This window comes from Treponema sp., from assembly GCF_045641405.1.
Lineage (GTDB): Bacteria > Spirochaetota > Spirochaetia > Treponematales > Treponemataceae > Treponema_D.
The window spans coordinates 1-57,671 of record NZ_JAZUGX010000001.1; the positions used below are offsets into that span (position 1 = coordinate 1).

Annotated in this window: 32 protein-coding genes and 3 tRNA genes (1 of these 35 running past the window's edge); 16 read left to right on the plus strand and 19 right to left on the minus strand. The window is 42.5% G+C overall.

The features are described 5' to 3' along the window. The 4 genes from ACKI39_RS00005 to ACKI39_RS00020 all read right to left on the minus strand — a co-directional run. Positions 1–1,243, minus strand: a 1,243-nt coding sequence (locus ACKI39_RS00005; RefSeq protein ID WP_407396418.1) for a type I restriction-modification system subunit M, incomplete at its 3' end; no start/stop codon positions are given. A gap of 364 nt (positions 1,244–1,607) precedes the next feature. Then, positions 1,608–1,682 (minus strand) — tRNA-Arg (locus ACKI39_RS00010). A 46-nt stretch (positions 1,683–1,728) separates the two neighbouring features. Further along, positions 1,729–1,813: transfer RNA gene (locus tag ACKI39_RS00015), tRNA-Ser, on the minus strand. A gap of 32 nt (positions 1,814–1,845) precedes the next feature. Next, positions 1,846–1,930 (minus strand) — tRNA-Ser (locus tag ACKI39_RS00020). A gap of 232 nt (positions 1,931–2,162) precedes the next feature. Between ACKI39_RS00020 and ACKI39_RS00025 the strand changes: the two genes are divergently transcribed. The 5 genes from ACKI39_RS00025 (at position 2,163) to ACKI39_RS00045 (ending at position 8,642) form a co-directional block, all read left to right on the plus strand. Beyond that, complete coding sequence (locus tag ACKI39_RS00025; RefSeq protein ID WP_407396419.1) at positions 2,163–3,902, plus strand: Hsp70 family protein; 1,740 nt, start codon at positions 2,163–2,165, stop codon at positions 3,900–3,902. Positions 3,903–3,904: 2 nt separating this feature from the next. Beyond that, entirely contained in the window at positions 3,905–5,947 is a 2,043-nt protein-coding gene (locus ACKI39_RS00030; protein ID WP_407396420.1) for a flagellar assembly lytic transglycosylase, read from the plus strand. 93 nt (positions 5,948–6,040) lie between these two features. Beyond that, complete coding sequence (locus tag ACKI39_RS00035) at positions 6,041–7,771, plus strand: cation:proton antiporter domain-containing protein (protein WP_407396421.1); 1,731 nt, start codon at positions 6,041–6,043, stop codon at positions 7,769–7,771. 61 nt (positions 7,772–7,832) lie between these two features. Next, entirely contained in the window at positions 7,833–8,072 is a 240-nt protein-coding gene (locus ACKI39_RS00040; RefSeq protein ID WP_407396422.1) for a NifU family protein, read from the plus strand. Between the two features lie 12 nt (positions 8,073–8,084). Further along, complete coding sequence (locus ACKI39_RS00045; protein ID WP_407396423.1) at positions 8,085–8,642, plus strand: FKBP-type peptidyl-prolyl cis-trans isomerase; 558 nt, start codon at positions 8,085–8,087, stop codon at positions 8,640–8,642. On the opposite strand, the gene ACKI39_RS00050 is transcribed toward ACKI39_RS00045, so the two are convergent. The 4 genes from ACKI39_RS00050 to ACKI39_RS00065 are packed head-to-tail and all read right to left on the minus strand — an operon-like array spanning position 8,639 to position 12,626. Next, positions 8,639–9,208, minus strand: a complete 570-nt coding sequence (locus ACKI39_RS00050) for a shikimate kinase (RefSeq protein ID WP_407396424.1) — start codon at positions 9,206–9,208, stop codon at positions 8,639–8,641. The two genes, ACKI39_RS00045 and ACKI39_RS00050, sit on opposite strands and share 4 nt — an antisense overlap. A 5-nt stretch (positions 9,209–9,213) precedes the next feature. Then, positions 9,214–9,936, minus strand: a complete 723-nt coding sequence (locus ACKI39_RS00055) for an SAM-dependent methyltransferase (RefSeq protein ID WP_407396425.1) — start codon at positions 9,934–9,936, stop codon at positions 9,214–9,216. Positions 9,937–9,950: 14 nt separating this feature from the next. Continuing rightward, on the minus strand, positions 9,951–11,147 hold the full coding sequence (locus ACKI39_RS00060) for a TraB/GumN family protein (protein WP_407396426.1): 1,197 nt from the start codon (positions 11,145–11,147) through the stop codon (positions 9,951–9,953). Positions 11,148–11,156: 9 nt separating this feature from the next. Further along, complete coding sequence (locus ACKI39_RS00065; RefSeq protein ID WP_407396427.1) at positions 11,157–12,626, minus strand: tetratricopeptide repeat protein; 1,470 nt, start codon at positions 12,624–12,626, stop codon at positions 11,157–11,159. 52 nt (positions 12,627–12,678) lie between these two features. On the opposite strand from ACKI39_RS00065, the gene ACKI39_RS00070 reads away from it, so the two are divergent. The 6 genes from ACKI39_RS00070 (at position 12,679) to ACKI39_RS00095 (ending at position 21,902) form a co-directional block, all read left to right on the plus strand. Beyond that, complete coding sequence (locus ACKI39_RS00070; protein ID WP_407396428.1) at positions 12,679–14,577, plus strand: hypothetical protein; 1,899 nt, start codon at positions 12,679–12,681, stop codon at positions 14,575–14,577. A 212-nt stretch (positions 14,578–14,789) separates the two neighbouring features. After that, complete coding sequence (locus tag ACKI39_RS00075; RefSeq protein ID WP_407396429.1) at positions 14,790–16,220, plus strand: MGH1-like glycoside hydrolase domain-containing protein; 1,431 nt, start codon at positions 14,790–14,792, stop codon at positions 16,218–16,220. A 63-nt stretch (positions 16,221–16,283) separates the two neighbouring features. Continuing rightward, positions 16,284–17,816, plus strand: coding sequence for a Ppx/GppA phosphatase family protein (locus ACKI39_RS00080; protein ID WP_407396430.1), 1,533 nt, complete (start codon positions 16,284–16,286; stop codon positions 17,814–17,816). 11 nt (positions 17,817–17,827) lie between these two features. Next, a complete protein-coding gene (ppk1, locus tag ACKI39_RS00085) occupies positions 17,828–19,915 on the plus strand; it encodes a polyphosphate kinase 1 (RefSeq protein WP_407396431.1) in 2,088 nt (695 codons plus the stop codon). A 9-nt stretch (positions 19,916–19,924) separates the two neighbouring features. Beyond that, positions 19,925–21,166 carry a hypothetical protein gene (locus ACKI39_RS00090; RefSeq protein WP_407396432.1) on the plus strand — a complete coding sequence of 414 codons (1,242 nt, stop codon included), beginning with the start codon at positions 19,925–19,927 and terminating at the stop codon, positions 21,164–21,166. Positions 21,167–21,239: 73 nt separating this feature from the next. Further along, complete coding sequence (locus tag ACKI39_RS00095) at positions 21,240–21,902, plus strand: hypothetical protein (protein ID WP_407396433.1); 663 nt, start codon at positions 21,240–21,242, stop codon at positions 21,900–21,902. A 96-nt stretch (positions 21,903–21,998) separates the two neighbouring features. Here the strand turns inward: ACKI39_RS00095 and fabZ are convergent, their stop codons facing one another. The 7 genes from fabZ to gatB form a co-directional block, all read right to left on the minus strand. Continuing rightward, positions 21,999–22,430, minus strand: a complete 432-nt coding sequence (gene fabZ, locus ACKI39_RS00100; RefSeq protein ID WP_318690731.1) for a 3-hydroxyacyl-ACP dehydratase FabZ — start codon at positions 22,428–22,430, stop codon at positions 21,999–22,001. A gap of 70 nt (positions 22,431–22,500) precedes the next feature. Then, the gene (gene fabF, locus ACKI39_RS00105; RefSeq protein WP_407396434.1) at positions 22,501–23,745 is read right to left on the minus strand and encodes a beta-ketoacyl-ACP synthase II; all 1,245 of its coding nucleotides are present in this window, start codon (positions 23,743–23,745) and stop codon (positions 22,501–22,503) included. A 291-nt stretch (positions 23,746–24,036) separates the two neighbouring features. After that, the gene (gene fabG, locus ACKI39_RS00110; protein WP_407396435.1) at positions 24,037–24,777 is read right to left on the minus strand and encodes a 3-oxoacyl-[acyl-carrier-protein] reductase; all 741 of its coding nucleotides are present in this window, start codon (positions 24,775–24,777) and stop codon (positions 24,037–24,039) included. A 285-nt stretch (positions 24,778–25,062) separates the two neighbouring features. After that, complete coding sequence (locus ACKI39_RS00115) at positions 25,063–26,019, minus strand: ACP S-malonyltransferase (protein WP_407396436.1); 957 nt, start codon at positions 26,017–26,019, stop codon at positions 25,063–25,065. Between the two features lie 432 nt (positions 26,020–26,451). Further along, positions 26,452–26,898, minus strand: coding sequence for a PTS sugar transporter subunit IIA (locus ACKI39_RS00120; protein WP_407396437.1), 447 nt, complete (start codon positions 26,896–26,898; stop codon positions 26,452–26,454). A 79-nt stretch (positions 26,899–26,977) separates the two neighbouring features. Then, the gene (locus ACKI39_RS00125) at positions 26,978–29,227 is read right to left on the minus strand and encodes a glycoside hydrolase family 3 C-terminal domain-containing protein (protein ID WP_407396438.1); all 2,250 of its coding nucleotides are present in this window, start codon (positions 29,225–29,227) and stop codon (positions 26,978–26,980) included. Between the two features lie 149 nt (positions 29,228–29,376). Beyond that, entirely contained in the window at positions 29,377–30,915 is a 1,539-nt protein-coding gene (gatB, locus tag ACKI39_RS00130; RefSeq protein WP_407396439.1) for an Asp-tRNA(Asn)/Glu-tRNA(Gln) amidotransferase subunit GatB, read from the minus strand. 487 nt (positions 30,916–31,402) lie between these two features. On the opposite strand from gatB, the gene ACKI39_RS00135 reads away from it, so the two are divergent. The 4 genes from ACKI39_RS00135 (at position 31,403) to ACKI39_RS00150 (ending at position 35,740) form a co-directional block, all read left to right on the plus strand. Next, positions 31,403–32,347 (plus strand): M15 family metallopeptidase, encoded by a 945-nt coding sequence (locus ACKI39_RS00135; protein ID WP_407396440.1) that lies wholly within the window; start codon positions 31,403–31,405, stop codon positions 32,345–32,347. Positions 32,348–32,456: 109 nt separating this feature from the next. Further along, a complete protein-coding gene (locus tag ACKI39_RS00140; RefSeq protein ID WP_407396442.1) occupies positions 32,457–33,107 on the plus strand; it encodes a recombinase family protein in 651 nt (216 codons plus the stop codon). Between the two features lie 73 nt (positions 33,108–33,180). After that, positions 33,181–35,085 carry a hypothetical protein gene (locus ACKI39_RS00145; protein WP_407396443.1) on the plus strand — a complete coding sequence of 635 codons (1,905 nt, stop codon included), beginning with the start codon at positions 33,181–33,183 and terminating at the stop codon, positions 35,083–35,085. Between the two features lie 298 nt (positions 35,086–35,383). Further along, the gene (locus ACKI39_RS00150; protein WP_407396445.1) at positions 35,384–35,740 is read left to right on the plus strand and encodes a hypothetical protein; all 357 of its coding nucleotides are present in this window, start codon (positions 35,384–35,386) and stop codon (positions 35,738–35,740) included. 171 nt (positions 35,741–35,911) lie between these two features. Here ACKI39_RS00150 and ACKI39_RS00155 read toward each other — a convergent pair whose 3' ends face one another. Further along, positions 35,912–49,375, minus strand: coding sequence for a hypothetical protein (locus ACKI39_RS00155; RefSeq protein ID WP_407396447.1), 13,464 nt, complete (start codon positions 49,373–49,375; stop codon positions 35,912–35,914). Between the two features lie 235 nt (positions 49,376–49,610). After that, on the minus strand, positions 49,611–55,973 hold the full coding sequence (locus tag ACKI39_RS00160; RefSeq protein WP_407396449.1) for an Ig-like domain-containing protein: 6,363 nt from the start codon (positions 55,971–55,973) through the stop codon (positions 49,611–49,613). 278 nt (positions 55,974–56,251) lie between these two features. On the opposite strand from ACKI39_RS00160, the gene ACKI39_RS00165 reads away from it, so the two are divergent. Further along, positions 56,252–56,989, plus strand: a complete 738-nt coding sequence (locus tag ACKI39_RS00165) for an NAD-dependent protein deacylase (protein ID WP_407396451.1) — start codon at positions 56,252–56,254, stop codon at positions 56,987–56,989. Here the strand turns inward: ACKI39_RS00165 and ACKI39_RS00170 are convergent. Together ACKI39_RS00170 and ACKI39_RS00175 are read right to left on the minus strand one after the other, a co-directional pair. Beyond that, positions 56,982–57,338, minus strand: a complete 357-nt coding sequence (locus ACKI39_RS00170; protein ID WP_407396453.1) for a hypothetical protein — start codon at positions 57,336–57,338, stop codon at positions 56,982–56,984. The two genes, ACKI39_RS00165 and ACKI39_RS00170, sit on opposite strands and share 8 nt — an antisense overlap. Next, positions 57,339–57,671, minus strand: partial view of a beta-ketoacyl-ACP synthase gene (locus tag ACKI39_RS00175; RefSeq protein WP_407396455.1) — the 3' end only. The gene runs 933 nt beyond the window's last position; the window shows 333 of its 1,266 coding nt (coding positions 934–1,266); its start codon lies beyond the right edge, outside the window; its stop codon occupies positions 57,339–57,341.

A 57,671-nucleotide genomic window follows, 5' to 3' on the forward strand; every position in this document is an offset into this window, starting at 1 on the left:
TGTCTTCGTCGGTAAAGTCGCGGTGCTTGCGGTCTACCATGGGGCCCATGTTGCGGGCATCTATGAAGAGTGTTTTTCCCGGTTGCTTTTTGTTACGGCTGATGGACCACAGGGTTACTGGAATTGTTACGCTGTAAAAAAGCTGGGTTGGCATGGCAACAATTCCTTCTATTAAATCGGGTTCAATTATCTTTTTGCGGATTTCACCTTCGCCGCTGGTCTGGGTGCTTAAGGCTCCGTTGGCAAGTACAAGTCCGATTTTTCCGTTTGGGGCTAAGTGATAGATCATGTGCTGGATCCATGCGTAGTTGGCGTTTCCACTTGGTGGAAGTCCGTATACCCAGCGTGGGTCGTTTGTAAGTTTGTCCTGTCCCCAGTTGCTTAGATTGAACGGTGGATTTGCCATGATGAAGTCGAACTTCTGTGTGGCGTGCAGGTCGTGAAAGAATGTGTCTTCCTGATGTTCGCCAAAGTTTGCATCGATTCCGCGGATTGCCATGTTCATCTTTGCCATTTTCCAGGTGTCGGCATTGGCTTCCTGCCCAAAGACTGAAATGTTGTTGCGGTTTCCTGCGTGTTCCTGAATGAATTTTACTGACTGTACGAACATTCCGCCTGAACCACAGCATGGATCGTAAACTCGTTTTCCTTCTGATGGCTTTAAGATGCTTACGATTGTTTTTACTACGCTGGCTGGTGTATAGAATTCGCCGCCTTTTACTCCTTCGTAAGAGGCAAACTGTGCGATGCAGTATTCGTAGGTGCGGCCAAGAAGATCCTTGCTGGCTTCCGTGTCGCTCATGTCCATGTTGGTGAAGATGTCGATTACATTTCCAAGAACACGTTTATCAAGATCTGGATTTGCATAATTTTTTGGGAGGACACCTTTTAGGTTTCTATTGTCTTTTTCCAGGGCTATCATTGCCTGGTCTAATATGGTTCCGATTTCTGGTGTGTGTGCTGCTGCAGCAATTTTTGACCAGCGGGAATCTTCGGGTACAAAGAAGATGTTTTCTGCTTCGTATTCGTCCGGGTCATTTTCAAAACCTTCGCCTTCTTCCACAAGTTCTGTGTATTTTTTTTCGAATGCGGCTGAAATGTATTTTAAGAAGATTAATCCTGTAAAGATTTTACGATAATCTGCTGCGGGAATGTGTCCCCAAAGTTCGCAGGCTGCTTCCCAAATCTGCTGTTCAAAGCCAAGGGTTGCTGATGAAGATTTTGTGGATTTTGCTTTTGCCATTGTGCTCTCCAGTTTTTTTAATGATTGATTATATCATGTTTTGTGGAGTAACAATAGAATAACACAAGGAATTCCGCTTCGAATCAAACTTATCCGTATCGATTTAAATAAAAAAAAAGCACCCGAAATTATCGAGTGCTATTTACGTGAGACTGACACGATTCGCCGCGACGGTCGCAAACTTCCTGTTTGCTCTCTCTGCGGCGTCTCCGTTCTCTTTCAACGACATCCTGTCGTTGAATCCTCATTAACGCTCCAAGTCTTCGCGTTCCTGAGGACCGTTCACTCCGCTTCGAATCATTGCTTTTACGAAGTCATTTTAAAATTATAAAGGCACCCGATTTTCTCGAGTGCCTTTTTTATGTGAGACTGACACGATTCGAACGTGCGACCCTCACCTCCGCAGGGTGATGCTCTAATCCAGCTGAGCTACAATCTCATAAGAACAAGAAACGCTGCTAAAGCAAGTATCCTTGTTCTAGTAGCGGAGACGACAGGGGTCGAACCTGCCCACCGCTTGCGCAAGTGACGGATTAGCAATCCGTTGTATTACCGCTCTACCACGTCTCCAATTCTAAAAAGCCTGCGGCCTTTTAGATTTACGGAGCGAGAGGGATTCGAACCCCCGGTGGGTCTCCCCACGCCTGTTTTCAAGACAGGTACTTTCGACCACTCAGACATCGCTCCAAGAAAGTAAGTGAATATTATAAAATATATTGAAATATGTCAAGAGAAAAAAAATAAAATGTATATAAAAAAATATAAAGATTGCTTACACATGGAACCGTGTCAAAGCTGCTCTGATGTTCTGCGTTGCTTTCGATAAAAAGATAAACAGTTTATCTAAAATTTCGACCGTAATTGCCGATAATCTAAGGGCAGAAGTTTTTTTTTACTACAAAGGGACAAAGAGGTTTATATGAAATCAATTGGAATCAAACTTGCAGACGGAAGCTTCTATCCATTGCTGGAAGAAGGAAATCCCGAAAAGAGAACGCTTGATCTTACGACTGTAATGGACAACCAGACAAAGGTTCAGGTTGAAGTCTATAGAACAGAAACTGGTTCCCTTGAAAACGCCGAGTACATCGACACTCTTGAAATCAAAAATCTCAAGCCCCATGAAAACGGAGAACCTACGTTATGTCTGGCAATCGACGTTGATGAAAACAATGAACTTTCTGCAGAAATCAGAGATCCTGAAACTGGCAAGAAAAGCGAGATTCAGGTGACTCTTCAGTCAAGGACCCTTGCAGGATTAAGCAATGCTGCCTTTGAGGAAGAGGAGGACGACGTGACTATTTCGGACAGCGACCTTGAAAAAGCAGGTCTTGATGATTTTGTAGAGAAGAAAGAATTCGAATCTGAAGAAATTCCACTTCCTGCGGAAGATTTTTCCTTTGATGAAGTGAATGAGCCTGCACATGCAGATGAGGAAGAAGAAACAACAGAAACTTCGGCATCCACTGCAGACGAAGACATATTCGGTGAGAACAGCCTGGACCTTCCTGAGTTCGGAGCAAAGGAAGACCCCGCTGCAGAAGAACCTGCAATTGAAGATATAACCATCGAAGAGGAACCTTCATTCGAGAAAGATCCAACAATCGAAGAAAGCGTAATCGATGAACCATTGGACGAAACGGAGATTGAAGAACCTTCATTGAGCGAGGATCCTGTTCTTGACGAGGACTTTGCAGCAGAGGAAACAACGGAAGAAGACACCGTCATGGAAGAGACAGAGAATCAGGAAGACGATTCATTCTCGACAGCCCTTCCTGACTTCGATGATTCAATGTTCGATGTTCCAGCAACAGAAGAAGAAACTGTAGAGGAAACACCACCTGCAGAAGAGGAATCAATCGACGACCTTGACCTTCCAGACTTCGATGACCTTGAGGCAACTGACCTTGGCGCAGATGATCTTTCAAGCACAACCCTCGAAGAGGATTCATCTATTTATGACCTTCCTGATTTTGACAGCGATGAATCATTGACAGATGACAGTGAAGACTTTACACTTCCTCCAGACTTTGATTTAAAAAATGATGGAGATGACAATTTGAATTTCGAAGAACAACCAAAGAATCCTACTTTTGCACCAAGCACAAGTATGTTCAGCAATCTTTACGACAAGGAAACTCTGGAAGGAACTTCTGGTGCCTATGATTACGAAGATGAAAAAGAAAGCAAAGGAAACTCTAAGGTTCCAATGATAATCTGCATCATCTGCGCGATCATCTGTATCATTGCAGTTCTCCTCACACTTTTCGTCATTCCTTCCAACCTCAACATCTTCTCTAAGTTCTCAAAGAACAAGGAAGTAAAGGTTGAAGTAATAGAAGAAGAACCAGAGGAACTTACAGAGACGGCAGAAGAAGAACCACCTGTATACACAGACATGAGTGAAGTCATATCCGCAAAGGAAGACACCATCGTTGTAGCAGAAACTCCAGCGGCTGTCGTACCGGCAGAACCAGAACCTTCTCCAGAACCAATTCCAGACATCCGCTACAAGATTGTCTGGGGTGATACCCTCTGGGATATTTCAACTGCATATTACAAGACTCCTTGGAAATACAAGAGACTTGCAAAATACAACAAGATCAGAAACCCAGACCACATCATCGCGGGAACATACATCCTCATCCCTGCTGAATAATAATGAAGCTTTCGCGCATAACCGTCACCACTCTATGTTTTCTTCTTGCTTTCTCAGGTTTTGGTTGTGCGCAGAATGATACCCTTCAAAAAAAGTACGGTGCCGACGCATCGTACTTCATTGCTTTAAACGCACTCCGGGAAAACAACACAAGCCAGGCGATAAGGTGCCTTAAGGACGCGGCAAAAAAAGGCAGTCCATTGATTTCACGCAAAGCAATGGAAAAGCTTACAGAAGTCGGTTCAATTCAGGAACGCACCGCAAGCTGCAGACAGCTTTACAAAACATTTTCTGATGAAAGCAGCCTTCTGCGCTATGCAAAGGAACTTTACAACCAGAAGGAATACTACAGTGTCATTTCAAAGACTGATTCCATAAATTGCAGGAACAGTGAAAACGAACTGGTCTACTACCGCTTTCTTTCCATGCTCAAAAAAAATGACTCAAGGCTTAAAAAGGAATTAAGGACATGGATTTCAGACCGTCCCTACACATCCTGGCACAGCAAATTCTATGTTGAATTCAAAAAGATAGAAGGTTCTTATTCCGACTCCCTTGCTGAATTTCGTTGGCTTGTCTACAACAAGGACTTTGCTGCGGCGACAGAAAAAATAAATTCAGTCCTTGAACTGAAGGCAAACAGAAAGCCAATTGTTTTCAGCGACACAGGAAAGGCACTTCTCTACGGCACAAAGGATTTTCAGTCCGCGGCAACCTTCATGGATTCACTCTGCAAGACCAGTCCTGAAAACTGCAGGTTCTACTGCAACTTCTACGCAGGACGCTTCTATGAAAAAAACGGAGACACCGCAAAATCATTGGAAAGATTCACTGCGGCAATGGAACAGGCAGAAAGCGATGCCTTGCGAGACAACGCATTGTGGTACATTTTGAACACAAGCCTCAAGGATTCAGCTCAGGATGCCTATGACAGTCTTTCTCTCCATCTGGACAATCTGAAGGACAAGGAGTACTACAACGATTTCTTCGACACTCTTTCCGTCCGTCTCATCTCGACACAGAAATGGGATCTGTACAAAAAGACCACGGATCTGATATGGAACAAGGCAAGTCCTGAAGTCTGCTCAAAATTCTCCTACATCACGGCCCGCCTTATTCAAACTGGATTCATTAAGAACGCTGCAGCTGGAGAAGCTTCAGAATATCTTAGAAAAGCACTGAACAGCGGAAGCGACCTTTACTACAAGATCCTTGCGATTGAAAAGCTTGGACTTACAGACAAGGACATAGAAAAAGAATTCTGCAGCATCGGCAACAGAATTGAAATCACGGCGGACACGGAAAAAGAAAATCTTCTTTACGGCTATGCTGATTTTGGTCTTGCAGAATATATCAACGACGACTATCAGGAATACAGGGAAAACATAAGCACAGAGTGTGCAAAAAAGATTGCACAGTTCCTGAGCAAATGTGGAACCGAAGATGAAAAATTCCTTACACAGAGCATACGCATTGCATCCCGCAGAGTTTTCAATTCGGAAAAAAATCCAGACAAAGAACTTCTTTCACTGGCATTCCCTCAGAACTACAGGGAAACTGTACACAAAACCTGTGATTTCTTTGAACAGCCTGAATATATTCTCTACGCCCTGATCAGAAGCGAAAGCTTTTTTGATTCCAAAGTCATAAGCCATGCAGGTGCAGTCGGACTTACCCAGCTGATGGAATCTACTGCAGGTGACATAGCAAAGAAGCTTAAGCTTACAGAATACGATCTTACAGACACAGACACAAACATCATGTTCGGTTCATTCTATCTTGAAGAACTTACCCGCCGTCTGGATGGCTCCATCATCCTTGCAGTCTTTTCCTACAACGGTGGAATCTCAAGGGTTCGTTCATGGGTAAAAAGCGCCGCCATGGAATTCGGCATGAAGAAAGTTCCTCATGATCTTTTCCTTGAAGCGCTCCCCTACACTGAGACCCGCGAATACGGACGAAAAGTCCTTTCCGCATCTGGAATGTACGGTTGGCTCTACTATGATCTTTCACCAAGCGACATCGCAAAAGAAATCCTTAAATAGAAACGAAACTAAAAGTCAATAGCTCTGAAAAATTGAAACATTCAATTCTTATCAATATACTATGGCTAATACGGAAGTTTTTTGGAGTTTAATATGGACGATCCATTCGCACAGGTGCTTCCCCAGGTAATGCACTTTGCACACCTTACAGGAACCCAGTTTGTTCTTCTTCTTGGAATCATCATGTTTTTTGGCGCAATCGGCGGGAGGCTTTTTCAGAAGCTTCACATTCCGCAGGTTGTAGGTTACATCGTAATTGGAATCATCATCGGCGCATCTGGGCTTCAGGTACTGCGTCCAGAAACAATCATCGCATTGAATCCAGTGAACACAATCGCTCTTTCACTGATCGGATTCCTAATCGGTGCTGAGCTTAAAATAGACGTAATCAAAAAATATGGAAGACAGTTCATTGGCATCCTGATAGGAGAATCGATAACCCCTTTCTTTGTAGTTGGAATTCTTGTTACAGCAATCGCCTATGCCTTCATGGGAAACTTCAAGACTGCACTTTCCTTTGGACTCATACTTGGCGCCATCTGTTCTGCAACAGCACCTGCCGCCACAACTGATGTCCTAAAGGAATACAGGACACGAGGACCACTCACGACCACAATCCTTGGAATCGTTGCGATGGATGACGCGGTAGCCCTCATTCTCTATGCCGTTGCATCGACCCTTGTGGCACCTCTTCTTGGAGGACACTCCGTTTCCCTTGGTTTTCAGCTTCTCAACATTGCAAAGGACATCTTTGGTTCAATTCTTGTAGGAGGATTTTTCGGAGCCATCGTAGCTTTTGTAATCAAGAACCTTATGCACGATGCAGGTAGAGTCCTTTCATTCGGTTTGGGAGGTCTTTTCCTTTCAACAGGTGTGTGCAACCAACTTGGATTGGACAACATACTTGCCGCCATGGCACTTGGTTTTTTCATGGTCAACTTTGCACCTGGAAAGACAAGACCTATTTTTTCTCTTGTTGAAAAATTCACACCGCCAATCTACGTGCTCTTCTTTGTTCTCGTAGGCGCAAAACTGAACATCTGGGTCGTAACACCTGTCCTTGGAGTTCTTGCCATCGTCTATGTCGCAGGAAGAACCGTCGGGAAATCCATCGGCTCAAGACTCGGCGCAAGAATCACAAAAGCTCCAGAAACAGTCCGCAGATATCTTCCATGGTGTCTTTTAAGCCAGGCTGGTGTCGCCATCGGTCTTAGCATTGCCGCAAGCAACGACTTTTCAGATTCTATCGGACCACAGATAATCCTCATCATCACTGCAACCACATTCATCGTTCAGCTTCTTGGACCTGTCTGCGTACGATACGGAATCAAGAAAGCAGGCGAAGTCGGTCTTGACGTCACTGAGGAAGACATACTCAAGACAACAAAGGTAAAGGATGTAACCTGGGGCACAGAACCACTTTGTTCTCCTGAATGCCCAGCAACGGTACGCGAGGTCGATACCCTGGATGTTGTCCTCCACAACTTTGAGACACACCACAACCAGTCATTCTCCGTAATCACAAGTGATACAAATGAGCTGATCGGAATCATCACCCTTGAACACCTCAAGGAAACACTTCAGATCGGCGAGATGGCAGATTCCCTTCTGGCCGTGGATATCATGGAACGTCCCCTATGCACATGTTCTCCTGACGAAGCTCTTCCTGATGTCTACAAAAAGTTCACAGAGTTTGATACGGAAACAATGCCTATCGTTGACAGTGAAATGCACTCATACGGCGTAATGGAAAAATTTGCCGTTGACCACTTCCTGCACACAAAGATTCTTGAACTTAACCACAAACTTGAATCCATGGGCTGATATAACATCTCTTCAATTGAATTTATTTTCTAATTTTAGTAACTTTAACACGGAGTTAATTATGGCAGACGAAACACTTATTGCTAAAGTAAAGGAAACACTTGATGCATTCAGACCTCAGCTTAATGCTGATGGTGGCGACATGGAATTCATCTGTATCGATGATGATAATAAAGTACACTTGAAGCTTACGGGAGCCTGTGGTTCATGCCCAATGGCAACCATGACCCTCAAGATGGGTATTGAACGCTACCTTAAGGAAGTATGCCCAGAGATCACAGAAGTTGTTCAGGACGAATAGACGGAGTAGACAATGACAGTAGAAAACGACAAGTACGTATCGATCAACTATACACTCAAGAACGATGAAGGAAAGGTAATCGATTCTTCAGAAGGAAAAGAACCTCTCGGATACATCCAGGGACGCGGAATGCTTCTTCCAAAGCTTGAGGAACAGATCACAGGAAAGAATCCTGGAGATAAATTTGAGACTGTCCTTGAAGCAAAGGACGGTTACGGTGAATACCACAAAGAACTCGTAACAGATGTTGACCGCTCAAACTTTGAGACTGACATGCCAATTGAACCTGGAATGATGTTCCAGGCAATGACTGCTGCAGGTCCCCAGATTGTTCGCGTTACAAAGGTTTCCGACGACAAGGTTACTGTTGACGGCAACCACGAGCTTGCTGGCGTAAGGCTCCATTTTGCAGTTGAAATCGTTGAAGTGCGCGATGCTACAGAAGAAGAACTCAATCCTGTCGGCTGTGGCGGCGGTTGTGGTGGCTGCGGTGGCGGTTGTGGAAACGGAGGCTGTGGTGAAGGCGGCTGCGGCGACGGTGGATGTGGCTGTGGTGGTTGCGGAAACTAAGAATTCACAGCTTCAATGATCTTGTCGGCGTTCTCGCTTTTTGAGGAACCAGACACATTGATGGTAAGGTCAACAAGTTCCTTGTAGACCTTAACCCGCTCAGAAAAGAAATCATGAAATATCATCCCTGCATCCTGAACGGTGCGGGGATTTTTTTTAGCAATGTAAGCTGGCATGTTGGACAATGTTCCGTCAGGTTCGACCTTTATCTCACGAAGGACCCTTGCCGTAGCGATTTTTTCTTCTACTTCAAGAAAAACCAATGTTCCAAAGGATTTGAGAATCTCTACAGCCTGAGTGTTGCCGCATATTCCGCCACCAGTGGCAATTACGGCGTTTATGTTCTTGAGGGCTGTTTCCTTCTTTACGAATTCACAGGCATTCTTTTCCGCCTCCATAAAACCTTCCTGCCCTTTCTCAGTGTAGATTTCACGAGGTGTCTTTCCTGTCATCTCCGCAATCACATCATCGGTATCATAAAAAGGAAGATTCAGTTTCTGACTGATAATCTTTCCCTGTGTGGACTTACCGCAATGCTTTATTCCCATAAGAACTATTGTCTTCATTTCATTCAGCCTTTATAGATCAAGAATATTGCAGGAACTTTCTGGATTGGTGGTTCTCCTGCTTTCTTCCACTGTTCCACTGTCATTGTCTTTATGTATTCATCTTTTGTCGTCATGCCTGCAGCAATGCAAACCCTTGTTTCTTTCTTAAGGCTCTTAACGATTGTCTCAAGCATTTTAAGGTTACGGTATGGAGCTTCAATAAAAAGCTGTGTCTGATCTTCCTTGTATGCACGGCTTTCCAGCTGATGAAGTTTTGAAACCCTTTCATTTGGCTTTACCGGAAGATATCCATTGAAGGAAAAACTCTGTCCGTTGAATCCACTTGCCATTACAGCCATTATCATCGACGAAGGACCAACAAGAGGAACGACACAAAGGTTCTTTCTTTGAGCCATTTCAACTGCGGCAGCTCCAGGATCTGCAACGGCAGGGCAACCAGCATCAGAAATAACTCCCATTGGAAGCTTCTGTTTTTCCAGGGGATCAAGAATCTTTCCGATGGTTTTCAGATCAGTATGTTCGTTCAATTCAGTAAAAGAAAGAGAATCAATGTCAATTTCTGAATCTGCCAGCTTTATGAAACGGATTGCTTCGCGACGACTTTCAACTATGAAATGTTTGATGCCCCGCAAAACTTCTTTGTTGTATGAAGGCAAAGACCTTTCGTAGGATGTTTCACCAAGAGTATTAGGAATAAGGTAAAGTGCAGGTTTAAAATTTTCCATACCAAAGTTCCAGCCTATTGTCCGTTAAAAATTCTGGAGAAGATTGCAACAAAGCTTGCTCCCCCAACAAAAGTTCCTATGCTGCTTCCAATTGAAGAAAGGAAGAATATCAAGAGTACCCTGAGAATTCTGTTCCTGTAAAAACCTTTGATTGAAGACGCATCATTCTGAAGATTTTCAATATCCTTTACTGTCGGTTTCTTTATCAATGCCTGAACTGCACCCGCAACAAAACCAATGCCAACGAACGGACAGAGGGATGTAAGCGGAGCACCAAGAATTGAAACCAAAACCGTAACAATATGGGCACCGCCTATAATGGCACCTATGCCTGCAAGGATTCCGTTCCACAGAACCCAGCTGCTCAAAAGTTCTGCTCCCTTTTCTTTTCCACCAATGACAAACCCATAGACAATGAGGCCAACAATCAGGGCAGGAATAAGCCATGAGATGATTCTGGACTTTCTGCTTTTCTCAGGAACTGTTTCAATCTCAGTAATTTCAGAAAGGCTGTCGTCATCGGCCATTTGTTCAAGATATGCTTTTACACCGCGTAGATGTCCTGCACCTATTACCGCAAACACCCTGTTACCATTACTGTTCCAGATTTTTGAAGCAATGTACCTGTCGCGTTCATCAATGAGAATTTCCTTTACAACAGGAAATGATTCCGAAAGTTCAGAAAGCATATTATCCATTTCGCTGGTCTGCTTGAGTTTTTCAATCTCCTCGCTGGACATTTCAGCATTTGTAAATGCGGAAGAACACAAAAAGGAAAGGAGCCTGAATTTTTCAGAAGAAGGAGTCTTTGCCCAAGCACGCCTCATAGTTATTGAAAGAGGACGATCCACAAGAACCTTTTCAAGTCCAAGTTCCTTAGCCATGTTTACGGCAGCAACCATTTCCTGCCCTGGCTTTGTGCCAGACTTGCCGCCCATTTTTTTCTGGTAGCCCGAAAGCACAACATTTGCAAGAAGAAGGAATCCCTGTTTCTCTTTGAGAACCTTGATGATGTCCATATTCTTCCAGCTGTCCGGATTTTCAATGCTTTCGTATCTTTTTTCATCAAGCTCTACGGCAATTACATCCGGATTCTGTTCTTCAATAACCCGTTCAACTTCCGCAATGCTGGCTTCTGAAATATGTGCCGTACCAAGGAGAATGAATTCCCTTCCGTTGAGCTCAAATTTATTCTGTGTCTGATTATCCATCACCAGTCCTTATTTGCCTGTAGGTTTATCCTTTATACGCCATTCTGCAAGGCGATATTCAAAGAACATAGGGCAGTTCATCGAAACGACTTTTGTATAGTATTCCTTTGCTCCTTCATCTGCACCGAACATGTCATAGAAAAGTCCAAGGTAGTAATACATCTTTCCCTGCTGGTTCCTGTTGTTCATGTTTCCGATTCTCTGCTTTAGAGGTTTCTCACCTGCCTTGTCGTGGAATGCACGAAGCATTGTATATTCAATGGAATTCCTGTCCATCTTGCGAAGAATCTGGTTGCTGAAATTCTTTGCTTCATTGTCATTCTTTTCCATATAGTAGCAGTAAGTGATCATGAGAGGATAGGAAATGTTTGTCTTGTTCCTTTCAAGACACTTCATGAAGGCTTCTCTTGCCATCTTCCAGTTCTTTTCATGAAGGGCAAGTACACCGATACTTTCATATGCATAGTAATACTGAGGATTAAGTCTGATTACTGTAAGATAATCTTTGATGGCCTCATCGAATTTTTCCTGTTCATCAAGAAGTCCTGCACGGTATGTATATGCAAGGAAGTAGTCAGGCTCAATGCTTATTGCCTTTGTCCATGCTGAAATGGAATTGTCAAAATGGCCAAGGTAGCGTTCGTACATACCCCAGTCCATGTTGCACTCATAGTTGTCAGGAGCAAGATCCAATGCCTTCTTTGCATTGTCGGACGCAACCTTATATTCGTCATTTGCAAAGGCAATCTTACCGAGATAAAGATATCCTTCGATGTTGTATGGGTTCACTTCAATAAGCTTGTTGAAGACTTCCTTTGCCTCATCGTCGCGCTCAAGATAGTATTCACACTGACCTTTTCCAAGAAGGGCATCCTCATTTTTAGGATCCCTGGCAAGAGCCTTTATATAGTAGTTCTTTGCCTGCTTGTAGTTTTTCTTCATGAGCTGTTCCGAACCAAGCTCAACGTTTGCGACAGGATTGTATGGATCCTTTGCGAGAAGCTGCTTCATATGCTGGGTCTTCTCAGCATTGTTTCCACGCATTTTTGCAATTGCAGCGGCAAGTCCAATCACATCCTGATTGTTAGGATCCCTTTCAGAAAGAGCCTTGCAAAGCTCCTGAGCTTCATCCAGTCTGCTTCCGCTTACACAGATGGCTGCCTTGAGAAAAAGAAGATCGAAGTCATCAGCAAGCTTTGGAGGAATCTTGTTGCCATAGAACTCCAACGCCGCATCAGGACCGTCAGATTCAAGGGTTCTCTGAAGATCGGAAACAAAATCAACTTTTGTATATTCCTTCTTTGCGGTTTTCTTTGGCTGCTCCTTTGGTTTCTCTGCCACCGATTCATCAATTGAAGGCTGGGAGGCTGGAGCTGAGCCACAGGAAGAAAAACCTATGCTCAAGATCACTGAAACAACACAAACAAGAATGAATGCAAGAACAACTTCTGTAAATGTTCCGTTAGACGATTTTTTCATACTACACCACTTATATTGAATTTTAAGTCTATAAAATATAAACTTTTGAAATATGCACAAACATCCGTTAAGAAAGTTTCTTGGACTGACAGTCCTCTATATCATAGTTATTGTCGGCATTTTCGTTGTTCAATTTAAGACTGAATCGGTTATTTCCAGATCTTTTGGAGACCTGAGCTATTCGGTTTCCCAGACACAGACAGAGAACAATGAGACAAAGCTCAAGAACCGTTTTTCAGTATCTTTCAAGGGACTTACCTTCAATGTAGACGAAAAGAATCCAGTTGCGGCCACGGACAAGAATGGAAACATCACGGAACTTCAGCTGAACGGCTATTCCGACAATTCCGCAGATTCAGTCCGCTTTACATTTGACAAGGGGAACAGCATCGAATTCCGTGGGGGAACAAAAGAAGACGGATTTGTGGACTTTTCCATCAGCACGCAGATTTCCGCCGAATATAAAAGCATTTCCATTCCATATAAAGTATCGCAGCAGTATACCTCAGAAGAGACATCCGCAAAATCAGCCTTCCTGCTCACATCAAAGAACGGAGAATTCATATTTACAGCACCAGCATTTGAAAACGCACGCATGGTGTTCAACGGAAGCGAATCAACGGCAAGATTTGCGACCTATGAAGCTACAAAGCAGTTTGAATTCGATCAGGTTGAAGGTTATGAAGGAGCTTCAGAGACAGCAGTTGCAAAGCTTTACGAAAAACTTCGCAGCTCAATGGTTTCAAAGGTTCAGTCGCTCCTCAATACTGCAAAGATCGATTCACTTTCAGAAATGGACATCGCAGCCTACGTTGCGGAACTTTCATCGCAGGGCAAATACAACCAGGCAATCGATTCTGTTCCTGATTCATTCAAGAAAGGAAACAAGCGTTCATACATCACTTCTCCTTTCTTCAACAACCTTGCGGTAATGTACAGAAGCCTTTCAATCCAGAATGAAAAATACAAGTCGCTTGTAGAGTCAAAAAGTCTTGACGTGTTCAACGTTGATGGAATCACCGACTACATCCTCCGCGAAAAGAAGACACAGAAAATCAAGGACCTCCTGCTGGTTCCATCCCAAGGTGAATTCAATGCCACGGTCTATCAGTCTGGTGGTATTTTGGATGTATATTGCAGGCTCTACGCAAAGGACAAGGCAACAGCCGCATACCTTGAGCCAGTGCTCAATTCCTGCATAGAAAAAATCAAGGCAGGCTGCCGACTTGAAAACGGAATTCTGACGTTCCAGGAAGAGGACGAATCAATTCTTTCCGTTGAGCAGTCTGTAATCGTAGGAAATGCGCTTGCAATGTACGGAAAGCATAAGAACGAGTCTTCTTATATAAAGGCTGGAAATCTTGCGGTCCACACGGCCCTCAATCAGCAGGAACCTGAAATCAGGACTCTTTCCGCAATCTATCATATCATGGCCCCAGACAACTTCTACATCCCACACACAGAAATCCTGGGCTATTACGGCAATACATGTGTATGGGTCTGGACCTGCGCAAAATCCGTCATCTATACGCATAAACCTGCTGACACCGCAAACATATTCATCGACTTCCCTCTCAACCTTACCCACTACATGATTTTCAACGGTGTTCCTAACTTTGGCGGAAGAATCGAAATCCAGGGACAGATGTTCCGAACAGACCCTCGCTTTGAGACCTACAATTCTTCTGGATATGTATACCAGCAGAACAGCAGGTCTCTGCTCATAAAGAGCCGCCACAAGTCAAAGATGGAGCTTATCCGCCTGTTCTATGAAGGAGCAAGGACCTACGAGACAACGGCAGATCCTGCAAAGATTCCAGAGCTTCCTAAGCCTGCACCTAAGGTGGAACCAAAGCCTGAGCCAAAACCAGCGCCAGAAGCCGAAGCTCCTGCAGAAGCAGAAACAGCACCAGCAGCAGAAGCACCCGCCGAGACAGAAACACAGAACTAAAGGACAAAAGTTAGGGCACCAGCTGATATTAAGTCGGTGCCTTTTCTTTTACAGTCAATGTCAAGCAAAAAAACGCAAATTCCTCAAAAAAACAGCAAAATTCATAACTTTTTTTTCAAAAAAATAACCATATTGCAATTTTTTATGCTATAATATTAAAAGCCGTAACAAGCGTTAAAAATATTATAAAAAGTAGTTCAACAGGAGTAATTGTGAACAAGCGTGATTTCCCAAAAATCCATTTTTATGATCAGGATTTCGTAGACATATATGACAAGACATGGAACTGGCTCTCTGAGTACTGGATCAACCCAGAAACAGATGAAAAGGATTCCGACGGCTATTTTGTCTATCAGACAGAAGATAAATACATCCTGGACCAGACTGAATCAATTTTCTCCTCATTCTTCCTTGTTTACTCCAACCGTAATTTCCCTGCAAGCAAGAACATAGACTATTTCTATGCACGTCAGGAAGAAAACGGTGCAATCCGATGGAAGTATGACATAAAGACAGACAAGCCTGTAATCGACAAGAAAAACCCTGAAGGTGTAGGACTCCCTCTCTTTGCTTGGGCAGAATTCAATCTCTACCACAAAAGCGCAAACAAGCGCCGAATCAAGGAGATCATGCCTATCCTCCAGAAATACATGAACTGGCTCGACGAAAACTTCAAGCAGCCCAACGGACTCTACGCCGCCCCTCATGAAGCTTCCACAATGTTCAACTCTCCTCGAAAGGGATGCCATTACCCAGTTGATTTCAACTGCTGTGTTGCAATCAACGTGGCACATATGTCCGCATTGGGCGACATCCTCAACGACAAGGACTTGAGCTTTCAGTACAAAAAGCAGTATTTCAGCCTGAAGACAAGAATAAACGGTCTCATGTGGGACAACGAGACTGGTTTCTATCATGACCTGGATAAGAACGAGCAGAAGCTTCCACAGAAGACCATCGCTGGCTTCTGGCCTTTGCTCGCAGAACTTCCAAATGCCGACAGAGCTGACGCTCTCATCGCACATTTGACGAATCCAGCTACCTTCGGAACAGACAACCCATTCCCAACATTGAGCGCGGACAGTCCTGACTTCAAGGAAAATGGAGAAGGTTTCAAGGGTTCTGTCCTCGCACCGTTCAACTTCATGGTAATCAAGGGACTTGAGAAGTACCAGAGATATGCCTTTGCCCGCGAATGTGCAATCCGCCATATGTACTACATCCTTGAAGGACTCAGCCCTGCAAGCACAAAGCAGAAGGGCGACCTTTACGAAGCTTACAAGCCAAACGAATATGGTCCTGCATCCTGCCGCAGCGAAAAAGACTTCCCAAGAAAGAAGTTCCTCCATTACACAGGACTTTCGACAGTTGCATTGATGATAGAAAACGTAATCGGACTAAACATCAGCTTACCTCGCAAGACTGTAGACTGGATCATTCCAAACTTGGAAATCATGGGAATCGAAAAGCTTTCCCTCAAGCGCAACCTTATCACGATACTCAGCAACAAGAGCAAGCGTGGATGGGAAATTCAAATGGAAAGCGAAAAACTCTACTACTTTACAATCAACATTCTGGATCAGAAGAAGAAGACACTGCCAATCCCAAGCGGCAAGTGTTCAATGCTGATCGACAAACTTTAATATAAGGCAGAAGCAGTTCCCCGTGTTTAGCACGGGGATTTTTTTAATACATCCGCAGGAAACATGGTACAGGCAGTCATAGAAATCGGATCAACAGGAATCCGTCTCCTTGTCGCACAAAGTTCAGGCAAGGGAAAACAGCAGAAATTCACCATACTCGATAGGAGCGACAATCCAGTCAATTTGGGGCGTGATGTCTTTACAACAGGAACCATCAGCCGCGAAACCCTCGTGGCATCCCTAAAGATTCTCGAGAGGTACAAGGAACAGCTTGCGTCCTATGACATTCCAGACGAAGAAACGACCGTCATTGCAACCAGCGCCGTAAGGGAAGCCGCAAACCGCGACCCCTTCGTAGACAGGGTAAAGGTACGTACTGGATGGTCGGTCAAGGTATTGGACGGCATCGACGAAAACCGACTTATGTACATTGCGGTTGCAGACAGGCTCAAGGATGAAAGCGCAAGCGTAAGGCAAAGTAATTCCATCATCCTTGATATCACTGGCGGCGCAACTGAAATGATGGTCATGGAAAAAGGAAGGATCGTAGGCGCGCACAGCATCCGTCTCGGCACGATCATAGTCGAACAGATGCTCCATTCCATGATGGGAACCATGGATGATGCCAGACGATTCATCGGAGAATACATAAGAAACACAAAAAAGACCCTTTCAAGCGAAATGAACCTTAAGAAAATTCAACATTTCATCGTGCTTGGAAAAGGCATGCAGAAAATCGCAGGAATCATAGGAACTTCTGTTTCCAGTTTCCTTTGGGAAATGGAGCGTACAGAATTCGATTCCTTTGCCGACAAGGTCCAGAACTATACTCCAGAAGAAATCATAGAGCAGTTCAAGCTGACCTATCCTGAAGCCGTTTCCTTTCAGGTTTCCCTTGTGGCATATAAGCTTTTCCTTTCACTTACGAATGTAAAGAAGATCATCGTAGCTGACACTACTACCCAGATGGGGCTTCTTCTCAGCCGCAACATAAACACAAACGAAGAAATCATCGAGGACTTCAATCAGCAAATCGCCGCGGGTGCAAGTTCACTGCTCAAGAAATACCAGGGTGACCAGCAGCACGCGGAATATGTAAAGAACGCAAGCCTTAAGATATACGACGCCCTTGAAGACGAGTTGGGACTTGATCGTCACGCAAGGACCTTGCTAGAAGTAAGCGCCATACTTCACGATGTTGGAATGTTCATCCGTGCAGACGACCACAACATCCATGGAAAATACATAGTCAACAACAGCGAGATTTTCGGTCTGAACAGGGATGACAAAAGCCTTGTCGCAACCATTGTCGGATACCACAAAGGAACACGACAGCCGATGAACGAAGATGATGTAAAGCTTCTTCCCCGCTCAAGCAGAATGATTGTCCTTAAGCTTACGGCAATACTCCGACTTGCAGATGCAATGGACAGAAACCACAGACAGTCTCTTAAGGAATTCAGGATTTCAAAAACGGCGGACACCTTCACCATCAGAACAAAGGGACATCACAATCTTTCAATGGAAAAGCTTGTCCTTGAACAAAAGGGAAGTCTTTTTGAAAACGTATTCGGTTACAAAATCGTACTTCTCTAGGAGCCACTTCAATGCAAAAATTTTTCAACAGAGAATTAAGCTGGATAGAATTCAACGCAAGGGTTCTTTCTGAATCCCTGAGGAACGACGTGCCTCTTCTGGAACGACTCAATTTTCTTTCAATCACAGAATCAAACTTTGATGAATTTTTTCAGGTCCGTGTCGCTTCCCTCAAACGGCAGAACACTCCAGAATCAAAGTCAATACTCAAGAAGATTTCGGAAAGAACAAGACAGCTTATAAAGCTTGAATATTCAACCCTGATGAACATGATCCTACCAGAGCTTAAGGATGAAGGAATAGAATACATAAAGCCTTCAAACTACACACCTACGCAAAAAGCATTCTGCGAGAAATATTTCAAGCACGACATTTTTCCTCTTCTTACTCCTTTGCGGACAGACACGGAGTTTTTTCCTCGAATCGGAAACCTGAACCTCAACGCCGCTTTTCTTCTTGAACGCAAGGAAGGAATCGGAACAACAAAAAACGCACTGAGCACAAAGGATGATGAAATCGTAGCTCTTGTTCAGATTCCAGGTACCGTGCAAAGAATTCTTTGGATTCCTTCAGCAGGCAACAAGAAACAGTTTGCACTTCTTGATGACATCATCTGCATGTGCGGAGCATCACTTTTCCCAGGATACTCTGCAAAGGAAACTCTTGTATTCAAGATTGCCAGAGATGCAGATCTGGCAGTAGATGAAGAAGCTGGACAACAGTTCATTCAGGCAATGGAAGAAGTCCTGGTCAAAAGACAAAGCTCCTTCACAGTCAGGATGGAATACAATTCTACCAGCGAAAAAATTCTTGAGGTCCTTAAATCAAAGCTAAAGCTTACCGATGACGACCTTTATGAAATCGACGGCATCATAGATCCATCTTCACTTAGTGAGCTTCAGAACATAGAGAATTCAGAAATGTTCAAATACCCGACATGGAGGAATTTCAATTCAAACGTATTGCCAGAAGAAGGATCCTATTGGAATACGCTTAGACAAAGAGATGTCCTTCTGAACGTTCCTTACGAAAGCTACGATCCAGTTGTAAAATTCATATCGCAGGCAGCGCACGACAAGAATGTCCTTGCAATAAAGATGACCCTTTACAGAACGGGAAACAACAGTCCTATTGTTGAATCCTTAAAGGAGGCTGCACAGAACGGGAAACAGGTCACTGCATTCGTTGAACTAAAAGCCCGCTTTGATGAAAAGAGAAACATTTCCTGGGCAGAAGAACTTGAGCAGGCAGGTGTAACAGTAATCTATGGAATCGTCAACCTTAAGGTCCATGCAAAGATCTGCCTTGTGATCAGAAAAGAAAGCGACGGAATAAGACGATATGCCCACATCGGAACAGGAAATTACAATCCAAAGACCGCATTGATATATCAGGATCTTTCTGTATTTACAAGCAATCATGATATCGTAAGCGATGCAACCCTATTCTTCAACGTAATCTCTGGCTACAGTGCAATTCAAACCATGCATCACCTTTACATGGCACCTGTAAGCCTCAAGGCAAAAATCCTTGAACTCATACAACGCGAAATCCAGCAGAGCTCAAAAGAAAAGCCTGGACACATAATCGCCAAGATGAACAGCCTTTGCCACCCAGAGATAATCGAAGCACTTTATGAGGCAAGCAAGGCAGGCGTAAAGATCGACCTAAACATAAGAGGAATCTGCACCTTGATCCCAGGCATAAAAAGACTGAGCGACAACATAAATGTAGTAAGCGTAATCGACAGATACCTTGAGCATTCAAGAATTTTCTATTTCCAGAATGGCGGACAGGAAGAAATTTACCTTGCAAGCGCAGACTGGATGGAACGAAATCTGGACAAGAGAATTGAACTCATGATCCCCATTACTGACAGAAACGTATTCAAAAGCATCAGAAAAATTCTTGACATGTACTTCAAGGACAACTGCCGCAGCCATGTCCTCCTCAAGAACGGAAAATGGAGAGCAAACATACCGACAAAAAGGAATAAAGCCTACCGCGTACAGGAAGAACTCTATAAGCACTACAAAAGGCACCGTGAAGTCAAGAAAAGCCTTTCCAATGCCGAATTTATAGTAAGAAGGAAGAATTAGGAAAAACATATGAACTTGAGCAAGAAAACAATCATAATCTCATTGGCAGGTCTCATTCTCTTATTAGGTGGAATCATTGCGTTTTTGCTATGTAGGACATCTCCAAACACAGTCAAAATAGCATTCCACAAGATTCCACAGGAACAGGAAGAAATCATCAGAAGCATACTTATCGGTTCCGTCGATGACAATGGCAAGACATCATTTAAGTTTTTTGATAAAACAGAACAGCCTAAGAAAGCAGATATCGTTTTCACGCAGATGGGACTTTCTGCTGATAGATTGATTGAATCAATTCCAGAGAATAATAGGAACAAGATATTTTTTGATGCGGAAATAATTTCAAACACATCTATGTCTGCTGCAGAATTCGCCCTCAACTCAAAAGGTTCTGGAAACAAAAAAGTTTCGCAGGTTCCACTTTATTTTGACGGCTATGAATTGCTCATTTCAATACAGGCATTAAGCGAAACAAAAACAGAATATGTATCTTCATGGACAGAAATTGAAGACTTAGCTTCAAAGGCAAAAACTTCCGCCTCTGGAATTACTTTTGCTGGAGGAGATGCAGATACTCTTCTTGCTGTCATAAGCGCCATCACAGAATCCTTTGACGGAAAGGAAAAATACAATGCAATCATTGAAAGGATCAAGGAATATGACGGCCCGATGGAGAACCTGATGGAAACCCTTCTCATTGAGGACGAGTCATTTCATGATGCCATATACCGCATAAGTGCCTGGAAAAAGAAGGGGCTCATAAACCCTGAAATCTTAAGCAAGACCAATGAAGATATATTAAAGGTTATAGAACTCTATAAGACAGCAATCATCATCATGCCTCTTTCTGAGCATAGGAAACTTCCAATCAGCATAGCAAAATATTTGACGACCCTTCCTATACATTCAAATGAAACCAATTTCTATTTTCCGTCCATGAGGCCTTTAAATACAAGATCGCTTATAGCCCCTGCAGTCGCCATGATTTCTTTGAGTAAAAGCAAAGAAGCAAAGAAAGCAGTAGGACACCTTATGAGCCAGGAAGCACAGGAAGTGATTGCTTTCAAAACAGGACTCGCTCCTTTTCTTGCAAACAGCAAAATACCTGACATACAAAGCGATGATCTAAGATTCTGGATCGCGGCAACATCAGAACCCTCATTGCCGATTGGTGCTGCAGCTTTTAGCGATGAAAAGAAAAAGGAAGACTTCGCTGAGGCCATAAGAAAATTCATACTAGATTCCAAATGAATCCCATAGGATGGATTTATTTACAACTTCATTGCTCTTGACGGAGTGAAAAAAATGTCATTAAATTTGTCCTATGATAGTTGAAAAGAAAGAGATTATTGAACTCCAGAAGCATATTGAACGCAAGATCAACGAGATGAACCTGTCTCCAAAACCTGATTCTGCAAAGATCTTTGACCTTAACATGCTGGACTCAAACATTTCCCTCTTTCTTTTAGGTGCGGAATTCAAGGACGGTCCTCTTGAACTTACGGCAAAAGACAAGCTTATCATTGATGCCCTCCGATCCTATAGAAATTCTTCAGTAAAAGAAATGGACATCACTGACGTGGCAAACGACATTGCCCTTGCAGCCACGGAAATACTTGACCTCATCAACATGCTTGAAGATCGGGTTGCAAACATACCTGAAAAAAACTTCACAGGCAATGTAAAGATGAGGCTTGATTCAGCATTTGAGACCATCCGACAGTTGACGGAACTGAAGAAATCACAGAAAAAACTTATAAAGGAATGGCAGACTTCTGAAATTCCTTTGCCATTAACAAATGCTGGAAAACTTCTTGGGCGTGTAAAGTCAGAAAAGAAGGCGGCAGCTTCCAGGGAAAACGGAAAGAAAGGCGGAAGGCCTAGAAAAGATGGAAGCAGTGTAAAAAAGTCAGCCTCAGAAAAAAGCATTGCCAAGGCATCTAAAAAAGCTGTCTCTAAAAAAACGACCGCTTCAAAGAAGAAATAAAGTTTGATTAGCTTTTGTCTCACGGTTGCAAGCAACCGTGAGACAGTGTTTAGTTGGCAAGGCCAACTAAGCAAATGCGGTCGCTGCGCAATCTATTTAGTTTGCTTTCCCTACCAAGCACATCCATTCAGCCTCAGCACAAAGAACATCGCCGACGTAGGCTTTGCCGGACTGCTTGATCATCTTTGGGCTTACGCGGAGGTTTGTGATTTCCATGCGAACTTTGTCGCCTGGGCGAACCTGGTTGCGGAACTTTACCTTGTCCAAAGTTGCAAAGAAGAACAATGCGCCGTCTTCAAACTTTTTCTGGTAGCTGAGGGCTGCTCCACCTGCCTGTGCCATTGTTTCACAGAGGATAACGCCTGGTACTACAGGATATTCAGGAAAGTGTCCCTTAAAGAAAAATTCATTTTCTGTAAAAGTATGTTCGCTAACGCTTCCGTTGTCATCGCAGCTGATGATTTCATCTACGAAAAGAAATGGATCGCGATGTGGCAAAAGTGACTTGATATCTGTTGTTACTGACATGTTTTACTCCTATAAAAAAAGCAGGGCATTTGATAATCTCAGCAGCCCTGCTCTATTACTAACAATTCAATTAGTTTACTTTCTTGAATACTACGATACCGTTGTGTCCACCGAAACCGAAGTTTCCGCTCATTGCAACGTCAACTGGCATTTCAATACCCTTGTTTGGTGTGTAGTTGAGATCACATCCGCCTTCTACATCTGGGTTGTCAAGGTTGATTGTTGCAGGAATGTAGCCATCCTGAATTGCCTTTACACACATAAGTGCTTCGAGAGAACCTGCGTTTCCAAGACAGTGACCTGTCATAGACTTTGTAGAAGAAATGTGGAGGTCCTTTGCAGCATCGCCGAATGCAATGTGGAGCATCTTTGTTTCACCAGAGTCATTCTTTGATGTTGATGTTCCGTGTGCGTTGTAATATGTAACGTCCTTTGGTTCAACACCAGCGTCCTTCATGGCCATTGTCATAGCCTTTGCACCGCAGATTCCATCTGGATTAGGAGCTGTAAGGTGGTAAGCATCAGAAGATGAACCGTAACCTGCAAGTTCACAGTAGATCTTTGCACCACGAGCCTTAGCGTGTTCATATTCTTCAAGAACGAGGATTGTAGCACCTTCACCCATGATGAATCCGTCGCGATCCTTGTCGAATGGACGGCAAGCCTTTGAAGGATCATCAGCCCACTTTGAAGAAAGAGCGTGAAGAACTGTGAAAGAAAGTGTACCGAATCCACAGATTGTGCTTTCAGCACCACCAGCGAGGATTACATCGTAGCGGCCTGAGCGGATAACATCGAGTGCGTTTCCAAGAGCATCTGTACCAGAAGCACATGCTGTAGCAACTGTGTGTGTTGCACCATGGAGACCAAACTGAAGGGAAACGTTTGCTGCAGCCTCGTTAGGAATGAGTTCTGGAATTGTCATTGGTGGAACACGTGTATATTCAGAAGAAATATAGTTCTTCATGCTTGCTTCTGTAACATCAAGACCACCGATACCAACACCAAGGTAAACAGCTGTATCGTCGAGGATATCCTGCTTCCCCATAAGTCCTGAATCATCGAGAGCCTGCTTTGCTGCTGCAACTGCAAACTGTGTAAATGGAGCCATCTTGCGTGCTGATGCGCTGTCCATATAGTCGTCAGCCTTGAAGTTCTTTACTTCTGCGCTGTACTTTACCTTGAAAGGACCTACATCATACTTTGTTGTTGTTGCGATACCACACTTTCCAGCCTTAACGCCAGCCCATGTTTCTTCTACTGAATTTCCAAGTGGTGATACACAACCAAGACCTGTTACAACTACTCTTCTCATAATATTATCTCCTAATCTCATAGTTATGGAAAAAGCACTCCCATTGAGAACCGTGCCAAGCCTGCTCCGGTGTTCCCTGTCCACCCGTAAGGCTGAGGGCTTCACCCTCAGAATCCGCGTGGGTCACAAGTCGCATTTTGTCACGAACCTCAATTCCGCACTTTTTCCGTCGTATATTATTTGTCGATACCATTATTTCGTTTTAAGGAAATAAAGTAATCTTCATTCTTAAAAAGAAACGAGGCGAAGCCAAATTTCTTTTAAATCCATAATTATGAATTGCTTAAGTGCTTAAGCTCCCATTCCGCCGTCTACGCCGATAACCTGACCTGTGATATATGTCGAAAGGTCACTTCCAAGGAACAATGCTGCGTTGGCAATGTCTTCCGGTTTTCCAGCTCTCTTGAGAGGAATCTTTTCTGCCATGGCAGCCTTTACTTCATCCTTAAGAACATTTGTCATGTCTGTTTCGATGAATCCAGGTGCAATTGCATTTACGCGAACTCCGCGAGCACCAACTTCTGCAGCGAGAGACTTGCTGTATGCAATGAGACCACCCTTTGATGCTGAATAGTTAACCTGTCCGCCGTTTCCGTGGATTCCGACGATAGAAGACATGTTGATGATTGAACCTGCGCGCTTTCTGATCATGTCGTTTGAAACAACCTGGCTGATGAGGAATGCTGATGTAAGGTTGATGCGGAGAACATCGTCCCAGTCTTCCTTCTTCATTCTGAATGAAAGACCGTCGCGTGTGATTCCTGCATTGTTTACGAGTACATCAAATCCACCTGCTTCTGCAAGGGCAGCCTTTACGACTTCTGTTACCTGTTCTGCGTTTCCAACATCTGCATAGATTTCATGGAAAGCAACTCCGTTTTCCTTTGCAAGGGATTCAAGAGCGTCTTTGTTTGCAGAAGGCTTTGAACAAAGTCCCCATACTTCACAGCCGTTCTTAAGATAAACTTCTACAATAGCCTTTCCGATTCCGCGTGAAGAACCGGTGATAAGGGCTCTTTTTCCTTTAAGCATAAATAAACCTCCATAAATACATGCTCCCGTCAGGAACCGAGAAGCCCTGCTCAAGGTGCTCCCTTTCCTCTTAATAAAGCTGAGGGACGAGCCCTCAGATTTTTATTGGGTCGCAAAGTCGCAGGTTTCTCGAACCCTGACTCCGCATGTATTTATAATTTTTAATAGTTAAAGAGAACAACCATTAAAAGGTTCTTCTCACAAAATCTTGGGAGAGAGAAAATCTCCTTCCTAAGTTGGGTCGCAAGTCGCATTTTGTCATGAACCTGCTCTCCGCATTTTGATTTACAAATTGCTGATTGTTTCTGCTGTGTTTACTGGTGTTGCGGCAATTCCGGCTCCGAATTCTGTCTGACTCCAGAGACCTGAAAGTACCTTTCCAGGACCTACTTCAAGAACTGCAGAGTTTTCGATTCCGTCTTCCTTGATTACACCAGCAAGGCAAGCTTCTTCATCAGTCCAGAGAACTGGGTGTGTAAGGTGAAGAACTGCGGCCTTCTTTGCCTGATCTCCATCAAGAACCTTTCCGCCTGTTACGTTAGAAAAAAGATTGATTTTTGGATCGTTGAACTTAACATCTGCAAGGAACTTTTCAAATTCAACTGCAGCATCCTGCATGAGTGGTGAGTGGAATGGACCTGCTACCTTGAGGCGAACTGCACGGCGTGCACCGGCATCCTTTGCAGCAGCTTCTACCTTGTCGAGGGCGTCGAATGTTCCGCTTACAACTGTCTGCTTGTCGCTGTTCATGTTTGCAGCATATGCATCTTCGATTGGTTCTACGAGAGCCTTTACCAGATCCTGTGAAAGGCCAAGCACTGCTGTCATTCCAGGTGCATGACCTTCGCTCTTTGCTGCGATTTCTTCGCAAACCTTCTGCATGATGATACCGCGCTGGCGAACAACCTTGATTACGTCTTCGAATGAAAGAACGCCTGCTGCATAAAGAGCTGGGAATTCACCGAGAGAGAATCCCATTGCAGAAGAAGGTTCGATTCCCTTTTCCTTGAGAGCTGCCATTGTTGCCAATGAAGCTGCTGTGATTGCAATCTGGCTGTTGTCGCTTCTTGCAAGGTCCTCAGGTGTTGATTCCCACAAAAGCTTTGCCATATCAAGACCAGTGATTGCCGAAATGTCGTCGATCACTTTTTTTGCTGCAGGAGAACTCTCTGCAATATCCTTAGCCATACCAGGTGCCTGAGCTCCCTGTCCAGGGAACAAAAATGCATACTTCTTTGACATATTAACCTCATTGTAAAAGTGTAAGTTACATTTATTATGACAAAAATAGAAAAAATGTCAAGTATAAAGATTTCTTACCTATCCTGAAAAACATACTCCCGTCAGGAACCAGAAAGCCCTGCTCCGGGTGCTCCCTTTCCTCTCATAAGGCTGAGGGACAAGCCCTCAGATTCTCAATGGGTCGCAAAGTCGCAGTTTTTCTGAACCCTGACTCCGTATGTTTTTCATATTATGGAGAAACAATACATCTGCCCTTTTTTAGGTGGTAGAGAGGGCGGGTCCCTCCTTATCATTCATCACTGTGTCTCACCACATTTCCTATGGCAATCATTTCATGCTCAGATCTGCCAGTCATTCTTGTTTTTGAAGTGTTTAAAAATAAAAAAGCCCCTTCGTTAAACGAGGGAGCTTTCCTACGCTGTAGTCAAGAAACTATTCTGTAAGGATCTTGATTACTTCTGCCTTGTCCTGTGTGTTGAGGATCTGGGCACGCTTGTCTGCAGACTTGAAAAGAAGGCTTACTTCAGCAAGGAACTGAAGGTGTGGGCCTGTCTTGTTTACAGGAGACAATGTCATAATGAAGATACGACATGGTTCACTGTCAAGACTGTCAAAGTCTACTGGATTGTCAGAAACTCCAATACAAGCAACAAGGTCAGAAACTGTATCTGTCTTTCCGTGTGGAATGGCGATTCCATGCTTCATGCCTGTCGACATCTTGCGTTCACGGTCAAGTACGCATTCCTTTGCAGATGCTTTATCTGTAACCTTTCCTGCCTTTACAAGGATTTCAAGGAGTTCGTCAATGATTTCTTCTTTTGTAGTTCCCTTCAAGTGAAGGTCAACTGTGTCAGGTGTTAATACTGTTCTTAAGTCCATACTTATATTTTATTTACCCCCATAATATTTGTCAAGGACGAAATAGCGAAAAAAAGAAAACTACATAATTAAGCTTAAATCATTCCACAGCTTTCTTTAAGTCGGCAATGAGTTTTTCGGCTTCTTCCCTTGTTCCCATTCCAAAGCTGAAAAGGGACTTTAGAGGGAAGCCCTGGAACATTGCGTCTGCCATTTCCTTTGCCGCAGCACCCATGTCACCGATAACAGTGTCGTCACTACCCTTGTCATTTTTCTTAAGATATGCCTTGAAGACAGGTGCAGTCCTTGGATCATCAAGCAATGCACTGAATGTTGTGTCTCCCTTGATTTCCAATGGAAGGTAACGGCTTGAAACATAATTCAGCTTTGCAGTAGCCTGAATGTTGTCGCTGGCATTACCAACGCAGATTTCATATTCACCGCTCTTTGCATACCAGTCATCGATTTTTGTTTCAAAGTAGCTCAAGCTTCTAGCATCAAGTTCAACTGAAACTTTTTTTGTCTCGCCAGGTTCAAGATAAATTTTCTTGAAGCCCTTGAGTTCCTTTACAGGACGACCGAAAGTTTTTGTCTTGTCAGCAACATAGAACTGAACAACTTCCTTGCCGGCAACTTTTCCAGTGTTCTTTACATCGACCGTTGCTGTTACAGTTCCGCCTTCCTTAAGTTCTGCGGAACTCATAGTCAGGTTGCTGATTTCAAAAGTCGTGTATGAAAGTCCATGGCCGAACGCATATGCAACCGGCATGTTCTTCTTTTCGTAATAGCGATAACCTACATAGATGCCTTCGTCATATTTTGTTGTAATTCCATCACCGCCAAAAGAAAGGTAGCAAGGAGTATCTTCAACACGGAGCGGGAATGTTTCTGCAAGGTGACCGCAAGGATTTGCTTCTCCGTACAAAAGCATGTCTGTTGCTTCTCCAACACCCTGGCCGCCAAGATACATTTCAAGAACGGCACCAACATCCTTTCTCCACGGAAGAACAACAGGAGCACCATTGTGAAGAACAACAACCACGTTCTTGTTTACCTTGAGGATTTCCTCGATGAGCTTGTTCTGGCATGCAGGAAGATCCATGTTCTTTCTGTCAAAGCCTTCGCATTCGATTACATCAGGAAGACCAGCAAACACAACAACTACATCAGCGGACTTTGCTTTTTCAACAGCGGCCTTGATTTCTGCATCGTCGGTAAGATCTCTGTCGGCAGGGAAGGCCTTTGCATAATCTACCGTGCGACCCTTTGCAGCTGCAGTTTCAAAGGCGCTTGTAACCTTGCAACTGTTGATGTGGCTTGAACCGCCGCCCTGATACCTTGGAACCTTTGCAAATTCTCCAACATAAAGAATCTTTGCGTCTTTCTTCAATGGAAGGATTCCGTTGTTCTCAAGAAGAACAGCACACTCGCTTTCTACCTGAACTGCCTTTCTATGATCACGTTCATTGTCAAAGACAGCGTCGTCGTGAGGATTGTCTACATAATCAAAGAGGACATTCAGCATGTTCTCAACAGCCTTATCCAAAAGCTTTTCATCAAGAGTTCCTGCCTTTACGGCTTCCGCGATTTTTGCATCGTTTACACCGCCACTTGCAGGCATTTCAAGATCAAGACCGGCAGCAATTCCCTTTGCACGGTCAGCAACCGCACCCCAGTCAGTCATTACATATCCGTCAAAGCCCCATTCATCGCGAAGGATGTCCGTAAGAAGTTTTTTATTTTCTGCGGAATATACGCCGTTAATCTGGTTGTAGCTGCACATGATTGTCTTTGGCTTGCTTTCCTTTACAGCAATTTCAAAACCGCTTAAGTAGATTTCACGGAATGTACGCTCATCAACTTCTGAACTTACACTCATGCGGAAGAATTCCTGGTTGTTGCAGGCGAAATGCTTTACTGAAGTTCCTACGTTCCATTTCTGAACACCGCGAATGTGTGCGGCGGCAATTTTTCCTGAAAGATACGGGTCTTCTGAAATGTATTCAAAGTTGCGTCCGCAAAGAGGACTGCGCTTTATGTTCATTGCAGGTCCAAGAAGAATTGAAACATCATTTGCACGGCACTGCTGACCAAGTGCATCTCCCACTTCCTCAAGAAGCTTTTCATCAAAACTTGAAGCTGTTGCACAGGCTGCAGGGAAACATACGGTGGACAAAGTTGTTCCGTCCTTGTTCATTTTGCGAAGACCATGTGGACCGTCAGATACCATTACAGACGGAATTCCCACGCGTTCTACAGGTTTTGTATCCCAGAAACTTGCACCAGAACAAAGGGAAGCTTTTTCTTCCAATGTCATTTTTGAAACTATTGATTTAACGTCACGAGACATTGTGACCTCCATGATATATAGAAGAATCCACTCAAAAAAATATGAGCAAAACGGATTCCAATAACATTATAAATCGGGAAAATTAAATTGACAATTTTAAAATAAAAAAGGCCTCCAACTCAGGAGACCTTTTCTAAACAAGCGGTGAATTAAAGAGCTGCAAGTTTTGCGGCAACAAGCTTGCTTGCAACTGCAGGATTTGCCTTGCCCTTTGATTCCTTCATGACCTGACCGCAGAGCCAGCCGACAACATTTGTCTTTCCGCCCTTGTAGTCTGCCACAGCCTTAGGATTGTTTGCGATTACTGTATCAACGATGGCTTCGATGGCACCTTCGTCTGCAACAACTTCCATGCCTTCTTCCTTTGCGATTATTGAAGGCATCTTGTTTGTCTCAAGCATCTTTGCAAATACAGTCTTACCCTGTGCACCGGTAATTTTCTTGTCAGCGATAAGGTTAACAAGTTCTGTAATATGTGCAGGTGTGATTGTAACATCAGCGATTGTCTTCTTCTGTTCGTTGAGGACAGCAAGAAGTTCTGCAAGGATCCAGTTAGCAACCTTCTTAACATCCTTTGCATTCTTTGCGGCATCTTCAAACCACATTGCAAGGTCGCGGCTTGTTGTCAAAGTTTGAACGTCAAAGTCAGAAAGTCCGTATTCCTTCTTAAGGCGGGTTCTCTTTGCTTCTGGAAGTTCACCTACGCGGTCAAAGGCGCGCTTGATGAGTTCTTCTTCTACTGTGAAAGGCTTGATGTCTGGTTCAACAACAAAGCGATAGTCTACGAAAGAGTTCTTTGTACGCTGAACTACAGTCTGCTTTTTATCATCATCCCAACCCATTGTTACCTTGAATCCGGCATTGAATTCCTGACGGTCGTTGATGAATTCTTCAAGCTGTCTCTTTGCTTCGTAAGCGCAGGCATCCTTGATGGTGCGGAATGAGTTGAGGTTCTTGATTTCTGAAATCGGTGTGTGGTAAACCTTTCCGTCTTCCCAAACGTTAAGGTTGATGTTGGCATGACAACGGATGTTACCTTCTTCAAGGTTACCGTTTGTAACTTTAACGTAGCGAAGGATTTCCTGAACCGTCTGGAAGAACAATGCAGCTTCTTCTCCAGAAGTCATATCAGGCTTTGTAACGATTTCGATGAGCGGTGTACCACAGCGGTTGTAGTCGATGTATGAGTGTGCACCCTGCAAGTGAAGTGACTTACCTACGTCTTCCTCAAGGTGAATGCGTTCAACGCGGACACGGCGGTATTTTCCGTCTTCTACGATACATGGTTCTCCCTTGAAATTTGTTGGACGACACTTGGCACCTCCAGCTCTTTCTTCTTCAGGATAGTGGATCATTGGAAGGTCAACATATCCGTCTGTACAAAGAGGAATATCGTACTGGGTGATCTGATAGCCCTTTGCAAGGTCAGGATAGAAATAATGCTTGCGGTCAAATTTTGTAAAGCGTGCGATTTTGCAGTTGAGTGCATGGCCTGCTACGGCACCAAGTTCAACATAGCCTTTTGAAATGCGTGGCATGGCACCAGGAAGTCCGAGACATACAGGACATACGCGTGTATTTGGCATTCCGCCGTAACGGTTTTCACAGGCACAGAAAGCCTTTGTTTTTGTAAGCAACTGAGTATGGATTTCACATCCAATTACAACTTCATATTTTTCAATAGCCATAATATTTCCTAGAAAAATTTTGCATATATTATAGAAAAGATATGGGAGTTTTTCAACGGTGGAAAATAATTAACTTAAATCCAGCAATAAAGTCAAAAAATATATTTTAAAGAAAATAATATATACAGGAAGTGCCTGAACAGGCGGCCATCTCTCGGGACTCTTTAACGGCACCATGCCGAATAAAGCAAACGGGAGGTAATGCTATGGCAGAAATGATTATTCTTGTTGTGACTTGTATTGCAACGGTAATTAGTACTGTAATAGCAGCTCTCTCTTACTTCAAGAAGAATAAGGAAGAATAAAAAAAATGCCGCCCCAGTCTCACCCCTGTGGCGGCTGTCACCATTTAAGGTGATAAAAACCCAGTGGAGGTGACCAAATGTTTGGGCACTTCCTTTTTTAATATAGTAAATAAAACGAATTATTTAAAGACCTTTTTCCCTGCAACCTCGATTTTAAGGGGAAAAACAATTATAATTGAAATATGCTTAAAATTGTGATTTTGATTTTTTTACAGACCTCACTTCTTTTACCTGCCTATGGTTGGGGATTCAGGAAAAAGAACAAATCAAAATCGGAAGAACCAAAGCCAGTACCGAAACCAGAAAGAACAATTCCCGAAGATCTTCAGATTTTGATGGACTCTTATTCCGACATAAAAATTCAGGCTGAATACAGTGAAGAAAAAAACGACTGGATAATCAGCTTTGAAAATTATGGAACCCCGCAGATTTTTTACTGGGCAGAAGGTTCAGTTTTGCCAGAAGAAGAATTGATCAATAGAGAAAATTACTGGCATGTAGTATACAAATACAGCAATGAACTCAGGGATCCGAAAACTTTTACGGAAGAAGAAATTGCAAGACTCAAAGAATACGGGACAGTAAAAAACCGAAAGAAGGCACCTGGAACCCCTATGTTCTTTTTTGATGCAGTATATGCAAGCTACAGCAGGGCAAAAATCGAACCCCACATAATCACAATTAAATTCCTTGGAAAAGGGACAAGAGTACACGAAAGAATTCTTGAGCCGCTGAAAAATGTTGAGACAAAAATCCTCGAAGCAGAAAAGAAATCTCCAGAAGTAAAAACCTTCATCAAGGAACTTAAAAGTGCAGCTGCTTACAACTGGCGACAGATTGACGGAACAAAAAGAAAATCCTTCCACAGCCTTGGAATCGCAGTTGATGTTCTTCCCGTTGCATATCATGGCGGCGAAGTTTTCTGGAGCTGGGCAAGGGACAAAAATCCTGAAAGATGGATGATGACTTCAATAAAAGGAAGATGGATGCCCCCAAAAGAAATCATAGATGCCTTTGAAAGCGAGGGATTCATCTGGGGCGGCTATTGGGCAATCTGGGATAATATGCACTTTGAATATCATCCGGAACTAATTGCTAAAATGAAGACAAAAGAAAATAATAATTAACTACAGCAGGCCCGGATTGCCCATTTTTACTGGAATGAATACGGTTGTCTCTTCAACCGTACGGTCAAACTTACTGCAATAATGGATTTCACTTATTGGAGTTAAATAAATGACATACGCATATCTAAGAGTAAGTACTAACCATCAGGATCTTCAAAATCAAAGGCACGGAATTGAAATATGGTGTTTTAATAAGAATATCAGCATTGATGAATTCATTCTTGATCACGCAAGCGGAAAACTTGATCCCAAACGAAGGATGCTTGGAAAACAGCTTGAGTTAATGCAAAGGAATGACATCCTGATATGCAGTGAATTGTCTCGCCTTGGACGATCCTTATTCATGATAATGAAAATTCTTGAAGACTGCATGAACCGCGGAATCAAAGTCTATTCCGTCAAAGAAGGTTATGAACTTGGAGACAACATTACAAGCAAGGTAATGGCATTTGCATTTGGATTGAGTGCAGAAATTGAAAGGGACCTGATAAGTCAAAGAACAAAGGAAGCCTTGATGCGAAAAAAATCCCAGGGATTTACATTAGGCAGGTGTCCTGGTCAAAGATGCAGGTTGAATCCTATATGCAAAAAATACCACAAGGAAATAATCGACTGGTTAAATTCAGGTGTAAGCAAACGCGAAATTACAAGACGTCTTGGAATCAATATCAACACCCTTTATCGATATCTAACTTATTCAGGCTTGCACATACCCAAATTCAACAGAGGCACCATCTGGCAAGGCGGAATCTACCGCTAAAAAAAGTGATATGTTTTAAACCAAGGTTACAACCAGCTTAAGTGGACTTACTCGACAGGAAGCGAAAAAATCAATGTTTGATCGAACCGCATTGGGACATTATCCTGTATATGTCCAGACAAGACAGGCTAATCCTTCTCAGATGACTTCATCGATGCCTTCTACGGCTGTTGCTACAGAATCAATAAAAATTGATGGATTCAATCTTGGTACAAATGCAACTATTCAGGATGAGAAAGAAACGCCTAATTCCATTACTTTGTCCGCAAGTGGAGCATTAGTTTCAATTGGATCTATGACTTCTGGAAAATGGACTCTGAAAGTTGGAGATATTACAGCTATCAACAATCTGAATAATAATGATGCTCATGGATATTTTTCAGGTACGACCACAGAAGCCATAGGTGATAAGGAGATATACTCAAATTATTACAACCGTAAGCCTAATGGATATAACAATAATTTGCTTACAGATGATTTGGAATTTGATGTATGGGAATTTGACTCGAGTGCAGCGGTTCCGATTACAGGACAGCTTGAACAGCCTCAGATGAAAATCAATCCAAAGACTGGTCGTATTTCATTTGCCTATGTAAATGGTCCATTGTATTTCTCTATGGGTGGTAATGATACTTCATACGACTACTATCTAGGAGGATTCGATTTCTTTACATCTACAGGATATGCAATTGACTCAGAAGGAAATACTTACGGTGTTTGTGCCGGTGGTGATATAAACGCTACAGAGGCATCAAAATTCCAGTTCATGACCGGTAGCTGGGGTACAGGATATAGAAACAGGTATGGCGAATACTGTGGACGTCAATATATTGATGGAAATCGTCCTGCAAAACCATCGTTGCGTCTTGAGTCGGTTGGACAAAAAGATGCAAATGGAAACAATACGTTCCAGAAACAAAGATTTAAATCTCCGTCTATTGCAACATCTGTTGTTTCAGGCTCAGGCAATACGGCCACAACAAATGTCTACATGGCATATTATGATGATTTGAATGCAGAAATCAGGTTTAAGTATGGTCAGTTGACAAATTCAGGTACCTGTACTGATTTTGGAAATTTCAAAGATTCAAACAATTTTACTGGATTGGATACTTATGACAATATCGCAAATGTTCAGGTCGTAGCAAAAGCAGGAACTGCCCGTCTCCCTGGATCTTATGTTTCTATTGATGTTACAAAAACAGGTGGAGATAAAGTTGTAATGGTTTGGTATGATGAAACAACAAGATGTCTTTGGTATTCATACAATACAACACCGACAACGGATAGAAAAAATACGACAGATTATGGCGGATGGTCTACACCTGTTGCTGTATTCTCAGAGACTTCCGAAATGGCTAATGCTGGAGAATATTGTCAGATTGCGGTAGATGTTTCTGGAGGAATTCATATTGCTGCATACGACCCAATGAACCTTGATCTTGTATATGCATATGCATCTTCTTATGCTGTTACTACCACAAGCCAATTCAGTTCTTGTATGGTAGATTCTGAAGGTGTAATTGGATCTAACCTTACACTTGATGTAGCAAAGTTATCAGCAAGCGGAAAAGCAATACCACACATTGGCTATTACGCAACTACAGCAGTAAGACCTAAGTATGCTTATATGGTTAGTACTTCGGATCATGGTGATTCTGGAGCAGAGAATGACATGTTTACTCAGAAGTGGGAATGTGGAATTGTACCTACTCCAAGTATCATAAGTCAGCATAGTGCGCAATATAACAAGATAAATGTTGGTGTTTTCCAGAAGAGTGGTGTTATCTGTAACTCTACTGACATTACAAACACTACTAGTACGTCAAATGTAAATAATCAATCTGGTGGTAAATCAGATTATGGTGCACAGAGATGGGGACATGCTTATGGAAATGGTACTTCAAATGCAGTGCTTGGATATGCAATAAAGATCAATTCAAGTTCCGATGCCATCGAAACCGCGCAGATGAGATAATACTACTCTCTCTCTACTGACATTCCCGTGGTTGGCATGGGAATGTCAGTTTTTTTGTCAAAACCGTCAATTTTTATTTTTTCCCGGTTATTAATATTATGGAGAATTTGTTCTCCAGATTTTATTTACCGGAGCTAAAATGGAAAAAGAGATCACCATCACCGACAACTTCATGTTTGCGGGCGAAAGCGTTTGCGGGCGAAAGCGTTTGCGTTATTAGAAGCCTAAACCCACATAACTTTCGCCTCAAGAATTGCAAGGCAATTCTTGTATATTCTGCAAACCCTTTTTTGAAAGGATGCTGGGTATCAGCATCGGGAAGATCGTCTACCTTGAGCGCGAGAAGGACCTGCGTGTAGATCCATATTCCAAGGGAATCCGTCTCGATGTCCACGTCAGGGACAGCACTAGGGTGTTCTGCCTTGAGATGCAGTGCCTCGACAGGAAGGACCTTCCCCTCAGGACAAGATACTACCAAGGACTGCAGGACATATCCTTCCTTGACAAAGGGAACATCTACAGGAACCTTCCTGAAACCTACATCCTCTTCGTCTGCCTTTTCGACCTGTTCGGCGGCAGACTTCCCGTCTACACCTTTGAGAACTCATGCATGGAGGACAGGGTAATCCTGCTGAATGACAAATGCCATAAATAGAAAAAGCCAATTTCCATCAACGCACATTATAAAACAGAAAAGCCGCCCAGCAAACTGAGCGGCTTAATTGTTTGTGCACGTTATATTATCTCATCTGTGCGGTTTCGATGTTATCGCTCATACTGCAATAACTTAATTACGCTAACTGTTCGAGACAATAATAAGGGAAAGCTATTTTTTCTGAGCTGTTTCAACATAGCTTGAAGAACTAGAAACAAACCTTTCATATGCAAGGACCGCATTTTTCGTTCCATTTGCATAGACATTACCGAAATTGGTTGAATCATAGGTATTTCGAGTTCTAGAATAATATGACTTACCAACTGTTCCAGACGGTTTTGTTAGTACACCAGCATTTGTCTTAAGGATGCCAGAACTTATACGCCCTGCCGGAATACGAGAATCTGTTGGAACAATGCTTACTTCCCATGCTCCTGTAAAATAATCAGAAGTTGATCCATTAGAAACAGAAGTTGCATTCTTATTGATACCATCCACAAGATATGCATGCTTTGGTTTCTGATCACCTATTGAATAATACGAGATATATGGAACTGCCATTGCTGTGCCGCCAGTACTCTTGAGAGCAACATCAATTGTAAGATTCGATCCAACATTACCATTTGAATCGACTATACTCTTATATGTACTAGACCCACTGTAGCTTGGCTTGTAAGCATACTTCAACGTACCAGAAGAGAAGTCATAACCTGCCATATGAACACCCCCATTCTGATCAACCGTTACCTGACAATATTCACCACAATTGCTGAATACAGTTTCTGGAGCAGACCATCCTGCTGTTGTCCATTTGTCATTCGCAGCCCAGTTTGTAACATCCGTATTATAAGTACGAGACTTTGTGTTTCCATTGTAATGACCTGCATTAATTGATGTCGGTTTACTGTTATACGAATAAAGCATCTTGTTGTTGTATGCATCATACCAGACGATGACGAGTTTTTCTCCACCTGCAGTCGTCGAAGGAACAACGGCAATTGAAACATATTCACCTGAAGCAGCACCTGTTCTGTCTGGGTCCGAAACAATATATTCATACTGGGCATTTCCTGCATACTTCTGAGGGGCATTTGTAGTTTCTGTAGATGTAAACATACCAAAAGACGTTTTTGATGTCGTGGTATTATCATAGGCACCAAAACGCAACCTGACTTCATCATTGATTCTGTCATAGTATGCCATGTAGACATCTGTCTTATTGTCAGCACCTGCATGGGTAACAAGATTTACAGAACGGAATCTTTCAGTATCAAAATCAATGTCTGTAGCTGTATCGCTGAATTTCTGTCCTACAGCATTAAGCCTTAAAGAATTAGATCCATAATATGTGCTATAGTGTCTATTATCACCTGATCCGTTAAAACTTACCCCCCACTTTGAAGTCATGAATACAAACTTGTCTGCTTCCTTGGAGTTGGTATCACCTCCGTTTACTGTGGCAAAGGCTGTATTGTTAGCATCAAAGGCAAGTGAAACACCAGCCATCTTGTCAAAGGATGCCGTTGAGTAATGATACGAATGGCTTTCATTATACATATCAAAGTACAAGGTTCCATCACCGAAGGCAAATCCAAGTTTACCAGTTGTAGAGGTTGGCAACAACTTCATGACTGGTTCTTTGACTTTTCCTGTAATTGGAACACAAGCTGATTTATTAATCTGCCATACATCAATATCAAGGTTGTCCGTCAAATTATTGTTGTTATAATTATTTGGTTGTCTATTATAGTAATTTGAGTAGGCTTCATAGCTTCCAGTATTTCCTAACGTTCCTGGATATATATAATCTCCCTTTGCATCATTGTTGTTAATGTTGTTGATTGTCTCAACACCATTGACTTTAAATGCTACCTCACCACTTGAAGAAAGTTTTCCAACGTCAAAATTCAGCACTGTATGTAAACTATCCTCCAGTCCTGCATCCTTTTCATCCTGGGTATAAGTATGAGCAGCTAAAGCTGTTGTTTCACTTCCATACTTAGCACCTGCGATGTTGAATCCATGGATAATCACCGTTTCAGATGATGTCGTGGGAGCATTTGCATTGGTTGTAGAATCCTTGTGAACATAGACAGGATATTTTCCAAGGGCAGTACGGGCAGCAATGCTTGGATTATTTGAATTTTTTGAACTCAAGCTGGTTGTAACCTTGGTTACATACGGAACAACGTCCATCTGGTAGAAGCCAGCATCACCGTAGTTATAGGCATAGACATTGGTCTGTGTTGCATCGGCAACTCCCTGTTCATAAGCCTTATCGATTCCATTGGCCGTTGTAGAAACAGTCTTTCCTTCAACAGCAAGAGCAACTGTGTCATAGAATTGACCCAGGACATACTGAGTTACTGTTGCATAAACAGTATTACGTTTTGTTGCCGTACTTCCTGGCGTAGACTTATTCTTTACATCAAGTATCGTTGCATCCTCTGCGGTAACAGTAAATTTGATATCCTTGCATGCAATTCCAGTTACCTTTTCTGAATCAAGCTCAAGACGCCATTCAGCAAGATGTCCTGACTGGCTAGGTGCATTCTTGTTGGTTACAGTAAGCCTCCATCCTGTACCGGAAGCTGATGTCCATGCAACAGTTCCGTCTGTATTCTTATATTCAGAGTAGCAGTTTGTAAGGGTGTACTTACCTGTTGTCTCAGCAATAGTAATCTTGTTAAGTCTAGTTTCATCGTAGGCATAACCTGTAAGTACAATTTTTCCTGATACCTTAGGATCTGCACCATAGTCCGTCTTGAGTTTTGTATCTACTGTAGTTCCATCACTCTTTGTGATTACAAGGTCATCTTCAAGCTCAATGTGACCAAGAAGATTTCCGTTTGAATCCTTCTGAATGCTGTTGTCAGATTTTGAATTCCAGTGGAACGGATGGATGACAGCCTTAGGAGCGGTTCCGTCAATAAGGTCAACGGTAAAGTCTTCTACAAGAAGAACTGCATTTTGAGTTGATGTACCTTTGATACCTTCTTCAGTTTCATCCCAGAAAGTGAATGACATCTTTTTATTTGTACCGTCAACATTTGATTCCGTAGCAGACTTAAGGTTGGCATCAGTCAATCCTGAAATGTCCTCATTGGAAAGAGTATATCCATAGAACCTATTCGAGGTTTCTTCAAGTGCTGCGGAAGATGGAAGTATGTAATCTGTATTTGCGGTTGCTGGTACCTTTATGGCTTCTCCTGTTCCAGATTTAGCATCATCGTTTGTTGCAGCCCTGTTGTATACCATGCCAATGGAACCGTTTTCGTTAAGGTTTCCACCAACGATTTCTGGAACAACAGCAAGACCCTTCTTTATGATAAAGGCATTGCCCTTTCCTTCACTGAATTTACCGCTTACATAGTCGGCTGTCTTGATTGTCTTCTTCTGAGCATAATTTGCAGTTACAGTCTGGTTGAATTCATTCTTTGACCAGTTGTATTCAACAAATTCATTTTCATCATATCTGCTGTTTCCATCGATATCGGTACCCAAGAAAACTTTAGCAATGCGAGGAGCATTGTTGGAAATCATTGTATCAATTTCCTTGCAGCTGACATTACCGGCTTTATCAAATGCCATTACGACAAGAGTTACAGGACCATCAGGAAGGTTTGCAGAACGGAAATCTGCATTCCATTTTGCACCGTTGGAAGTTGGATCAACTTTTTCCGGCATTCCGTCACCGTCATCTGTATCTGCAAAAGTAAATCCATATCCTGAAGATGGACTGCCACCTTCTGAAGTAGTGTTGTCTACTACCTGGGCATAGATAAATACGGCACTTGTTTCCTGTCCATTTGTATCAGTGTCAAATTCGACATAAGAACTTGTAATGGCTGTAATACGTCTTAAAAGTCCACCAATATATACAAGTCCACCTTCTCTAATGTGTGTATTGGTTGAAACGTCACAATAGAATCTGTTCTTGTAAGTTACACTGTTGTTTGCCTGAGTTCCGTCTTTTTTATCACCCCAGAGAGAATAAGCATCGTCTCCCTGAGTAACTTCGACTTCTTCCAATTCTGATGTAGCAACCTTAAGATCTACAGGATTACCATCTGAATCAAATGAGAATGGATCCATCAGAACTTCAACACTTGTATTCTTGATGCTATATGCAGCACCGGTCTCCTTTCTGACAAGATAGAAAACTGTACGTTCAAATCCAGAGCCAGACTCAATTACAGAGCTTGCAAGGTTAATAGCCTTGTTACTGTCCTTAAGATTATAAGGAGACATATTACCCTGTTCTGGCACAATTGAATTTGCTGTACCACTTACACTTGTTGTAATGCTGCCAAATTCCGGAGCTGTATTATCAATATGGAATGTATATGTACTAGTTACTGTATGAGGATTTCCTGTATCAGTATCAGTTGCAGAAATCTTATATGTAAGAAGGTTTCCTTCTGTTCCACTGATAGGAACCCATACTCTATAGGCATTTGTACCTTCATTTGTAAAGGCATCTTTATAGAAAGTTTTTCCATCAGCAATTACAACACCTGTAGCATCTGAAACAATACCGCTTTCGTCTGTAATTTCAAGATAGAGATACCATTCTCCCTTAAGATACATGCCAGGCTCATAATCCTTATAGGCAATCTTCTTTCCAGGAGTATTAAGTGCGCTAACAGTTGCTTCTGAATGTGGTACATTATACTGGCGAAGTTCTGCAGTCATTACAGGAGCCTGGTCATCTATATGGATATAATAAGGATTTGACCATGCACCCGCCTTTCCAGCATTGTTTACAGAACATGCACGGATAGCGATATTGTTTGTTGTTCCGCTATTAGCTGCAGGATTCAATTCATTTCGTGTGTTTATTGCGATTACCCATGAAGATGTCGTACTCTGAGCAGGAATACCCCACCATGCATTGCGGTTTTCCTTACTTGTAAATCCACTTGCATTGCTTGAGAAAGCTGCGATGTTGACCTTATTGGCATCATATGTGTTGATTCCATCAGCAGTTACAATTGTATAACCGTAGTCAGTTCCACATTTAGTCTTTGCAGCAGCCCAGTCTTCTGCATGGACATAATCTTCTCCATCTACCAGAACAGCAGCCTGTGCAGTTGTAAGATTTTTTCCACTGTCAATTGCCTCTGTTTCATAATCCGAAGCTCCAAGCTTAGCAACCTGACTTGCCTTAAGATATGTGCCGGAAGAAATATTTTTCTCATCGATCACCAAATCCCTTTTTGCCTTGAAGAGTGTAAGGGCTTTCTTTGATTTGATTACTTCCTGAGCAATCTGGACATATACACCATCGGAAACAGCCCTTGATTCAATATTCGGAATTGTAACAGTACCTGTTACACGAATCGTACTACCAAGAGTTACATAGCCAAGAGAAACTTCATCTTCGTCTTTCTGATACTGAGCGTCAGTAGGATATGTGAATTCTGTTCTTGGTTTGTCTCCATCAGGGTTATATGTGATGCTGTGTCTTGATATCTTAACGTTGCCAAGCACATCGACAGCCTTGATGTAAACCGGAATTGTCCAAATGTTGTTTGCGTTTACAGTTCCATATGTTGCATTTGCATAAGTATCAAAAGCAGGACATGAATTTGCACCGTTTTCACCATTGAAACTGAAACTCCATTTATCCTTCAAAATAGATTTATCCTGCCATACAGAAACTGCAGGTGTGCCTTTTTTCAAGCTTGCAAGTTCAGCATCTGTCTTAGTTGTTTCAGATACCATTGGAATATAATAAGTAAGGCTTGCAAGTCCTGAACGGCCTGTACTCATATCGCTTGCATCACCGGAAACTTCAAAGTGTCCAGTTTTTTCATCAGTTGCAAGAGGAGTTACATTCTTAATTTCTGGGGCACTATTATCTACGTTGAATGAATAGCTTCCGTTACCTTTAAGACCAGACTTATCATAAACATTGACAGTAACGGAGATTTCTCCTGTCAGCCATTTATCAGCCAGAGTATTACTGTTAAGATCAAGCAAGCCTGTTGTCCAGGTAGATTCTGTATTGTCATTTGTATCCATGACAAGGGAACCATTTGAACTGGAAGCATAACCTTCACTTTCTTTTCTTGCATCTGAAGGAACATTTCCTATCCAGTACTTTACCCCATGAGGAGTTTTTCCCTCTTCCGGATTTGCTTCAGCTGCTTCGAGAGTAAAGCCATCAATTTTATTTGCGTCCTTACCAAGAATACGGAACTTAATGTATCTTCTGTTTACACCACCAACAATAAGAGTAGTTCCTATTGCATCTGTTGATACGGCAGCTGCATTTGCACCATTATTATCGTAGCTAACAATTTCTACACTTTTTACTTCAGGGCTTTCACAGTCACTGCCGTAAACAAGAGCGGCACCCGAATTCTCCAGCGATTCAGACTTGTGCTGGAAATATGGTTTGAGGAGATTTCCATTGCTTGTATTTCCAGTATAGAAAATTCCGTCCTTATTATCGTTTACATAGAAGAATACAGATTTTGAACCGTCCTTTGTATCTGCCGGAGTATAGGTCCAGTCAGTTCCAGTAAGGGTTGTCGTTCCGTAGTCTTTGTTTGTCCATGTAATTTTGCTTCCATCTTTAGAATATACAAACTCTGCCGTAGCATTATCAGTAAATGTTGCGATGTATTTATTACCATTTGTTGGAATTACAACAGACTTGATCTGCTTTGAACTTCCAAGCAATACTTTAACCACAGAATCTGTTTCAGCATCATCATCAGAAATCGTTCCGCTTATCTGTGCATTTGTACCGTACTTAAGTATATATGTATATGGATCTGCGCTTTCACCTGAACCATTACGGGTAAGATTTGTTACCTGGACTGTAGGACGGTCCCTGTTCATGTCTACTTCAAACTTTGTTGCATTCCATGAATAGGTTGGGTTATCTTCAGTTCCACCAATCTTATAGGCGCTTGAGTTTCCTGCCTTATCCTTGGCTACAGGAAGAACATAGACAACTCCAGTTCCTGCATTATTTTCTGCACTTTCCGCACCAGAAGCTGTATTGAAGTTAAAACCATCAATCTTCCAGCTGTAAATCTTTGCAATGTCGGTTTCTGTTGTTGCAGTAAATCTCGTCCATCCGTAAGTAGTAAGATCCTTTGAAGTATCGTCGTAGATTTCCTTAGCCTTGTTTGCTGGCAATGCTCCCTTTGCATAGTACAGGTCAAAGCCTGCAAGACTGAAGTTTTCTGTTACCGAACCTTCAATGGATTCAGAAGAACCGTTCACACCAACAGTATTTGAACGAATCGTTACAACAGGAGCCTCTTTATCAACAGTGAACATAAGCACACTTGGATTCTGGAATTTTGTTCCCGCAACATCAGTACATTCTGCTACAAGAGTTCCACTAGTTGCTTTAGCGGCAGCGATTTCAGTTTTCCATCCAGTGATTCTTGTCTTATCCGCAATTGCAGAGTATGCAACGTAACTTGCACCCTTTGCTACAGACCATGAATCAAGTTCACCTTCATTTGTTGTAAATGTTGTTACACATACAAGGTCGTTATCACCAAGAGTATAATCAAGGGCATTTCCACTGCTAAGGACACCGATACCACTCTGAAGATCCTTGAGAGTTCCATAAAGAGTTACGGATTGTTTTCCGTTTATTGTAACTGTACCTGTTGCAGAAGAACTTGTTACACCACCGTCTACTGACACAAAATTAGCCTTATATTCCGGTGATGTTTCATCCATTCTTACAATGACGGTCTTCTTGTCCGACGAATTGCCGCAAGAATCAGTAGCCCAAAGCTGAAGTTTATTGGAAGCTCCCTTTTCATAACCACTTATTGTTCCCTTGAACTTATAGTAACCAAGATTGGTATCCTTATCGACAAGAATATATGTTGCAACAATATCACCAGTTATAGGAGCTGGAGCTGGCTTGCCAGATTCATAGTGAGGTACAAGGCTATAATTTACCTGAGTAATACCAGAATCTTTGTCATAGAAATAGCCTTCAATGGAAATATCTTTTCCCTTATACCATGTAGCGGCCGCATAAAGCCCCTGAGCCATATGAATGTTATAATCTGTAAGGTTTGAATAACCATTCTGTCCAAATGCAATATCATCCTTAATCTTTGGAGCTGTATCATCAATGATATATGTAATTTTAGCACTTGCACTCTGTCCAAAAATATCAGTAACAGTATATTCAATATCCATTGAGTCTCCAGAATTTAGTCTAGAGAGTGGTTGAATTGTTGATGTAAACTGGCCATCACCAGACTGATTTGGAGTCAGAGAATAGCCCGCAGAATTTGTAATCTGTTTGCCACCAACTTCCTTATCTCTTTCATCAGATCCATATGTACGAATGACATTTCTGATAAGTGTTGTTGTATCATGACTGTAGTTACCAACAAGACCAACTACATTAAGTTCAGCTTTATTCTCATCAGAATCCTTGTAGCTTCTTGTATACCCCTTATTCTCTGGAGCAGACATGGAGATTGTAGGAGCACCCTTTGAAACACCTACATAATAACTATTGCTCTTGAACTTATTGTATGGAGTATCACTGTCATTTCTGTAGTTTGTATCTTCAACTTCAAAATAAATCTCATATTTTCCTTCCTGAGATGGAAGAATCTGACTAAGATTTACACTTGTAGAAGATCCGTTTGAAATGATAGAGAATGGTCCGCTAAAACTTTTCGAGAATGTTGCAGAACCAACTTTCTCTTCTTCAGTTTCTCCCACATCCTCGTAAGAAGAAGCAATCCTGTAATAACATACGGCATTTCTTATACCGTCATCATCAGAAATAGAGCCCATAAGCTTGTTGTTGCTTGAAACTCCAAAGAGGTTTCCATCAACACCACTTGAGATATCCTTTGCTCCATTTGCAAGAGCAACAAAGTTTGAAGGATTGATTATTGGACGGTCTGATTCCTGATCGGCATAATAACAAACATTTGTCTGTGCTCCTGTCTGGGCCTTAAGGAATTCACTTGATGTAGTCCTACTTGTATTGCCTGCGACGTCTGTTACTTCAATGACAACAAAAATATTATCCTTGGTCGTGTTGTCTTTTTCTGTTATCTTGGTTGTATCAATGGAAATTTCCCATCCATTGACATTGGAAACAGCTGTAAAGTCACCTTTATTTATATGAGACTGATCCTGTGTCTTGTAACGAACTCCAGACATAACGGAAGTTCCAGTTGCGGAAGAGCCTTTATATACCTTATATTCAACACGTTCGATTTCATTGTTATCACTGGACTTTCCAGTAACAGTGATATTGCCATTTACATTATAGACAATCGAAGGTGATGTTCCTGTTATTACAACAGGTGTAATTGCTGTAATGTCGATTTTAGGATCTTCATCGTCAATGTAATATGTAAGCTTAGCTGTTGAAGACTGGCCTACTGTATTTGTCGCAGTGTAATTGACAGTTTTTTCCGTTTCAGTACCTGCAAGTGCAAGTGCTTCAAAAGCATCTGTAAATGCCCCTGAATGGCCTGAAGTTATGCTTCCCCTGTTTAAGGTAATATAGTTATCCCAGGAAGTAGCCGTACCCTTTACATTTACAATATCCTTTGGATCTGCATCTGACCTGAAATATCGTTTTCCTTCAGAAGTTACGCTTATAGAAGGTGCATTTGAAGAAACTGCAAATTTAATTTTATCAGAAACATTCTTAACTGCTGTTTCTTTCCCCTCTTCCTTATCGATTGCGGTGATTTCAACATAATAGAAACCGTCTGATTCAGGAACCGGAACAGAGCCCTGATATGTCGTTGATTCTATGTTATGCCTGCTTATAGTATCGCCAACCTGAGTTGTCTTATCGGCAGCATAGAATTTAATATCTACAGCATCAATCATGTCATCATCAGTGACACTGAACATAAGGTTGTTGTTGCTTGCAGAGAAAAGGTTTCCGCTTGTAGTATTTATTACTATGTATTCATAAACAGGATTACCATTATTTTTCTTACCTGTAACCTCACTACCTTTTTCTGGGGGCTGTCCCTCAGGACAGTGAATGTCATTCCTATCTCCAGAAACGGCAGCTTCTGCGGTACTGAAGAATTTACCTGCTGCAGCCTGATCATCTGTTGCATATGCTGTAGCCTTATTGAAATTCATTGTTTTGATTACAGGTTTATCTGTTTCCTGATCAACAATAAAGTTCCTTAAAACATAAGCAACGTTCTGGGCGCTGTCTGTAGCTTTAAGTAAAATGGCAAAAGATTTTCTTGTTTTTCCGGTAGCAACTTTAGTTGTATCAACCTTAAAAGTTTTGCCAAATTTACTATCATCTGTGAATACATTGTTTACACTAAGAGCAGAAACTTCAGTACCACCAGTGACAGTACCATTTACGGCATTTACTGAAATATTTGTCGTGTCATTTTCTGCTGCATAGCAAATGTATTCAACTTTTGTAAGTTCATAGTTGTCGCTTGCATTAAAGGTTACAGAAACATTTCCATTTACATAAGGCAATGCAGGATTGTCTTTATCTTCAACTGTCGGTGTAACAGCCGTAATAGATATTGAAGGTGCCTGGTTATCAACAACATAACTGAATTTTTCTGATTCACTCTGACCAAATTTGTCCACAAGAGTATACGAAACAGTAACAGTTTCTTTTGCCTCATTTGAATTAACAGTTATTGTATCAGTAAAAGTTGCTTCTCCATCCTTATTGTCTGAATGTGCAGGAACTTCTATTTCCTCTTTAGTAGTTCCATCAGCTTTTGTAAGAGTTACCTTTGCTTTTGAAACGGAAGAATTCGTAAGCTTTCCATTTACTGTTATTACTGCACCTTTTTTATAAGAATTATTATCTGGAGTAAATGAAATCTTTGGCGCACCCTTTGAAACAGCAATTTTATAATTTTCTCTGATATAGCTGTTAGGTGTATCCGCATCAGATATCCATGAGGAATCCTTTGCATATATTGTAACCTCATGCTCACCTTCGCCAAGAGAGCTTACATCAACCGCACCTCCAGAAACAGGAAGAGCTTTTAAGACAGGGGAACCCACATATGCTGTAATATCAGATACCTTTCCATCATCGTCCTCTACATTGAATTTCATCTTGTTGTTGCTTGAAATACCAAAAAGATTTTTACCTGCTTCAATGTTAGAATAATCAGCGACCTTCTCAAAGTTGGTAGGCTTAATTTTTGGCTTGTCCGAAACCTGATCTACAATGATATCTTCACCATCTGGTCTTCCTAGAGTTTTATTGTAGTCTGTGGATGTTGTAAATCCAACATTTCCCTTTCCTTCAGTCTTACTTGCACTGTCCTCTGCAGTTACCCTTACAATGAATTCCTTTGCCTCCGAAGGATCTGTATTGTTTACAATTCCAGTAGATGGATCTCTTGTATCATATTCATCTGTAAAGCTGAAGGTCTTTCCGAGGTTAACTGTTTTCTTTACTTCGCTTGTAGCCTTATCTATATATTCAATTTTTACGGATTTAAGGTTTGTTTCTTCTACATTGCCTTTTACCTTGATAATGCCATTTACATATGATTTGCCATCCGCAGCATAGTCATTGATGACAGGAGTTATGGATGTGATTGTGACTACAGGCTTGATTGCATCAACATGAACCGTAGAATTTACTGTAGTCTGAGAATTTCCAGTCTCATGAACAAGGAAATCCACAGAGTAAAGATAGGCCTTGTCTTTCTCACATTTTACAGCATCATAGCCTTCACATTCTGCTGGAGAGAATTCCCAGGTATAGGAGCCTATAGTTCCAGTTTCCGAAATTCCCTTGCCGCTTCCAATTTCAAGTTTTTTCTTAATTTCGCCCTTCAACTCATTTGTCGATTCATCAGTTACAGTCACAGTTGCCATGATATAGTCAATCTGGCTGTCTCCATTCTTTGCAGTTCCCTTGAAAGTAAGACCATCGTTATCGTCAGTTTTCTTTGCAGAAGTCTTTACCAGTGAAAGATTCGATGGAGAAGTTACATGGATCTCTGGAAGCTTACCTGTTCCTGTCGCGGTGAAACCGTAGTACTTTGCCTGTCCAAATTCAAGGCCGTCAAGATCATAACCTGTAAGTGCGATTATATACTTATGGTTTACCTTAAGGAAATTTCCAGCTGCTTCACTCATTCCAAAAGGAACTGTAAGAAGAGTTCCGGATGAGGAGCCACTTTCTGTATTATCCTTTACGCACCAGACATCATGCTGACCTGGTGTTTCAAGTGCATTTATTACATCAGTCTTGAAATTAGCATTTGTATAGCTTGCATCATAGGCAGGATTGTTTTCTTCCATCTTCAGTCGTTTTTCAGCGACCACCCTGTTCAGAGCATCAATAAATTTCTTAGCATCGTCTTCTGTGTAAGGATCAGGTTCCGCTTTGTCTGACGCACTTGTCATATCCTTTACCCAGACATGAATTGTTTTTGGCAATATGCCAGTGTTGTTCAAACCCGCGGAAACTGTCGCCGTTACATTGGATGAGCTTGCAAGCTGATTTGTCGTAAAATCGTTTTTACCATTGAAAATTTCAAGACCGCTCAATACATAGGTAGGATTTGCCGCTGGGTTAAGTGTAAATGAAAGGCGGTTGTCAACTGTATCGAAATCTGAAGTATCCACCGCTTTTTCCTTAAGGGTAGCCATCGCCAAATCATTATTCGGCACACTACCATTGGAAATATTCATGAGGTTTGTTGCAGAAAGCCCAAGACCTTTAGAAGAACTCAAATAAGCAGAATAAACGTCATCATAAAGATAGACTTCACTTGTTGTGTTACCTTCTCCAGTTCCACTGTCCCCAGGATTTTTATATTCTTTGGCAGCGTCAGTAAGCCTTACTGTACACTTATATGATTTTGTTTCAGTTTTATTTTCTACTGTTCCATAGAGGTGAACATAACGCTGATAGGCTACAGGTTCCGAGCCGGATGCACTTCTTGTAGTATTTGCAAAATCAACGCTTGTTCCACCAGCTGTAGCAACAGATGTTTCATATATGTTTTCTGCAAGATTTGAGCTTGTTGAACTTGTAAGGAGCACATTAGTCTTTCCATCATAAACATCAAGAGCCATCTTTGATATTTCATGAAGGTCGGCGATTGTTCCTGTAACGGTGAAATTTGAACCGTAAGCAGCAGGATCCACACCATTTGCAACAGTAACACCAGGCTTTGAGATGATAAAGAAAGGAGCCGTATTATCAACATCTACAGAGCGTGATGAAACTCCGGAGGTTTTTCCGCTGTTATCGTTTGCCCAGGCGGTGATTTCATATGTTCCGTCCGGGTATTGCCATCCGTTGGTGGCGGCATATGCATTTTCATCGTAATTGTTAAGGTCGATCCTCCAGCTTGTGCCAGCAACCGCGGCAGTTCCCTTGTAGACTTCCCTGCCAGTGCTTGTATTTACGACACGCACATTTACATTGGTGATCATTACATCATCCTTACATTCTCCAGCAAGGACAAAGCTGTCTCTGATCACAGCCCCAGAAGGAGGATAGCTGATTGTAAGGGTTGGTGCTGAAACATCGACTGCTTCACCAAGACCAATGTCACACGAGAGGGTTGATGCCAAAGGAATAATAATTGCAGCTGCAAAAACTACCTTGGACCAAAGAGATTTAAAAACATTTTTGTGCATATGTGGCTCCTCAACATAACAAACTGACAAAATTCTCATTTCTTTATCGGAATAAATTCCAATAAAGCAAAGCATTTTTTTCCATTTGGTAGAGAAAGTGCATATTTTAGAGAAAATGGAGATATTTATAGTATAATTCTTTTTCTACTCGTCTGGCAAGAAAAAAAAGACCGCTCGGATTTACCGAACGGTCCTCAAATTCCTTTAGCTATGTGCCAAGCTGTTTCAGTTCAACTTAGAAGAGTGTTGTTCTCGCACCAATGCTGAATGTGAATACATACTTCTTGGCATCATCACCGCCAACATCGGATGGGATGAACCAAACCTGTGGTTCTACATATGTAGACCAGGTCCTGAAGTACTTTGCCTTCTCAATCGTTACGCGAGGGAATTCAAACTGCATGAGAGCGGCAGAAAGAACCTGTGCGACCTTTTCACCCGTTGTTGCGGATGCACCAGAGTCGGTGAAGTAAGAGAAGTTGGCACCGATGGAAACTGTTGCAGTAAGCCAGTCCCAGTCACGTCCCCAGAAGTATCTGAATGGTATGTAGGCAAGCTGAGCGATGATCTTACCGCTGAATACATTGCCACCAAAGCGCATACCTGTCAGTCCCTTTCCGAACATCTTGGAAATGCTGTCACGCTGTTCCTGAGTAAACTGTCCAAAGCTTGCCTGAACCTTTACGGCACCGTCAAATGCTGTAAGACCAACACCTACATTCCAGAGTGTAGCACCCCAGACAGAGGCGTCAAAGTAAAGTCCCTGGATGAACTTTGGTACCTCATAAGATGCCTTGTCACCCTTACGCAATGTAAGAGTTACATCGTTAAGGTCGATATCATCACCAGAAAGTCCACTGAACAGGAGCTGCTGGTTGTATCTTCCGCTTTCACCTGGAGAAATCAATGTTACGGATGGGTTGGTTCTATCAACCTGAACTACAGTTCTTGTGATAGCCTTGTCACCGTTGTACATTTCTGCCTTAACGAGCATGAAGTGGAATCCTGCAGGGATATCAAGGTTTTCTACCCTGTATTCCCAGTGTGTCTTTCCTTCCTTTGCAACAGGTTCGTAAGTCTTACCGTTGTCAAAGCTGATGTAGATTCTCTTTACCTTTCTGTTTTCAAGTTCACGGCGGCGGTCAGAAGGAATGGTCTTGTCCTTCATCTCAAGCTTTTCTTCTTCTGTAAGAATGTAGCCTGCATTACCTTCAAGCAATGGTCTGTTTCTTGCAAAGTCACCGTATGTGAACGTCTCAAGTGTTACCCATGGACCTGTTGCACTGTATACAAACGACTGCTCATTTGAAAGTACACGTTTACCGTTCTTTGTTACGGCAATTGTCTGGAATGAATGAACTCCATCCTTGAGCTCGTATTCTTCGCCAGCTGGATATGCAACGACATTTCCGTTTGCATCCTTTTCTTCAATAAGCTTTGGAGTAATTGTGTGGTTAAGAGTGAACTTGAAGTATCCACTCTTTGTTACTTCTGCGCTGCCAAGTTCTTCCATCTTGCGGCGGTCGATGTAAAGGTCAACATGGTCGATAGGATCATCTTTTTCTGAGTATGTACTACCATAGATGTTGAACTGTCCATGACAGTGTTCACCGTTAAGTGGATAGAGAACGTCAACCTTAGAAAGAGGCTTTGTCTTGTCTACTTCAATGTTGCGGCTGACACGAGTGATGTTGCCTGCGGCATCTGTACCTGTAAGCTCGATGTTGTAGAATCCATTGTTGAGCTCAGAAATATCGATGACCTGAGTGATGATCTCATCTGGAACAAGAACTCTCTTTGCAAGGCGGTCTGGGATTGTCTTTCCTTCAAGACTGCGGATTGTAAGGAAGAGGCTTGTAAGCTCGATGTTATCAGTTGTCTGACCAGACATGAAGATCCTTCTTGAAACCTTTGAATCGTCAAGTGGCAGCTCAAGTCTTAGGTTTGGAGCAGTATTATCGATGTTGATCAAAGATGAATAGAGAGCTCCGATTCCATACTTATCGTAGATGCGGATGAATACAACATGGGTTCCATCCTGAACAACAGCTGTGTTGAATGTGTATGACCAGTCTGTAGTTCCCTTTGCATCGTTGAATGTCGCACCGTTGTCCACGGAAATCTGAACAAGACCGATGTCGTTCTTATCGCTTGCCCAACCCTTGAGTGTAACAGTTCCCTTTACCGTCTTTTCGATTTCAGGAGAAGTCATTCCACCCTTTGGTTCCTCGAGGGATACGCGGAATGTACGCTTGATTTCGTCACCCTTTACTCCGTTTACATCGATTGCATATGCAGTGATCACATGCTCGTTGTCCTTGAGTGAAAGGAGTGGAATGTCAAACTTATAGCTTGAAGAATATTCGCTGCCATCTTCCGTGATGTACTGCTTGTATTCATCGTTGTCGATCTTGTAGAAGATCTTACACTTGCCATCATCATCGTAAACTACACCGGAAATTGTGAAGTCTGTCGTAACAACCTGCATTTCTTCTGGAAGGTGGATTTCTGTGACAGGCTTATCGCTCTTTTCATCTACCTTGAAGTCCCACTTGTTGATTACGGTTTCGTTTCCGTTGTCGTCTGTGAATGTGAATGACATGTTGTTGTCGATAGGAGCATCAAATGTTCCTACCCTCATGTTTGGAAGCTGGAAGTTCATTGTTCTGAGAGGATCGTATCTCTCCGATGAATCAACTTCATTTCCATCAGCATCCTTGTCCTTCTTTACAGGCACATCGCTTGCGTGGACGAAGATCTCATATGGGAGCTTTGTTCTTCCGCTTGCACTTGTGTACATGATCTTGTTTGTTCTGCCAGCATCCTTAACGGAGAATACAATTGTATTTTCGCCGTTAACTACAGATCCTTCTTCTGGAAGAATGACCTTTACCTCTGGAGGAGTTACATCCTTGTGAAGGACACTGTTCACATATGTCGTCTTTCCGACAGTATCAGTTACACGGAATGAGAATGGAACATATCCATCAGGAATTTCCTTGAGGGAAACATTTACCCAGAATTCACCTGCCTTTGTGAAAGCTACGTTCTTCCAGGCTGCCTTTCCAGATTCCCTGACAGTTCCGTCCTTTTCCTTGATATCCTGTTTTTCATCTGTGATTGCGTATTCAATCTTTGCGATTCCATTGCCGTCGCTAGCAGTACCAGAGATGATGAATGAATCCTTTACGAACGACATCACCTTAGGACTGTTCATGTTTACAGTTGGCTTTGCTGTATCTACGACAAGGTTGACATCAGGAGCAAGATATGAACCACCATCTTCACCGTTTACGCGAACGCTTACACCGCGGAAAGTTCCGTCAGTAGTCGCAGTAAGCTTGATGATGTTGCCTTCTGAAGAAACCTTAAGACCTGGTGTCTCACCGCGGACTCTTGCCGTAACTGGACCTGGAACATTGCAGTATCCTACCAAAGCTGAACCGTCGTTGAGGACATAGGCCTTGAGGCTATCGTCGTAGCGTGTCTTTCCTTCACACTGCCAGTAGATAGCAGGCTGGTTGTCAATATTTTCATGCTGGCGGATTACATTGAATGTACCCTTTGCAACGACTGTCTTTCCTCTTGCTTCTGCAGAAACCGCAATGTTCGTTATGCGTGCAGGAAGATTGGAAAGTGGAATTGTAGCCGAGTATACATTTTCAAATGTCTCAGGATCCGAAGAAATAAGATTGAGTGGTGCGGAACCAGACTGTTTTGAAAGTCCGCCTGGAGCATCAACACCGTCGATTGTGTATGAAACAGATTTGATTACGCTGTTGCTCTTTACCGTAACAGAGACTGCATGGCTTTCATCCTTTGGTGCGCCCCTGCCGAGAAGAACATTCATACCGCTCTTGTATGTTTCGTTGTCAATGTTTGAAAGCTCAACATCAATCCTGCTTTCTGCCTGAACATTGAGCGGTGATGAAGAAATCTTTACAGGCTTTGGAGTATCCTGTGTATTTGCAGTAAATACGATTGCAGGCTCGTCTGCACGGAGATTTTCCTTGCGGACATACTTGAATGCATTGTCCAATGATCCCTGATATACACATACACCGTAGTTGTCGCGTCCAGAAAGCCAGTACATCTTAGGAGCTGCCTTTACAACCTTCTTCTTTCCATCCATTACATCTTCTTCTGGAGCGTATGGAATCTTGCGGATAAACACTGCCTGTGCAGAATCCTGACCATCTGCTGTCTCTGCTACGATTTCAACGACAGCAACTCCTTCCGCAAATGAATTGAAATTAAGGTTTGTAATCGACCATGTTCCTCTTCTTGAAACATCGATTGTCGACCAGTCTGTATCTTCTGCACGTTCTGAACCTACGAGAAGAACATCGTTGAACATATTTGCCTTTACTGAAAGGATTCTGTAGCGAACCTTTGCAGAAGGAACTGTAACCTTACCAGAAATGCTGAGCTTTGTATCAGGTGTCTCGAATTCAAAAGGAATGCCACGGTCTGCGTTGTATGCCTCTGTGTCGTCGAGGGAAAGAACAAGCTTTTCAAGTGGAGCTACAAACTTGAGTGCCCTTGATGTATACACGGCTCCAGAAGCGTCCGTCACCTGTACCTTGAATTCAGTTGAATCAGTTTCAGAAGAAAGAGTGATTACATTTCCCTTGAAAGAAACATCAACACCTCTCTGGGCTGGGCTGAGGGCAACAGAAGAAATCTTTCCGCCAGCAAAGTAACCTGTGAGAGGTTTGTCCTTAAGTGCGATCACTGCACCATCTTCCGTTATCTTTGAATCTGTAAAATAGACACCAGGTGTGTCTGTCCATATCTTTGTAAGGTCACGGATATTTACTATTGAATTGAATACTGTTGGACGGCCGTAGATGTCTGTTGCTGTAACTTCAATCTTTGCAACGCCCCATGGAAGAGCATCGCCTGAAAGTGGAACGGATACGGCTACGTTCTTTTCTCCGCCCTTAAGTCCTGCATCGCCTTCAATGAGTCCGTTCTTTCCCCAAGTAAGTCTATACTTTGCAGAAGAAAGTCCGCATGTTGAAGAAACTGGAACTTCATATGTTCCGTCTGCTTCTGGATTTACAGTAAGTCCATTGACGAAATCAACCGATGATCCGCCTGCCTTGTAGACTGGCTGCCCAAACACAGGAGCAACACCCTTGGACTTGAATGTGCTTGTCGTAACGTTACCCTTGACTCCGTACTTGTCAGTTCCATAAACAGAGATTGTATGGTTTCCGTCTGCAAATGTGCCTTCCACTGGGGCATAGAATACACCGATGCAGTCGATTGTCTTTTCTTCGCCATTATCAACCTTGTAAGTAACGCTTACAGGACCATCATCATCTGTAACGATACCACGGAGGAAAAGAGCACCCTCCTCGCCTTCGAATTCAACACCGTTTGATGGATATCCGATGGTAACAACAGGTTTGTCATCTTCCTGGTTAAGTGCAATCGTATGCTTTACGACAACAGTGTTTCCCATCGTATCTGTACCAGTCACTGTAAACACTTCAGATTTCTGCTTTCCGATGGAGTTTACTTCCTTTACCCAGTATGGGTTTCCTGGAGTAAGCTCAAACTCGCCTGTCTCCTGTCCCCACTGCCATGTAAGCTTCTGGATACCGTTGATATCCTTTGCATAACCCGCGATCGTGAACACACCGTTCTTTACTTCATCCTTTGCAGGAGAAATGATCCTGATGTCTGGATTTGTGTTGTCAATGAAATAAAGGAATGCATAGTTTCCTACAGAACCAGCGTTGTCCCTGGCACGGAACCAACAAGTCGCAACACCGTCTGGGAAGTCCTTTGTGTTTACGGATATATTGAACTTGAATTCACTTATAAGTCCGTCTTCCGTTCTTTCCTTATATTTTTCTTCCTTGATCGATGCAAAGCTATAATACTTTCCACCATCGAGGGAATATTCAAGAGTATTGATACCGTTACCGTCTTTGATTGTTCCCGAAAGATCAATCCTGCCTGAAACAAGCTGTCCCATCGTAAGGTTTGTAACTTCAATTACAGGGGCACGGCGGTCAAGCTGCCAGGTTACCTTTGTGCGGTTTCCTTTCTTTGGAATTACACGGGTTGTATCTATCTTTCCGTTTTCATCCTTGTATGCATCAGGATTACCGTTATCAATACCGTATACTTCGATTGTATGAGGTCCTTCAAAAAGTTTTGTAGTATCAAGGAAGTAGGACCAGAATTCTGTACCTTGAGCCTTTACAGGATTCTCTTCGTCACCGTCAAGGATGAGCCATACTTCTGTAACCTTATCATCATCAACACAGGTTCCGACGATGTTGAGGTTACCTGGAACGCGCATGTTCTCTACAGGATTCGTGATGCCACTGACTGGGAGGTCTGACTTTGGATCAATGTAGATGTTGAACGGTCCAGCGATAGTCTTATTGCCTGCCTTGTCTTCCGCAGTAACAAGAACATTGTACTTTCCCGCTTCATGTTCGGTTTCCTGATTGATGTCGAACTTTTCCTGCCAGCTGTTTTCAGATCCAACAGAGCGAGAAGTAATCTTCTTTGCTGCAAACAAAGAAACAGGCAACAGCGATACTGCTACCAGGAATGCCAGTACTTTTTTTTGCATAATTTACCCCATTATTTATGAACTTTTTTTTATTGCCAAATATTCAGAAATAAAAAAACCAAAGAAAATCCAATTCTTATATGAAGAGAAATTCCCATATAGTCTTATCGGCATGATTTTTAAATTTCTATATATTCATTTTATCATAACTCCAAAATGTCAAAATCGTCAAACAAAACTTATAAAGAGGTGTTAACATTGAAATTTTCCTCTAACTTTATATAGGAATTTCAGATTTCAGGCGCTTTTTATGCCAACCGATGGTATAATTTCTGGATATGGAAGACAAAATAAAAGAACTTCAGCGCCTTGTGGACGAGGCCAGCAGGATTGTTTTTTTTGGAGGAGCAGGCGTTTCAACGGAAAGCGGAATTCCTGACTTCAGGAGCGTAGACGGACTATACAACCAGAAATGGGATTATCCGCCTGAAACCATAATCAGCGCATCCTTTTTTGCAGCAAAGACAAAGGAATTCTACAGGTTCTACAGGGAAAAGCTTCTGCTGAACGGAATAAAACCCAATGCGGCCCACCTTAAGCTTGCAGAACTTGAAAAGGCAGGCAAGCTTCTTGGCATCGTAACGCAGAACATTGACGGTCTGCATCAGGCTGCAGGCAACAAAAAGGTTTGGGAACTCCACGGAAGCGTATTGAGGAACTATTGCACCAGGTGCGGAGAATTTTATGACGACAGCTATCTGAGGGAAAATCCAGGCGAAGATGGAATACCAAGATGCAGCAGCTGCAACGGCATCATCAAACCAGATGTCGTACTCTACGAAGAACCTCTGAATGAAAGAACCGTGGAAGGAGCCTTTGATGCAATCTCAAACGCAGACCTTCTCATCATAGGAGGAACTTCACTTACCGTATATCCAGCCGCTGGAATGGTAAGGTATTTCAAGGGAAACAACATCGTCCTTATCAACCGAGATCCAACCCAGAGCGACGAAATCGCAGACCTTGTGATCCACGACAGCATAGGAAAGGTACTCAGCCAGATTAAGGTTACTTAAGGGCAGAACGCTGGCTCATTTTTGCCTTGAGGGAACTGATTTCTTTTTTTACGTTCTCCCTGGCGTTTCCTGCAATTGCCTGTTCACATGCAGAGCTTACGGCAGTTATCCTTCCGAGGATATCCTGCTCAAGCTTTGCTGCAAGAATTTCCTTAGACTCCTCGATTGAAGCAGCTTCTTCGGCAATCGATGCAATTTCCGCTTTTTCCACCTCAAAGGTATCATTGAGATTTCCAGATTTTTCAACAAGAAGGACCATGTGCCTGTTGATCTGTTCTATCAGACTTGGACCTGCTGGCTTTTCTTCCTTCTTTCTAAAAATATTCTTTATCATATCAGCAACTGCCATTTAGTTTTCGCTCCATTTTCTGAAGATGAGGGATGTGTTGACTCCGCCAAATGCAAAATTGTTTGACATTACATACTCTGCATCAATTTCCCGTCCATCACCCATGATGTAGTCCAAAGGTGCACATTCAGGATCCACCTCAGAAAGATTGAGGTTTGGATGGAACCATCCTTCATTCATCATATTTATTGTAAGCCATGACTCTATGGCTCCGCAAGCACCCAGTGTATGCCCAATGTAACTCTTTGTGGTACTGACTGGAACCGCACGGTTAAAGACCTTGTAAACGGCATTGCTTTCCGAAACATCACCGTGGGCTGTCGCCGTTCCATG

Coding starts and splice junctions, on each gene's coding strand:
- fabZ (WP_318690731.1), bottom strand. CDS start 22,430: ATGTCAGTAACAACAGATATCAAGTCACTTTTGCCACATCGCGATCCA.
- ACKI39_RS00030 (WP_407396420.1), top strand. CDS start 3,905: ATGAAGCTTTCGCGCATAACCGTCACCACTCTATGTTTTCTTCTTGCT.
- ACKI39_RS00115 (WP_407396436.1), bottom strand. CDS start 26,019: ATGTCAAAGAAGTATGCATTTTTGTTCCCTGGACAGGGAGCTCAGGCA.
- ACKI39_RS00090 (WP_407396432.1), top strand. CDS start 19,925: ATGAACTTGAGCAAGAAAACAATCATAATCTCATTGGCAGGTCTCATT.
- ACKI39_RS00055 (WP_407396425.1), bottom strand. CDS start 9,936: ATGGAAAATTTTAAACCTGCACTTTACCTTATTCCTAATACTCTTGGT.
- ACKI39_RS00155 (WP_407396447.1), bottom strand. CDS start 49,375: ATGCACAAAAATGTTTTTAAATCTCTTTGGTCCAAGGTAGTTTTTGCA.
- ACKI39_RS00095 (WP_407396433.1), top strand. CDS start 21,240: ATGATAGTTGAAAAGAAAGAGATTATTGAACTCCAGAAGCATATTGAA.
- ACKI39_RS00070 (WP_407396428.1), top strand. CDS start 12,679: ATGCACAAACATCCGTTAAGAAAGTTTCTTGGACTGACAGTCCTCTAT.
- ACKI39_RS00135 (WP_407396440.1), top strand. CDS start 31,403: ATGCTTAAAATTGTGATTTTGATTTTTTTACAGACCTCACTTCTTTTA.
- ACKI39_RS00045 (WP_407396423.1), top strand. CDS start 8,085: ATGACAGTAGAAAACGACAAGTACGTATCGATCAACTATACACTCAAG.
- ACKI39_RS00060 (WP_407396426.1), bottom strand. CDS start 11,147: ATGGATAATCAGACACAGAATAAATTTGAGCTCAACGGAAGGGAATTC.
- ACKI39_RS00040 (WP_407396422.1), top strand. CDS start 7,833: ATGGCAGACGAAACACTTATTGCTAAAGTAAAGGAAACACTTGATGCA.
- ACKI39_RS00065 (WP_407396427.1), bottom strand. CDS start 12,626: ATGAAAAAATCGTCTAACGGAACATTTACAGAAGTTGTTCTTGCATTC.
- ACKI39_RS00140 (WP_407396442.1), top strand. CDS start 32,457: ATGACATACGCATATCTAAGAGTAAGTACTAACCATCAGGATCTTCAA.
- ACKI39_RS00165 (WP_407396451.1), top strand. CDS start 56,252: ATGGAAGACAAAATAAAAGAACTTCAGCGCCTTGTGGACGAGGCCAGC.
- ACKI39_RS00025 (WP_407396419.1), top strand. CDS start 2,163: ATGAAATCAATTGGAATCAAACTTGCAGACGGAAGCTTCTATCCATTG.
- ACKI39_RS00145 (WP_407396443.1), top strand. CDS start 33,181: ATGTTTGATCGAACCGCATTGGGACATTATCCTGTATATGTCCAGACA.
- ACKI39_RS00160 (WP_407396449.1), bottom strand. CDS start 55,973: ATGCAAAAAAAAGTACTGGCATTCCTGGTAGCAGTATCGCTGTTGCCT.
- gatB (WP_407396439.1), bottom strand. CDS start 30,915: ATGGCTATTGAAAAATATGAAGTTGTAATTGGATGTGAAATCCATACT.
- ACKI39_RS00080 (WP_407396430.1), top strand. CDS start 16,284: ATGGTACAGGCAGTCATAGAAATCGGATCAACAGGAATCCGTCTCCTT.
- fabF (WP_407396434.1), bottom strand. CDS start 23,745: ATGAGAAGAGTAGTTGTAACAGGTCTTGGTTGTGTATCACCACTTGGA.
- fabG (WP_407396435.1), bottom strand. CDS start 24,777: ATGCTTAAAGGAAAAAGAGCCCTTATCACCGGTTCTTCACGCGGAATC.
- ACKI39_RS00120 (WP_407396437.1), bottom strand. CDS start 26,898: ATGGACTTAAGAACAGTATTAACACCTGACACAGTTGACCTTCACTTG.
- ppk1 (WP_407396431.1), top strand. CDS start 17,828: ATGCAAAAATTTTTCAACAGAGAATTAAGCTGGATAGAATTCAACGCA.
- ACKI39_RS00150 (WP_407396445.1), top strand. CDS start 35,384: ATGCTGGGTATCAGCATCGGGAAGATCGTCTACCTTGAGCGCGAGAAG.
- ACKI39_RS00170 (WP_407396453.1), bottom strand. CDS start 57,338: ATGGCAGTTGCTGATATGATAAAGAATATTTTTAGAAAGAAGGAAGAA.
- ACKI39_RS00035 (WP_407396421.1), top strand. CDS start 6,041: ATGGACGATCCATTCGCACAGGTGCTTCCCCAGGTAATGCACTTTGCA.
- ACKI39_RS00050 (WP_407396424.1), bottom strand. CDS start 9,208: ATGAAGACAATAGTTCTTATGGGAATAAAGCATTGCGGTAAGTCCACA.
- ACKI39_RS00125 (WP_407396438.1), bottom strand. CDS start 29,227: ATGTCTCGTGACGTTAAATCAATAGTTTCAAAAATGACATTGGAAGAA.